58 protein-coding genes, 6 tRNA genes and 1 pseudogene (2 of these 65 cut by a window edge) are annotated in these 56,893 nt (G+C 58.1%); 54 read left to right on the top strand and 11 right to left on the bottom strand.

What is annotated here, in order from left to right:
* The 6 genes in view from C1713_RS10400 to C1713_RS10375 are tightly spaced (at most 14 nt apart) and all read left to right on the top strand, a layout consistent with a single transcriptional unit that may run on beyond the window.
* Positions 1-391 carry the 3' portion of a 4Fe-4S dicluster domain-containing protein gene (locus tag C1713_RS10400; RefSeq protein WP_102493859.1) on the top strand. The gene continues 239 nt to the left of window position 1, outside the view, so only the last 391 of its 630 coding nucleotides appear in the window; its start codon lies beyond the left edge, outside the window; its stop codon occupies positions 389-391.
* Positions 388-882: an NADH-quinone oxidoreductase subunit J family protein gene (locus C1713_RS10395; RefSeq protein ID WP_006689897.1), complete on the top strand. Its 495-nt coding sequence runs from the start codon at positions 388-390 to the stop codon at positions 880-882. The genes C1713_RS10400 and C1713_RS10395 overlap by 4 nt, the downstream gene beginning before the upstream one ends.
* The gene (gene nuoK, locus C1713_RS10390; protein ID WP_009442911.1) at positions 879-1,184 is read left to right on the top strand and encodes an NADH-quinone oxidoreductase subunit NuoK; all 306 of its coding nucleotides are present in this window, start codon (positions 879-881) and stop codon (positions 1,182-1,184) included. The genes C1713_RS10395 and nuoK overlap by 4 nt, the downstream gene beginning before the upstream one ends.
* Before the next feature lie 14 nt (positions 1,185-1,198).
* The gene (nuoL, locus tag C1713_RS10385; RefSeq protein ID WP_102493858.1) at positions 1,199-3,103 is read left to right on the top strand and encodes an NADH-quinone oxidoreductase subunit L; all 1,905 of its coding nucleotides are present in this window, start codon (positions 1,199-1,201) and stop codon (positions 3,101-3,103) included.
* Positions 3,100-4,629 carry a complex I subunit 4 family protein gene (locus tag C1713_RS10380; protein ID WP_102493857.1) on the top strand — a complete coding sequence of 510 codons (1,530 nt, stop codon included), beginning with the start codon at positions 3,100-3,102 and terminating at the stop codon, positions 4,627-4,629. Before nuoL ends, C1713_RS10380 begins: the two co-directional genes overlap by 4 nt.
* Positions 4,629-6,083: an NADH-quinone oxidoreductase subunit N gene (locus C1713_RS10375; RefSeq protein ID WP_102493856.1), complete on the top strand. Its 1,455-nt coding sequence runs from the start codon at positions 4,629-4,631 to the stop codon at positions 6,081-6,083. Before C1713_RS10380 ends, C1713_RS10375 begins: the two co-directional genes overlap by 1 nt.
* A gap of 94 nt (positions 6,084-6,177) precedes the next feature.
* Here C1713_RS10375 and C1713_RS10370 read toward each other — a convergent pair whose 3' ends face one another.
* Complete coding sequence (locus C1713_RS10370; protein ID WP_102493855.1) at positions 6,178-6,459, bottom strand: type II toxin-antitoxin system YafQ family toxin; 282 nt, start codon at positions 6,457-6,459, stop codon at positions 6,178-6,180.
* Positions 6,456-6,728, bottom strand: coding sequence for a type II toxin-antitoxin system RelB/DinJ family antitoxin (locus C1713_RS10365; RefSeq protein ID WP_009442906.1), 273 nt, complete (start codon positions 6,726-6,728; stop codon positions 6,456-6,458). Before C1713_RS10365 ends, C1713_RS10370 begins: the two co-directional genes overlap by 4 nt.
* A gap of 135 nt (positions 6,729-6,863) precedes the next feature.
* On the opposite strand from C1713_RS10365, the pseudogene C1713_RS12680 reads away from it, so the two are divergent.
* Positions 6,864-7,007: pseudogene (locus C1713_RS12680) on the top strand (recombinase family protein); the annotation flags it as partial.
* Between the two features lie 228 nt (positions 7,008-7,235).
* Here the strand turns inward: C1713_RS12680 and C1713_RS10355 are convergent.
* The 6 genes from C1713_RS10355 to C1713_RS10330 all read right to left on the bottom strand — a co-directional run bounded on the left by C1713_RS10355 (position 7,236) and on the right by C1713_RS10330 (position 15,123).
* Positions 7,236-7,952, bottom strand: a complete 717-nt coding sequence (locus C1713_RS10355; RefSeq protein ID WP_102493854.1) for a hypothetical protein — start codon at positions 7,950-7,952, stop codon at positions 7,236-7,238.
* Positions 7,949-9,562, bottom strand: a complete 1,614-nt coding sequence (locus tag C1713_RS10350) for an amino acid ABC transporter ATP-binding/permease protein (protein WP_420852653.1) — start codon at positions 9,560-9,562, stop codon at positions 7,949-7,951. Before C1713_RS10350 ends, C1713_RS10355 begins: the two co-directional genes overlap by 4 nt.
* Positions 9,562-11,205, bottom strand: a complete 1,644-nt coding sequence (cydD, locus tag C1713_RS10345) for a thiol reductant ABC exporter subunit CydD (RefSeq protein WP_102493853.1) — start codon at positions 11,203-11,205, stop codon at positions 9,562-9,564. Before cydD ends, C1713_RS10350 begins: the two co-directional genes overlap by 1 nt.
* Before the next feature lie 8 nt (positions 11,206-11,213).
* Positions 11,214-12,230 (bottom strand): cytochrome d ubiquinol oxidase subunit II, encoded by a 1,017-nt coding sequence (gene cydB / locus C1713_RS10340; RefSeq protein WP_102493852.1) that lies wholly within the window; start codon positions 12,228-12,230, stop codon positions 11,214-11,216.
* A 2-nt stretch (positions 12,231-12,232) separates the two neighbouring features.
* Positions 12,233-13,603, bottom strand: coding sequence for a cytochrome ubiquinol oxidase subunit I (locus C1713_RS10335; RefSeq protein WP_102493851.1), 1,371 nt, complete (start codon positions 13,601-13,603; stop codon positions 12,233-12,235).
* Between the two features lie 158 nt (positions 13,604-13,761).
* Positions 13,762-15,123 carry an HAD-IC family P-type ATPase gene (locus tag C1713_RS10330; RefSeq protein ID WP_009442899.1) on the bottom strand — a complete coding sequence of 454 codons (1,362 nt, stop codon included), beginning with the start codon at positions 15,121-15,123 and terminating at the stop codon, positions 13,762-13,764.
* A 271-nt stretch (positions 15,124-15,394) separates the two neighbouring features.
* Between C1713_RS10330 and C1713_RS10325 the strand changes: the two genes are divergently transcribed.
* Both C1713_RS10325 and C1713_RS10320 read left to right on the top strand, forming a co-directional pair.
* Positions 15,395-16,939, top strand: a complete 1,545-nt coding sequence (locus tag C1713_RS10325; protein WP_102493850.1) for an ABC transporter permease/substrate-binding protein — start codon at positions 15,395-15,397, stop codon at positions 16,937-16,939.
* 79 nt (positions 16,940-17,018) lie between these two features.
* Positions 17,019-18,917 (top strand): fructose-1,6-bisphosphatase, encoded by a 1,899-nt coding sequence (locus C1713_RS10320; protein WP_102493849.1) that lies wholly within the window; start codon positions 17,019-17,021, stop codon positions 18,915-18,917.
* A 285-nt stretch (positions 18,918-19,202) separates the two neighbouring features.
* Here the strand turns inward: C1713_RS10320 and C1713_RS10315 are convergent, their stop codons facing one another.
* Positions 19,203-20,189, bottom strand: a complete 987-nt coding sequence (locus C1713_RS10315; RefSeq protein ID WP_050343078.1) for a phosphatase domain-containing putative toxin — start codon at positions 20,187-20,189, stop codon at positions 19,203-19,205.
* Positions 20,190-20,345: 156 nt separating this feature from the next.
* On the opposite strand from C1713_RS10315, the gene ileS reads away from it, so the two are divergent.
* The 23 genes from ileS (at position 20,346) to pyrR (ending at position 41,004) form a co-directional block, all read left to right on the top strand.
* Positions 20,346-23,465 (top strand): isoleucine--tRNA ligase, encoded by a 3,120-nt coding sequence (gene ileS / locus C1713_RS10310; protein ID WP_102493848.1) that lies wholly within the window; start codon positions 20,346-20,348, stop codon positions 23,463-23,465.
* Between the two features lie 29 nt (positions 23,466-23,494).
* Positions 23,495-24,349: a MurR/RpiR family transcriptional regulator gene (locus tag C1713_RS10305; RefSeq protein WP_050343081.1), complete on the top strand. Its 855-nt coding sequence runs from the start codon at positions 23,495-23,497 to the stop codon at positions 24,347-24,349.
* Positions 24,350-24,556: 207 nt separating this feature from the next.
* On the top strand, positions 24,557-24,934 hold the full coding sequence (locus C1713_RS12590; protein ID WP_276329534.1) for an MFS transporter: 378 nt from the start codon (positions 24,557-24,559) through the stop codon (positions 24,932-24,934).
* Complete coding sequence (locus C1713_RS10300; RefSeq protein WP_276329533.1) at positions 24,916-25,890, top strand: MFS transporter; 975 nt, start codon at positions 24,916-24,918, stop codon at positions 25,888-25,890. The genes C1713_RS12590 and C1713_RS10300 overlap by 19 nt, the downstream gene beginning before the upstream one ends.
* Positions 25,891-25,919: 29 nt before the next feature.
* Positions 25,920-27,338 (top strand): decarboxylating NADP(+)-dependent phosphogluconate dehydrogenase, encoded by a 1,419-nt coding sequence (gnd, locus tag C1713_RS10295; protein ID WP_170950816.1) that lies wholly within the window; start codon positions 25,920-25,922, stop codon positions 27,336-27,338.
* A 127-nt stretch (positions 27,339-27,465) separates the two neighbouring features.
* Positions 27,466-28,143 carry a metal-dependent hydrolase gene (locus C1713_RS10290; protein ID WP_102493847.1) on the top strand — a complete coding sequence of 226 codons (678 nt, stop codon included), beginning with the start codon at positions 27,466-27,468 and terminating at the stop codon, positions 28,141-28,143.
* On the top strand, positions 28,143-29,108 hold the full coding sequence (miaA, locus tag C1713_RS10285) for a tRNA (adenosine(37)-N6)-dimethylallyltransferase MiaA (RefSeq protein WP_170950815.1): 966 nt from the start codon (positions 28,143-28,145) through the stop codon (positions 29,106-29,108). Before C1713_RS10290 ends, miaA begins: the two co-directional genes overlap by 1 nt.
* Positions 29,098-29,331 (top strand): RNA chaperone Hfq, encoded by a 234-nt coding sequence (hfq, locus tag C1713_RS10280; RefSeq protein WP_006690919.1) that lies wholly within the window; start codon positions 29,098-29,100, stop codon positions 29,329-29,331. The genes miaA and hfq overlap by 11 nt, the downstream gene beginning before the upstream one ends.
* A gap of 85 nt (positions 29,332-29,416) precedes the next feature.
* Positions 29,417-29,869 (top strand): dCTP deaminase/dUTPase family protein, encoded by a 453-nt coding sequence (locus tag C1713_RS10275; RefSeq protein WP_102493845.1) that lies wholly within the window; start codon positions 29,417-29,419, stop codon positions 29,867-29,869.
* A gap of 105 nt (positions 29,870-29,974) precedes the next feature.
* Positions 29,975-30,418, top strand: a complete 444-nt coding sequence (locus C1713_RS10270) for an RrF2 family transcriptional regulator (RefSeq protein ID WP_102493844.1) — start codon at positions 29,975-29,977, stop codon at positions 30,416-30,418.
* Complete coding sequence (locus tag C1713_RS10265) at positions 30,418-31,545, top strand: cysteine desulfurase family protein (protein WP_102493843.1); 1,128 nt, start codon at positions 30,418-30,420, stop codon at positions 31,543-31,545. Before C1713_RS10270 ends, C1713_RS10265 begins: the two co-directional genes overlap by 1 nt.
* Before the next feature lie 132 nt (positions 31,546-31,677).
* Positions 31,678-32,559 (top strand): helix-turn-helix domain-containing protein, encoded by an 882-nt coding sequence (locus C1713_RS10260; protein WP_102493842.1) that lies wholly within the window; start codon positions 31,678-31,680, stop codon positions 32,557-32,559.
* Positions 32,560-32,586: 27 nt separating this feature from the next.
* On the top strand, positions 32,587-33,051 hold the full coding sequence (nrdR, locus tag C1713_RS10255) for a transcriptional regulator NrdR (protein ID WP_009442884.1): 465 nt from the start codon (positions 32,587-32,589) through the stop codon (positions 33,049-33,051).
* A gap of 15 nt (positions 33,052-33,066) precedes the next feature.
* The gene (locus C1713_RS10250) at positions 33,067-34,815 is read left to right on the top strand and encodes a radical SAM protein (RefSeq protein ID WP_102493841.1); all 1,749 of its coding nucleotides are present in this window, start codon (positions 33,067-33,069) and stop codon (positions 34,813-34,815) included.
* Complete coding sequence (gene pgeF / locus C1713_RS10245) at positions 34,812-35,627, top strand: peptidoglycan editing factor PgeF (protein WP_102493840.1); 816 nt, start codon at positions 34,812-34,814, stop codon at positions 35,625-35,627. The genes C1713_RS10250 and pgeF overlap by 4 nt, the downstream gene beginning before the upstream one ends.
* The gene (locus tag C1713_RS10240) at positions 35,624-36,343 is read left to right on the top strand and encodes a YggS family pyridoxal phosphate-dependent enzyme (protein ID WP_009442881.1); all 720 of its coding nucleotides are present in this window, start codon (positions 35,624-35,626) and stop codon (positions 36,341-36,343) included. The genes pgeF and C1713_RS10240 overlap by 4 nt, the downstream gene beginning before the upstream one ends.
* A 6-nt stretch (positions 36,344-36,349) precedes the next feature.
* Positions 36,350-36,850 (top strand): cell division protein SepF, encoded by a 501-nt coding sequence (locus C1713_RS10235; RefSeq protein ID WP_009442880.1) that lies wholly within the window; start codon positions 36,350-36,352, stop codon positions 36,848-36,850.
* Positions 36,851-36,856: 6 nt separating this feature from the next.
* Positions 36,857-37,666, top strand: a complete 810-nt coding sequence (proC, locus tag C1713_RS10230; protein WP_102493839.1) for a pyrroline-5-carboxylate reductase — start codon at positions 36,857-36,859, stop codon at positions 37,664-37,666.
* 34 nt (positions 37,667-37,700) lie between these two features.
* A complete protein-coding gene (locus C1713_RS10225) occupies positions 37,701-38,495 on the top strand; it encodes a YlmH family RNA-binding protein (protein WP_009442878.1) in 795 nt (264 codons plus the stop codon).
* 17 nt (positions 38,496-38,512) lie between these two features.
* The gene (locus tag C1713_RS10220; RefSeq protein ID WP_245871106.1) at positions 38,513-39,088 is read left to right on the top strand and encodes a DivIVA domain-containing protein; all 576 of its coding nucleotides are present in this window, start codon (positions 38,513-38,515) and stop codon (positions 39,086-39,088) included.
* Positions 39,089-39,093: 5 nt separating this feature from the next.
* Positions 39,094-39,552 carry a signal peptidase II gene (gene lspA / locus C1713_RS10215; protein WP_102494074.1) on the top strand — a complete coding sequence of 153 codons (459 nt, stop codon included), beginning with the start codon at positions 39,094-39,096 and terminating at the stop codon, positions 39,550-39,552.
* Positions 39,549-40,451, top strand: coding sequence for an RluA family pseudouridine synthase (locus C1713_RS10210; RefSeq protein ID WP_061944213.1), 903 nt, complete (start codon positions 39,549-39,551; stop codon positions 40,449-40,451). The genes lspA and C1713_RS10210 overlap by 4 nt, the downstream gene beginning before the upstream one ends.
* Before the next feature lie 4 nt (positions 40,452-40,455).
* Positions 40,456-41,004, top strand: coding sequence for a bifunctional pyr operon transcriptional regulator/uracil phosphoribosyltransferase PyrR (pyrR, locus tag C1713_RS10205; RefSeq protein ID WP_050343109.1), 549 nt, complete (start codon positions 40,456-40,458; stop codon positions 41,002-41,004).
* 93 nt (positions 41,005-41,097) lie between these two features.
* Here the strand turns inward: pyrR and C1713_RS10200 are convergent.
* Positions 41,098-41,186 (bottom strand) — tRNA-Ser (locus C1713_RS10200).
* Positions 41,187-41,240: 54 nt separating this feature from the next.
* Positions 41,241-42,563 carry a branched-chain amino acid transport system II carrier protein gene (brnQ, locus tag C1713_RS10195; protein WP_102493837.1) on the bottom strand — a complete coding sequence of 441 codons (1,323 nt, stop codon included), beginning with the start codon at positions 42,561-42,563 and terminating at the stop codon, positions 41,241-41,243.
* Between the two features lie 179 nt (positions 42,564-42,742).
* Here brnQ and map point away from each other — a divergent pair, with 179 nt between their 5' ends.
* From map to C1713_RS10085, 22 genes are all read left to right on the top strand, one after another.
* The gene (gene map / locus C1713_RS10190) at positions 42,743-43,615 is read left to right on the top strand and encodes a type I methionyl aminopeptidase (protein WP_009442872.1); all 873 of its coding nucleotides are present in this window, start codon (positions 42,743-42,745) and stop codon (positions 43,613-43,615) included.
* Complete coding sequence (locus tag C1713_RS10185; RefSeq protein ID WP_102493836.1) at positions 43,612-44,892, top strand: DEAD/DEAH box helicase; 1,281 nt, start codon at positions 43,612-43,614, stop codon at positions 44,890-44,892. Before map ends, C1713_RS10185 begins: the two co-directional genes overlap by 4 nt.
* 37 nt (positions 44,893-44,929) lie before the next feature.
* Positions 44,930-45,637, top strand: a complete 708-nt coding sequence (locus C1713_RS10180; RefSeq protein WP_006690947.1) for a nuclease-related domain-containing protein — start codon at positions 44,930-44,932, stop codon at positions 45,635-45,637.
* Positions 45,638-45,747: 110 nt separating this feature from the next.
* The gene (pfp, locus tag C1713_RS10175; RefSeq protein WP_009442868.1) at positions 45,748-47,010 is read left to right on the top strand and encodes a diphosphate--fructose-6-phosphate 1-phosphotransferase; all 1,263 of its coding nucleotides are present in this window, start codon (positions 45,748-45,750) and stop codon (positions 47,008-47,010) included.
* Between the two features lie 142 nt (positions 47,011-47,152).
* Positions 47,153-47,228: transfer RNA gene (locus tag C1713_RS10170), tRNA-Met, on the top strand.
* 12 nt (positions 47,229-47,240) lie between these two features.
* Positions 47,241-47,326 (top strand) — tRNA-Tyr (locus tag C1713_RS10165).
* An 8-nt stretch (positions 47,327-47,334) separates the two neighbouring features.
* Positions 47,335-47,410 (top strand) — tRNA-Met (locus C1713_RS10160).
* 9 nt (positions 47,411-47,419) lie between these two features.
* Positions 47,420-47,495, top strand: a tRNA-Thr gene (locus tag C1713_RS10155).
* 6 nt (positions 47,496-47,501) lie between these two features.
* Positions 47,502-47,578: transfer RNA gene (locus C1713_RS10150), tRNA-Met, on the top strand.
* 164 nt (positions 47,579-47,742) lie between these two features.
* Entirely contained in the window at positions 47,743-47,892 is a 150-nt protein-coding gene (gene rpmG, locus C1713_RS10145) for a 50S ribosomal protein L33 (protein ID WP_006307107.1), read from the top strand.
* An 11-nt stretch (positions 47,893-47,903) separates the two neighbouring features.
* A complete protein-coding gene (secE, locus tag C1713_RS10140) occupies positions 47,904-48,089 on the top strand; it encodes a preprotein translocase subunit SecE (RefSeq protein WP_009442867.1) in 186 nt (61 codons plus the stop codon).
* 14 nt (positions 48,090-48,103) lie between these two features.
* Positions 48,104-48,655, top strand: coding sequence for a transcription termination/antitermination protein NusG (gene nusG, locus C1713_RS10135; RefSeq protein ID WP_102493835.1), 552 nt, complete (start codon positions 48,104-48,106; stop codon positions 48,653-48,655).
* A gap of 45 nt (positions 48,656-48,700) precedes the next feature.
* Entirely contained in the window at positions 48,701-49,126 is a 426-nt protein-coding gene (gene rplK, locus C1713_RS10130; RefSeq protein WP_006690943.1) for a 50S ribosomal protein L11, read from the top strand.
* 58 nt (positions 49,127-49,184) lie between these two features.
* Entirely contained in the window at positions 49,185-49,868 is a 684-nt protein-coding gene (gene rplA / locus C1713_RS10125; RefSeq protein ID WP_009442864.1) for a 50S ribosomal protein L1, read from the top strand.
* 295 nt (positions 49,869-50,163) lie between these two features.
* Complete coding sequence (gene rplJ, locus C1713_RS10120) at positions 50,164-50,700, top strand: 50S ribosomal protein L10 (RefSeq protein ID WP_009442863.1); 537 nt, start codon at positions 50,164-50,166, stop codon at positions 50,698-50,700.
* A 45-nt stretch (positions 50,701-50,745) separates the two neighbouring features.
* The gene (rplL, locus tag C1713_RS10115) at positions 50,746-51,117 is read left to right on the top strand and encodes a 50S ribosomal protein L7/L12 (RefSeq protein ID WP_050343123.1); all 372 of its coding nucleotides are present in this window, start codon (positions 50,746-50,748) and stop codon (positions 51,115-51,117) included.
* Between the two features lie 204 nt (positions 51,118-51,321).
* Entirely contained in the window at positions 51,322-52,128 is an 807-nt protein-coding gene (gene sigH, locus C1713_RS10110; protein WP_039981611.1) for an RNA polymerase sporulation sigma factor SigH, read from the top strand.
* Positions 52,129-52,513: 385 nt separating this feature from the next.
* Positions 52,514-53,254, top strand: coding sequence for a vWA domain-containing protein (locus C1713_RS10105; protein WP_102493834.1), 741 nt, complete (start codon positions 52,514-52,516; stop codon positions 53,252-53,254).
* Between the two features lie 141 nt (positions 53,255-53,395).
* Positions 53,396-54,430, top strand: coding sequence for a sirohydrochlorin cobaltochelatase (locus C1713_RS10100; protein WP_102493833.1), 1,035 nt, complete (start codon positions 53,396-53,398; stop codon positions 54,428-54,430).
* Between the two features lie 126 nt (positions 54,431-54,556).
* Entirely contained in the window at positions 54,557-55,543 is a 987-nt protein-coding gene (locus C1713_RS10095; RefSeq protein WP_102493832.1) for a Gfo/Idh/MocA family protein, read from the top strand.
* An 18-nt stretch (positions 55,544-55,561) separates the two neighbouring features.
* Entirely contained in the window at positions 55,562-56,437 is an 876-nt protein-coding gene (locus tag C1713_RS10090) for an ABC transporter ATP-binding protein (protein WP_039981610.1), read from the top strand.
* Positions 56,437-56,893: the 5' portion of an ABC transporter permease gene (locus C1713_RS10085; protein WP_102493831.1), read on the top strand. The gene runs 281 nt beyond the window's last position; only the first 457 of its 738 coding nucleotides appear in the window; the start codon lies at positions 56,437-56,439; its stop codon lies off the right edge, out of view. Before C1713_RS10090 ends, C1713_RS10085 begins: the two co-directional genes overlap by 1 nt.

Here is a 56,893-nt window from a genome sequence, read left to right as displayed (position 1 = left end):
CTACATTCATCACTCGGGGCGCTGTCTTTACTGCAATCTCTGTGTGGAGGCGTGTCCGGTCAATACGCTTGTCTGGGATAAGGACTACGCCATCGCCACGTGGAGCAAGGAGACGATGACGCACGATGCCATGACGGACGAGGACCGTGCTGATCTCGCGGAGTTCCTCGCACAGGTAGAGGTCGAGGCGGCAGAGGAAAAGGCGAAGAAAGAAGCCGCTGCCAAGGCAAAGGCGGAGGCAGAGGCAAAGGTGAAAGCCGAAGCGGAGGCTGCCGCAAAGGAAAAAGCCGCTGAGGAAAAACCCGACGGAGAAAAAGCTGCGGCGGACACGTCCGCCACGGAAAACGCTGCCGCAAAGGATGCGCAGACGACGGAAGGAGGGGCGACATGAGCTTTATCTTTTACTTTCTCGCTGCCGTGACGATCATCGGCGCGCTCGGCGTCGTTCTCTCGCCGAATGTCGTGCACAGTGCACTCTTTCTCGTGCTCTCATTCATCGGTGTGGCGGCGATCTATTTCTACATCGGTGCGGAGTTCCTCGGTGCGGTGCAGCTCATGGTCTACAGCGGCGCAGTCGCTGTCCTCATCGTCATGGCGATCATGCTGACGCGGCGGGACTCGATGGCGCAGTCCAATCCCTCGCAGAAGCTCTTTCGCCGCGTCGTAACGGGGCTGCTGGCAGGCAGTATCTTCTTCCTCATCGGATGCGGCATTGTCCTTGCTCCGCTTCCTGCGGGCGAATTTGCTGCATCGACGGGGGCAGACGAGATCGCCCAGCTGATGCTCGGCACGTATCTCGTGCCGTTTGAAGTGACGGCGGTACTGCTCCTCGCGGCGATGGTCGGCGCACTGCTCTTGGCGAGAGGAGGGGATGCGGCATGATCGGTATTCCTGATCTGCTCTTTTTGTCGGCACTGCTGTTCTGCATTGGGCTCTATGGGCTCCTCACGCGGCGCGGCATCATCCCGATTCTCATGTGCGTGGAGCTGATGCTCAATGCGGTCAACATCAATCTCGTTGCCTTTGACCGTTTTTACGCGCACAACGCGGAGGGACAGCTAATGGCACTCTTCTCGATTGCGGTCGCTGCATCCGAGATCGCCGTCGGGCTGGCTCTCGCATTCCGCCTGTATCAGATTCGGTTCACGACGAATGTCGATGAGCTGGATACGCTGAAAGACTAGGGGAGGGGAGTGCTATGTTTACCTTTGCTCTGACGCATGCGTATCTGATTCCCCTGTTCCCTGCGCTCGCGTTCCTCATCATCGCGCCCTTTACGCGGCGGGAGAAGAACCTCTCGGCGACGATTGCGATTGTGATGATGGCTCTGGCCCTTGCGTTCTCCGTCTTTGTCGCACTCGCCACGGTAAACTATCAGATCACGATGGGCGATCCCTACGTGATGAAGACGGTCTGGGCGCACATCGGTGCGGTGGAGCTGTCGATGGGTGTCCTGATCGACCCGCTGACGGCACTCATGCTCGTCATCGTGACGCTGGTCTCGCTGCTCGTCTACATCTACTCTGTCAGCTATATGGAGCACGATGAGGGGATGGGGCGCTTCTTTGCGTTCATCTCGCTGTTTTCGGCTGCGATGCTCGGGCTGGTCGTCTCGGTCAACTTTCTCCAGCTCTATGTGTTCTGGGAGGGCGTCGGGCTCTGCTCCTACCTCCTGATCGGATTCTACTACGATAAGGTCTCGGCGCGCGAGGCGGCGAAGAAGGCGTTCATCACGACGCGTATCGGCGACTTTGGAATGCTGGTCGGCATCCTGCTCGTGCAGGTGTCGTTCGGGACGATGGACTTCATCGAGCTGCGGCTGATGATGCCCGCGTATGTCCTCGTCGCGGGGACGGGATACTTGACGGTGATCGGTCTGCTGCTCTTCATGGGGCCGATTGGAAAGTCCGGCCAGTTTCCGCTCCACGTCTGGCTGCTCGATGCGATGGAAGGCCCGACGCCGACCTCGGCGCTCATCCATGCGGCGACGATGGTCGCGGCAGGTGTCTTTCTCGTTGCGCGTGCCTTTTTCATCTTCAGTGAGTGTCCGCTCGTGATGAATTTCATCGCGGGGCTCGGAGCGTTTACGGCGCTTTTTGCGGCGGTTATCGCCGTGACGCAGCGGCGGTTCAAGGCGGTGCTTGCCTACTCGACCATCAGTCAGCTCGGCTACATGATGCTCGCGGTAGGGATTGGCGCGTTCTCCGCCTCGATGTTCCATCTCATGACGCACGCCTTCTTCAAGGCGATGCTCTTCCTCTGCGCGGGCGCGGTGATGCATGCACTCCACGATGAGACGGACATCACCAAGATGGGCGGGCTCTGGAAAAAGATGCCGCTCACCTTCGTGACGATGCTGATCGGTGTCCTTGCGATCTCCGGTATACCGCCGTTTTCGGGATTCTTCTCAAAGGATGAGATCCTCGCCGCGGCGATGCACGCGAGTACGCCGCTCTATCTCATGGCGACGTTCACCTCCTTCCTCACAGCATTCTACATGGCGCGTCTCCTCATTGTCGCCTTCCTCGGTGAGAGCCGCAGTGAACACGAGGCGCATGAGGTCGATGCCTTCATGCGCTGGCCGATGATTATGCTCGCGCTGCTTACCATTGTGAGCGGCCTATGGGGCTACTTCGGCGGGTTTTCTATGTGGATCTACGCGGATGCACCGCATCATGAGGCGATCGACTGGACGGTGGCGGGGACGAGTACCGTGCTCGCCCTCCTCGCCTTTGCGGCGGCGTATCAGATCTATGGACGCCATCGTCTGCGCGCGGCGATGCAGCAGCGGAGCTTCGGTTTCCTCTATCGCGTCGTCTACAACAAGTTCTATGTGGATGAGCTGTATGGCTACTTCCGTGAGCGCTTCGTCTACGGCACGGCGGTGATCCTCAAGTGGGTCGATGAAAAGATTTTTGACGGCATCATGAATGGACTCGGCGCCTATGGTCTGGCGATGAGCGAGGTGCTGACGGAGAACGTCAACGGGCAGGCACAGCGGTATGTCGTCGTGTTCTACACGGGCGTTGTGATTCTCCTGTGCTATGCGCTGTACTGGGCGGTACAGGTTCTGATGTATCTGGGAGGAGGTCTTCTGCGATGACATTTCCGATTCTCTCGGTCATTCTCCTCACACCGCTCGTGGCCGCGCTCATCCTCGCCCTGCTGCCGGGACGTCTGCACGATACGATACGTCAGCTTTCGGCACTGGCGATGATCATTGTGACGCTGCTGACGCTCTTTGTTTACGCGGACTACGATATGGTGCTCGGCGGGATGCAGTACACGGAGTACATGCCGTGGATCACGGATCTCGGCGTTGCCTACTCGCTCGGCGTAGATGGGATCTCCCTGCCGATGCTCCTCCTGTCGAGCGTCGTGGGGCTCGCGGCTGTCTACAGCTCATGGCATGTGGAGAAGCGGGTCAAGGAGTACTTCGTTCTCCTGCTCATCGTGATCGCGGGTGTCTCGGGGGCATTCCTCGTGCGTGACCTTTTCTTCTTCCTCGTCCTCTGTGAGATGGTCGTCATCCCCGCGTACCTGATGGTGATGATCTGGGGCTCGTCCGAGCGCGTGACGAAGGAACACGCGGCGATGAAGATGACCATTTTCCTCCTCGTCGGCTCGGCGTTCATGCTCGTCGGTGTGCTCCTTCTCTACGTGAGTGCGTACGAGTCCGGGATGCGGACGTTCGACTTTGAGGCACTCACCGCCGCTGCTATCGCGGGACATATCTCGTGGGAGGTGCAGGTGACGGCATTCCTCCTCCTGCTCGTCGGTTTCGGCTCGCATCTCTCGATGTTCCCGATGCATATATGGTCGCCCGACGGCTATGCAGGCGCACCGACGGCGATCTCGATGATCAATGCGGGGGTGCTGAAAAAGATCGGCGGTTACGCGCTCATCCGCGTCGGCCTCTTTATCCTGCCGCTCGGGGCAAAGTTCTGGGCACCGCTGATCGCGATCCTCGCCACGATCAATGTGATCTATGCGTCCTATATCGCACTCGCCCAGCGCGACATCAAGTACATGATCGCCTATTCCTCCATTTCTCACATGGGCTACGTTCTCCTCGGCTTCGCGGCACTCAATGTCGTGAGCGTCGGCGGCGCCGTCGCCTATATGGTGGCGCACGGCATCATGCTCGCACTCTTCTTCTCGCAGGTCGGCTACGTCTACGAAAAGACGGAGCTGCGCCGTGTGGGCGATCTCTGGGGCTTGGCGCACTATATGCCGCATATCACGGTCGGATTTATGCTCGCAGGGCTGTGCTCGCTCGGCCTGCCTGGGCTGATCGGCTTCGTGCCGGAGTTTACCATCTTTGTGGGGACGGTGGAGGCATATCCTATCCTCACGGTGATTGCGGTCTCCGGCATCATCTTTACCGCGTTCTACGTCCTGCGCATGCTCGCGCGCGTGCTCTTCGGCCCAAAGGTGGAACGCTTCGCGAAGTACCCCGATGAGCGGAAGATCGACATCGTCCCACTTGTCGTTCTCGGCGTTTTCCTTGTCGGCTTCGGCGTATTCCCGGGACTCCTCATGGGCATGGTGGACGCGGGAACTGCGCCGCTGGCACCGCTTCTTGAGATGATTCAGGATGCTCCGACGATTCTGGGAGGTGGGCAGTGATGATGCAGGAAATGAATCTTGCCGCAATCTCCATCGAGCTGGGCATCGCCGTACTCATGGCGGCCGTGCTCCTGATCGACCTCTGTATGGCGCGTGGGACATCGCGCCGTGCCCTCGCCCGCGTGACTGCACTCGGACTGCTCGGTGTACTCGCTCTCGCCGTGCGGATGTATCCGCCGGATGGGGGAGCGACGGCGTTCTTTGCGGGGCTCTACATCGTTGACGGCTATTCCGTGTTCTTCAAGATTCTCTTTATCGTCGGCGTCCTCGCCACTGTGCTTTTTGCAGAGAGCTATGTGGAGAAGATGATCCGCCACAGGGGCGAGTTCTATCTGCTCCTCCTGTCCGCCCTGCTCGGTATGTGTGCTCTCGCTTCGGCGAACGACCTCATGACGGCGTTTGTCGGGCTGGAGCTCATGACGATCTCGTTCTATACACTCGTTGCGATCCGCACGGATGCGCCGCTCTCGGCAGAGGCGGGCATCAAGTATCTGGTGTTCGGGTCGGGCTCGACGGCAGTGCTCCTCTACGGCATGAGCCTCGTCTACGGGATGACGGGGACAATGATGTTTCAAGGGATCGCACAGGGACTTGGCCTCGTGCTTTCCCTCGGGCTCATCGGCGTGGTCTTTATCCTCGCGGGCTTCTTCTTCAAGCTCTCGATCATCCCGTTCCATCTCTGGGCACCCGATGTATATGAGGGCGCACCTGCGCCCGTGACGGCACTCCTCGCCATGTGCTCTAAGGCAGCGGGGGTGGCGATCCTCCTGCGCGTGCTCTTCGTCGCGTTCCCTGCACTCTCGGCGTACTGGACGCATCTGATGGCGGCGCTTGCGTGTGTCTCCATGGTCGGGGGCAACATCATGGCGTTCCGTCAGACGAACATCAAGCGGATGCTCGCCTACTCCTCGATTGCGCAGGCGGGATACATGATGACGGCGATGGTTGCGACGAACGCGGCGGGTATCAAGGCAGTACTCTTCTACGCGATGGTCTACGTCTTGGCGAACGTCGGGGCGTTCGTGACCGTCTCCTATCTGGAGACGGAGCGCGGCGGTGCGGACTTCCGCAGCGTGCGCGGACTGGCGCATGACTCTCTGCTTCCGGCGGGCATCCTGATGGTTGCGCTCCTGACGATGGCGGGCATTCCGCCGACGGCAGGCTTTGTCGGCAAGATCTATATCTTCTCTGCCGCGATTGATGCGGGCTATCTCTGGCTCGCGGGGCTGGGCTTTGTCGTGTCGATGATGTCCGTCTACTACTATCTGCTCGTCATCAAGGAGATGTTCCGCGATGTCGAGGCAGATGAGCCGATGATTGACACGCCGCTGCGCCTCCCGCTCTTGACAGGGGCCATGGGCGTCGTTGCCGTCGCCTTTACCCTCGTCATCGGCGTCTGGGCAGAGCCACTCTCGATTTTCAGCAATATCGCCGTCTATACCTTTATGCGTTAGAAATTTTGTGATAAGAAAGGGGCTGCTGCACGAAACAAACGTGCAGCAGCCCCTTTGATTTACTGTCTGTTCTCTAGGGAGCAGACCAAACAACTTATTCATCGAATATGTCTGAATGGGTTCCAGTTTCGACTAGGGTCAAGGTTAGGACGTCGTTTTCAACGAGGTATATCAACAACCAATCCGGTTGAATATGGCACTCGCGAAATCCCTCCCAATTGCCATGAAGTGCATGGTCACGGTATTTGGCATCTAGCTTGTGCCCCTGTCCCAATGCTTCAACAACATTATCCAGTAGCTTGAGATTCAAGCCGCGTTTCTTGGCACGCTTGTAACTTTTCTTATAAGCGTTGGTGAACTTGATGTGATAGGTCATTCTTCCAATGCCTTCTTCAAGTCGTCCATGTTGTCATAGCTAGGGACATCCGGGTTGCGGGAGATTTTTCTTGCTTCTTCCATAGCCGCCAAGGTGCTTTGTTTATAATGGGGCATTTCGATAGAAAATGGGATGCCTCCACGAAGGACACACTGATGGAGAAACATATTAACGGCGCCGGACATATCTAGGCCCAGCCCAGAGAACAATGCGCTAGCCTGTTCTTTTATGTTCCGGTCAATTCTTATTTGAGTAGGGACGGTTGACATGATGACCACACTCCTTTCTTTTGGAACCAGTATAGCTTGTTTGGTTTACGATGTAAAGCGAAACGTTTGAGTATAACTAAGGAGAGGAGGTCAAAGCTTTCTTTTTTACAAAAGCAGAGAGTCGCAATAATCTCCAAGCCATGCAGCACAAAGCATCTAACGGAAGAGGAGATCAAACAGATTTTCGTCAAGGCACTGAACTCCTTGCTGAAAGTCAAAGAGAACGTAATTGCGAGACGCCGCTCCCTGATTGACAGCATTTGCCAGACGGGAAAGCTCTGTAGGAAGAAAAAGTGATAAAACCTTTGAATTAGATGGGAGTTGTTGCACGAAGCAAATGTGCAGCAGCCTTAATTTTGTGAAAAAACACAGAAGGAGCTATTGTACGAAGGTAAATTTATCTTTGTGCAATAGCCCCTTGTGTTCTGCTTTAGAATAGTTCGGCATTTGATCCTGTGCGTGATGCAGTCAATCTAAGATAGCGGTGCTGAATTTATCAGTGCTTCCTTAAATATCCCAGTGAAGCTGTGCAGGATCGGGAGTGGCGCGGTCGATCTCGCGCAGAATCCATGAGGCGTTTTCGTGTGTCTGTGCAAACGCCTCAGCAAGTGGCTGCTCGTAGGCAGGCGGGATCTCCATCGCGTGAATCGCCATGTGCATGTAGTCCTTTGCGATGAGGACGACACCGCGCTCGGCGGCGAGATGTGCCTTGAATCGGTAGCCGTAGTACAGGTAGCTGTTGTGCGGGACGGCATCCTCCAGTCCCTCAAAGGCGGAAATGCGCTCATCGGCCTCCGCCTCGGCGTCCTCGGTCATGCCGAGTTTGTGCATGAGGTTCCACCGATCCGCCCACAGTTCACCGCGCAGGATGTACTTGTAGAGAAAATCCGTTCCCTCGGCACATTCAATCGCAAGATTGATGTGCTCGAGTGCCGCTTCCTGTGTTTCCTTTTCCTCCGCCTCAAGTGCCGAGAGCCCCTGCATGGCGTAGACTTTCTCCTCTACGTCCTGCGCGAGTTCCTCGTTCACCTCGGCATCCATAACACTTTGAAAGAATTCGATGGCCTCTGCGCGATGCTCCGGCATCTGTGCGAGAAAATGGGCGAGCCGCGCCCGTGCGTGCCAGTCCTCCACACCGCCGGCAAAGAGCTCGTAGGGCGGGGCGTTTTTTCCGAGACGGTCGATAACGAGATGGATGCGTTCATGAAATGTTTCCGGCGTCATAGTTTTATCACCTGTTTCATTTGATTCAAAAGGGGCAGATCGTGTGTGATGACGATGAGCGTTGCGCCGCGTGCATCGGCATCTGCCAAGACGGATGTGATGAGGCGTGTACCGCAGGCAGCATCGAGCCCTGCTGTCGGCTCATCGAGGAGCAGGATCGGCGCATCGCCCGCGAGTGCAAGTGCGGTGAGCAGGCGGCTGCGCTGTCCCCCCGAAAGACGGGAGGCGTTCATTCCGAGCGGCTCGTCGAGCCCTGCGGGCAGAGCCCGAACGACGTCCGCGAGCTGCGCCGTTTCGAGTGCGTGCCATATTGCTGCCTCAGAGATATCACCGCGCAGGCGCAGAAAGTTGTCCCGTATGGAGGCAGAGAAGAGCCAGCTGCCCTGTAGGGCAGCACCAAAATAGGTGCGCGACGCTTCGAGAGGGAGCTTCGTATGGGGAATACCATCGTAGGAGATCGTGCCCGCATCGGGCTCCCAGAGGCGGAGCAGAAGGCTCGCCAGCGTCGTCTTGCCTGCGCCGCTCTCACCGATGATGGCCGTGTGCTCGCCGCGGTGGATCGTAAGGCTGAGGTTCTGCACAATGGGGATGCCTGTATGATAGCCGAAGACGAGGTGTTTCGCCTCGATCAGAGGTGCGTTTGCTGATTTTTCGGAAGGGGGTGCGATGGAGGCGGGCTGTGTGTGCTCGCCGTCTGATGGGAGAATGTGTCGTGCGGCACGCGCCGATTCTTGTGCGCCGAGAACGGCGGGGGGGATCGGGCGGAGCTCGGCGAGTACCGCCTCGAGGGCGAGAACCCAGACCGCGTACTGGATGCCCGTGAGGATCCCTTCGATCACGCGGGGGATGAGGAGGATGATGGCTGCGATCCAGACGATGATCCGCAGGACGTCGAGCAGGGTGAAGAGCTGCTCGCGTTTCCGCCCTCGTGCCGTTCGCTCGCGCTGAAATGTCGCCGCCGCCTCATCCAGCACTGCCTGAGCATGCTGTGTACTGCCGGCGGCGCGCAGCTCGGTGCGCCCGTCGATCTGATCGAGGAGGCTGCTGCGATAGTCGGCACTTTGCGCGCGCAGTTCCGTTTCGCGGAGGAAGAGCGGGAGCGCAATGTGGAGTAGAAAGAGCAGGAATACGACTGTGGCCGCAGGGATGCTGAGCGGCAGGAGAGCCGCACAGGCGAGCAGCACCAAGGCAAGGGCGATCAGTGGCGGCGGGACGGCGCGCAGGTAGAAGTCGCGCAGGGTCTCACAGCCCGTCAGCAGATCGTGGAGGAACTCGCCCTCGCGTACGTTGCCCTCTCGCATGGGAATGACGGCGGCAGAGCGGCGGTAGGTCGCCTGCTGCAGCGTCTCGTAGCAGCCGAAGGCGAGACGGTGAGAGAGCAGGCGCTCCAGGTAGCGAAAGACGGCGCGCCCGATGCCGCACGCCCGCACGCAGGTAATGGCAAGGGCAAGTGCCGAGAGGGGCGGCGCGAGTGCCGCACTGGCGATGATCCACGCCGCAGAGGCAATGAGGGAAATGCCCGCCGCGGCCGCGAGGAATCCCGCGAGGAGGGCGGGGAGTGCCGCCGCAGGTGCGGCGATGGAGAGCAGCCGAAAGAGCATTGTGGTCATCATGCCTCACCTCCCAGTGTCACGACCTGGTCTGCCCATGCGATGAGCGCAGGACGGTGCGCCGTCAGAATCATCGTGCGGTGATGTGAAAACACTGTCAGGGCATCGATCACGCACCGCTCGGTCTCCTCATCCAGCCCCGCCGTCACCTCGTCCAGAAGGACGATGGGGCGATCCTGAAAGAGGGCGCGTGCCAGACCGAGGCGGTGACGTTCTCCTGCCGAAAGCGGATGGCCGCCCATGCCGAGGCGCGTATGCAGTCCATCGGGCAGCGCGCGCAAAAAGTCGCCGAGTGCCGCCGCCTCCAGTGCCGCCGTGATTTCGGCATCCGCCGTGTCCCGCGTCCACAGCGTCACGTTTTCCGCAAGGCTCGCACCGAAGATATGCGGCTCCTGCGGGACGTAGGTGATGAGCGCAGTGCGTGTCTCCTCCGTGAGACGCGCGAGATCATAGCTGTGTGCTGTTCCTGCACCGTCCGCGAGCATAATCATCCCATCCGAAGGAGGGCGCTGCCCCGCTAGGAGGAGGAGCAGCGTCGATTTTCCGCTGCCGCTGTCGCCTGCGATCACGGTGGACTTTCCTGCGGGAAAGGAGAGCGTGAGATCCGTCAGAACGGCCTCGTCGGTCAGCGGATAGCGGTAGGTGAGCGCCTCCGTGCGTACGGAGGGAGGGGCGAGAATCTGATCGTGCGTTCCCGTGATAGAGGGCGGTGCATCGAGGTAGGGGGCAAGTGCCTTCTCTGCCGTCGCGGCATCCATCGCTGCATGGAAGGCAATGCCGCCCTCACGCAGCGGCTGATAGAACTGCGGCGCAAGGATGAGCACGAAGAATGCCGCGTGAAAGGTCATGCCGCCGTCCATGAGACGCAGGCCGATGGAGACCGCGATGAGGGCAATCGACAGGGTGGTAATCAGTTCCAGTGCAAAGGAGGAGACAAAGGCGAGCCGCAGTACGGCAAGCGAGGCCTCGGAGAACGCATGGCTCATCTGCGCGAGATGATGTCCCTCCGCATCGACGCGGCGAAAGATTTTAAGCGTCGCCGCCGCGCGCACCAGATCACCGAATCCGTCCGTCAGCGTACGCATCTCATCCCATTGACGCTCACTGGCACGGCGCGTCGCCTTGCCGATGAGGTAGAGGAGAAATGGCGCGATCGGCAGGGTGACCAGAAAGAGCAGTGCCGACAGCGGATCGACGACAGCCGTCACGAGCAGGACGAGCGGGATGATGACGACACCTGCGATCATGGTGGGCAGGAGAGTGCGAAACCAAGGGTCGAGCGCATCGACGCGCTCAAGCGTAAGCGTCAGTACACCCGCACCGTTCTGTCCATGTGCAAGCAACTCTCTGTGGAGGGCACGCCGGCAGTAGAGCCGCAGATCATCGGAGAGTTGTGCCTCGATGCGGCTCTTTGGCAGGCGCAGGAGCGCCATGGCGAAAATGCACAAAAACAGCATCAGAAGCTCTGATGCTGTTTCGGCAAGTCCGCCGTGCCCAAGAAATACAGTGTTCACAATGGCGGCCGTATTCCATGCCGCGAGGATGGTCAGCCCTCCGTGCAGGAGTTCGACCGCAACGCGAATGGAGAGGCTGCGCCGCTGCGAATGCAGCATTTGAAACAGGATGGACTTTCTTTTTTTCATTGTTTCCTTTAATATGCCTGATGTCCCGAATCGTTCGGAGAAACGCGCTTGCGGAAGATGTAGTACGTCCAGATCTGATAGCAGAGGACAACGGGGACAAGAATGCCGGCAGCAATGGTCATGATGGAGAGTGTGTACTCCGTCGAGGACGCATTGTAGATCGTCAGACTGTAGCCGGAGTTCAGGCTCGAGACCATGAGACGCGGGAACAGTCCGGCGAAGAAGCCGACCGTCGTGCCGACGATGGCGAGGGCGCCGAGGATGAACGCACCCTTATGGGCGCGCTTGTAGAGAGCACCGATGCCGAGCACGAAAGAGAGCGCCGAGAGGAAGAGAGCCGCCGTGGCGACGGTGCTCTGGTAGAGGTCGGTCTCAACGTAGGTGAGGATCATGCAGATCACGTAAAGGACCGCCGCAGCGACGCCAAACTTCAGACCGAGCGTGCGAGCGCGGTCGAGCAGATAGGTGCTGGTCAGGCGCATCTGCAAGAATGCTGCGCCGTGGAACGCGAAGACGAGAACGAACGTGATGCCGCCGACGATCGTGTAGGGCGTCAGGAGATCAAAGAATCCGCCCTGATAGACCTTGTCCGCACCAATGGGAAGCCCTGCGATCAGATTCGTGACCGCAACGCCCCAGAGGAATGCGGGGACGATGCTGCCGAAGGCAAGTGCGTACGACCAGCGGCGCTGCCATACTTCATCCTCGCGATGATGGCGAAACTCAAAGGCGACGCCGCGCAGGATGAGGGCGGCGAGCATGAGGAAGAGCGCAATGTAGAAGGTGCTGAACATCGTCGCATAGACATGCGGGAAAGCCGCAAACGTGGCACCGCCCGCCGTAATCATCCAGACCTCGTTGCCGTCCCAAACAGGGCCTATGCTGCGGATGAGCTGAGAGCGGTCGCTCTCCTTGTCGGAGATGAGTGTGAGGAGCGTGCCGACGCCATAGTCAAAACCCTCGAGGAAGAAGAATCCCGTGAAGAGGACGACGATCAGCACGAACCAAAGAATATTGTAGTCCATTCTTACTTCCCTCCTTCGATGGCAGGAGTGATCTTCGTGCGGCGGATGAAGCGGAAGGCGAGATAGAGCGCAGTGATGAGCAGCAGCAGGTAGAGCACCGTGAAGCCGATCATCGTGAACCAGATCTCCCCAGCGGTCAGATTCGGTGAGACCGCATCAGCCGTCTTCTGCAGTCCAACCACGATCCACGGCTGACGCCCCATCTCTGCGACGATCCAGCCGCAGGAATTGGCGATAAACGGAATGACGACCAGCCACGGCAGGGCGTAGAGCAGTTTCTTTGCCGAAAGAATCTGTTCCTTCTTCGTTAGGTAGAGCACGACGAGCGAGACGAGCACCATGAAGAAGCCGGCGCCGACCATCGCGCGGAACGAGTAGAAGAGCATCGTGACGTGCGGACGGTAGTCGCCCTCACCATACTTCTGCACAGCCTCTTTCTGGAGATCGTTGATGCCGCGCACCTCACCCGAGGGGCCATCATGCACCATGATCGTGAACATATAGGGGATAGTGATCTCGAAGTCGTTCTGCCCCTTTTCCATATTGGGGTAGGCGAGAACGGCAAACGGTGCAGGATCCTCCGTCTCCCAGAGGGCCTCCATGGAGGCGAGTTTCATCGGGTTTGCCTGTGCGAGGTACTGCGTGTGGAAATGTCCGCTCGCAATGACGCCGACTACGCCGACGAGCGTGTAGATGGCACCCGCCTTGATCGCCTGCGTGAACGCGTAGCGCGACTCCGTGTCGTGCATCAGCTTCCATGCGGAGACCGCCATGACGACAAAGCCGGCGGTCGTGATGCCCGCAAAGAGCGTGTGGGACTGCTCGCCGAGGATGTAATGGTTCGTTACGAGCTCCGCGAAGCTCGCCATCTCGGCGCGCCCGTTGGCGAGCACGTAGCCGACGGGATGCTGCATGAAGGAGTTCGCGACGAGAATCCAGAAGGCAGACAGGTTACTGCCGAGTGCGACCAGCCAGATGCAGGCGCAGTGTGCCTTCTCCGAGAGCTTGTCCCAGCCGAACATCCAGATGCCGAGGAAGGTGGACTCGAGGAAGAACGCCGTGAGAGCCTCGAGTGCGAGCGGTGCGCCGAAGATGTCGCCCATGAAGCGCGAATACTCCGACCAGTTCATGCCGAACTGGAACTCCTGCACCAGACCTGTGACGACACCCATCGCGAAGTTGATGAGAAAGAGCGTACCGAAGAAGTTCAGCAGTTTTCGGCAGGTCTTCTTCCACTCTGGCCGTTTCGTCCTGACGTAGCACGTCTCAAGCAGGGCGACAAAGATCGCCATACCGAGTGTGACAGGGACGAAGAGAAAGTGATAGATGGTAGTGATTGCAAACTGCCATCGCGACAGCATCACTGCTTCCATGTCCAAATCCCTCCTAAAAATAATACCTATGATAATAACAGCAACGGCTTTTGTCCACGGCGTGTGACAAAAGCCCCTCGATTCCCTGCATTATATCATAGGCTTATATGAAATACAAGTTAGATTGATAAAATAAACTATCTAGGAATTAGTCGTAATTATTTTCGTAGGGCATTGACTGCCTGTACGCCGACCACCGCCGCGAGTGCACCGGCAACCCACGGATAGGGAAGCGGGCCATCGAACAGCGGCAGGACTCCTGCCGCCGTCGGTGTGCAGAGCGCGATGAAAAGTGCGGTGAGCCACGTATTCTGGCGAGCGCGTACGCGTGCCGCTTCGCCTGCGTCGAGCAGGGTGACGAGACGCGGCAGTCCGACGCTGTCCAGTGCGATGTCGGGGACATAGTTCTCGATCTTGCCCTGATTGCGCCGTGTCTGTGCCTCAAAGTAGGCAGCGTCCTCGGGGGGGATGAGCGGCTCGACCACCTCGGCGGCGGCCGCTGTGCCGTCCGGCCCCTTTAGCAGCTCGGCACGCAGAGGATCTGTCTCCGTTTCCTCCGCCGCTGCTTCGGCGGGCGGCTTTACGAGGGTGGACGGGCATCCGATGCCGATGTCCGCCGTGCGCAGAGCGGCCTGATCGGCGATCGGGTCGCCCACCATGGCGACGATGGCACCGCGCGACTGCAGCAGACGGATCTCGCGTGCCTTGTCCATCTCCGTGAGATCGGAGCGCACGTCGGCGATGTGCAGTTCCTTGCCCGTCGCGTTGGCAAGACGCTTCGTCTCGCCCGTGAGGAGGACGAGGGAGAGTCCGCGCTGACGCAGGGCGTTCAGTGCACGCTTTGCCTCCATGCGCAGATCGTCGCGGACGGCGATGATGCCGCGCGCGTACTTGCTTGAGCTGACGAAGAGCGGCGACTGCCCGCTCGTTGCGAGCTGATCGGCGCGCGTCAGGAGTGCCGCGCTGATCTCGATGTTTTCCTCCTGCAGCCACTCTTTCTTGCCGACGCGCACGGGTGTACGCACGATCAGTGCCTCTACGCCGAAGCTCTCCTCCTCACGTGCGGCGGAGTGTCGTGTGAGGTGCAGCCCGCGCTCGACGGCAGTGTGGTAGAGTGCCTGAGCATAGGGATGGAGAGCGTCGCGTTCGGCACTTGCGGCAAGTGCGAGCAGCGAGCTCTGCGTCATGCCCTCGGGCACGAGCGCCGAGATGAAGATATCCCCCTCCGTCAGCGTTCCGTTGCGGTTGAAGGCAATGGTATCCACGTGCATGAGCTCGGTAAGTGCACTCATGCGGCTGCATGCAATGCCATCCGCACGCAGATGTCGCTTGATCCGCAGGGCGATCAGCAAGCGTGACACGAGCCATGGGATCGGCGATGCAGCGAGGAAAACGCCGAGAAAGATCTCGGATGCCGCCTCGATACTCACGTTTTCCGTCGTGTACCAGAAGCCCGCAGCCGCCGCTGCGACAATAACGCTGAGGACAAAATGAACCGTGGAAGAAAGAAATTTTTTCAAGGATACTCAGCTCCTGCCATACGATTGTTACACGGGCATTATATCATAGGACGGGAGAAGAGACAAACACGATGCGTTCGTTTGGAGAAGATATACAGACATTCCATACCGTAACATTTATCATAGATAGGGGACATTGTCCTCTCTATAATGATATGGTATAAAGAAAACACATTATGCCGTCGCGGCGCATCTATTTTGTCCGCGTTTTGGCTGAGAAGATCAACATTTTTTGATTTGTGATTCCAATACGATACGGGAGGGGGATACCATGACGTTGCTACATGCAGTAGTTTCGATGATGACGGAGCGCAGTGCGTTCTTTTTGCAGCTGATGATCGAGCACCTTTGGATTTCGGGTGCGGCGATCGGCATTGCCATCATCGTCGGAGGCACGGCGGGTATTCTCATTTATCGCTATGAGCGTGCGGCGGCACCGACGCTTGGCGTGGTCAACTTCCTCTATACCATCCCGTCGATCTCGATGCTCGGCTTTCTCATCCCGTTTTTCGGCATCGGCAATACGGCGGCGATCATTGCGCTCACCGTCTATGCGCTCCTGCCGATGGTACGTGCGACGCATACGGGGCTGGCGCAGATCCCCGCGTCCCTCTCCGAGGCAGGAGCGAGTCTCGGCGGGTCGGATTTCTATGTGCTGACGCGCGTTCAGCTGCCGCTCGCCATGCCCATCATCATGGCGGGCATCCGCAATATGGCGACGATGACGATCGCCCTCGCGGGCATCGCCTCGTTCATCGGCGCGGGCGGACTCGGTGTTGCGATCTATCGCGGCATTACGACGAACAATCCCGCGCTCACCATCGCGGGCAGCCTGCTCATCGCCGTCCTCGCGCTCTCAGCAGATGCCGTCTTGGGACGTGCGGAGGCATGGCTGAAGCGTCCCGCACGGATGACGGGAAAGAGGCGCATTGCCTATGCGGGCACGGCGGCAGCTGTCCTCATCGCCGCGAGCGGTGTGACGTATGGATTTTTCGGCAGAGCGGATGTCATTCATATCGCGACGAAGCCCATGACGGAGCAGCTTATCATGGGTGAGATGCTGAAGATGGTCATTGAGCAGAATACGGGATTGGAGGCGCGCATTACGGCGGGCGTCGGCGGCGGAACATCAAACATCCAGCCGGGGATGGAGAGCGGAGCATTCGACATTTATCCAGAGTATACAGGGACGGGCTGGAATATGGTGCTGAAAGAGGACACGAAGTACAGCGAGGAGAAATTTTCACAGCTGACAGCGGACTATGAGAAAGCATTTCGTATGCGCTGGGTTGGCATGTACGGATTCAATGATACCTTTGGCCTCGTCGTGCGCCGTGCCGTCGCGGAGCAGTACGGTCTGCACACCTACTCCGATCTGCACCGTGCGGCACCGCGCCTGACCTTTGGTGCGGAGTACGATTTCTATGAGCGGGAGGACGGCTATCCTGCGCTCTGTGCGGCATACGGACTTTTCTTCGCACGGACAGTTGACCTCGACATCGGGCTGAAATATGCGGCACTCGCGGATGGGCAGGTAGATGTGATGACCGTGTTTACGACCGACGGACAGCTCTCGGCGGCAGATGCCGTCATTCTCACGGATGATCAGCACTTTTTCCCGTCCTATCGCTGCGGCAACGTCGTGCGCGAGGATGTGCTGACGCGCCATCCCGAGCTGAGTACCGTACTTCTCTCCCTTGAGGGCAGCATTTCGGATGCAGAGATGGCGGCGATGAACCATGCCGTTGAAAGCGAGGGCAGGGAGCCCCGTGCGGTTGCTGAGGAGTTCTTGCGCAAAAAAGGAATATTGAATTGAAGTAAACACAGTTTAATGGTAAAATACAGAAAAATATAGAAACAATAAATTTCCTAATGAGAGTACAGGAGGATATGGCATGACGACAGCGGCAGCAGCGGAGGATAAGGTTCTTCGCCTGATGGCGGAGAAGTATCCGACGAAGGAGATTGTCTACGAGAAAATCATCTACCTGAAGTCGCAGCTCATACTGCCGAAGGGCACGGAGCACTTTATGAGTGATCTGCACGGTGCGTACGACTCCTTTTTTCATATCCTCAACAACTGTTCGGGCGTCATCAAGGAGAAGGTGGACTATTGCTTTGAGACCCGCATGACGGTGGAGGAGCGCGCGGAGTTCTGTACGCTCATCTACTACCCGCGGGAGAAGATGGAGCAGCTGACGGCGGAGGGGAAGACTTCTCCGCTCTGGTATCAGCAGAATCTCGCGAATCTCCTTGAACTGACAAAGCTCATGAGCTGGAAATTCCCCGCGAGCAAGATGCGCAACTACATCCCGAAACGCTATGAGTCGGTCATTGTGGAGCTGCTGAGCACGCGTCCCGAGCACGATGAGGCACAGCTTTCGTACTACCGCCAGCTGATTGAGACCATCGTGGAGATCGGCGGCGGGCCAGACTATATTGAGGCGTTCAGTACGCTGGTCAAGCGGCTCTCTGTGGAGCGCATCCACATCATCGGCGATTTCTACGACCGCGGCGACCGCCCTGACGGCATCCTCGACCTTCTCATGGAGCATCCGTCCGTTGATATCCAGTGGGGCAACCACGATGTGCTCTGGATGGGCGCGGCACTCGGCAGCGAGGTCTGCATCGCGGCGGTTATCCGCAACAGCCTCCGCTACCGCAATACCGACGTATTGGAGCGCGGCTACGGCATCAGCCTGCGCCCGCTCACGACATTTGCCTCGCGCATCTACCCCGACGAGAACCCCATCAAGGCGGCGGAGCGTGCCGTTACGATGATGATGTTCAAGCTCGAGGGCGCACTGATCCGCCGTAATCCCGACTTTCAGATGGAGGATCGTCTGCTGCTGGACAAGATCGACTTCGATCTCTCCTGCGTGACGCTCGGCGGCGGGCGGCGCGTAGAGCTCGACAGCGCGTATTTCCCGACGATTGACGATCCTGCTGACTGTTGGGCGCTCACGGAGGATGAGGAGAATATCATCGCCGATCTGCGCTCGTATTTCCTCGAGAGCAAGGCTCTCCAGCGCCATGTGGACTATCTCTATGAGCGCGGCAGCATCTATACGTGCTACAATGGAAATCTGCTCTTTCACGCCTGTGTGCCGATGGAGGAGTCGGGGGAATTCCGCACGATCACGTACAAGGGACAGGCATATCGCGGGCGCGCGTGGATGGACTTCTGCGAGGAGAAGGCACGCGAGGGATGGAATGAGCACACGCAGGAGGGGCTGGACTTCATGTACTTCCTCTGGTGCGGCTACAATTCTCCCGTGTCGGGGCGCTCCTTCACGACGTTCGAGCGTTCCTTCATCTCTGATGAAAGTACGTGGAAGGAGCCGTCCGATCCGTATTTCCGCCTCGTGAACGATGAGGCGGTCTGCGAAAAGATTTTGGAGGAGTTCGGGCTCGACCCGAAGCGCGGGCATATCATCAACGGGCACGTCCCCGTCAAGGTGCAGAAGGGGGAGAGCCCTCTGCGCGGCAGCGGGCGCGCCCTCATCATCGACGGCGGCTTTGCCGCGCCGTTCCGTGCCAAGACGGGCATCTCGGGTTATACGCTCATCTACAACTCACGCGGGCTGCGCCTCCTGCAGCATCAGCGCGTGGCGAGTGTGCGCGACGCCCTGCGTGAGAACCGCGATATAGAGTCCGTCTCCCAGACGATTGAGCTGCAGGCACGCCACTCGCTCGTGCGCGACACGGATCGCGGTGCCGCCATCGAGAGCAAGATCGCCGATCTCCATGCGCTCCTGCGCGCCTATCAGACGGGGCATATCAAGCCCCAGTAAAAGAATTACTGTACTCCCCTCATCGGCTCGCTGCGCTCGCCACTATACCTTAAAGCCTTCCCCGTGATCACGGGGAGCGGTCAACGTCAGCCAATCACACATCGCTGTCGCTCGTGTTCTTGGGACGTTTTCCCATACGACCTGTTACCCAATCAGCTTCGTCCTGTGGACTTGCTTCTTGGACAGGTCAGCAAGGGGGACCGCGCAAGCGGTGGAAGGGGCACAAAGAGGGAGCTGCTGCTCGAAGGTTTTAACTTCGTGCAGCAGCTCCCTTTTCTTATGTCCTTATGGATTCTTCTTCAGCCAAGTACTCCACGGTACGGCATAGCCGTTCCCGTGGTTTTGCTGAACGTAGTCGTAGAACTTTGCGATCATCTCTGTCTTGTGGTGGTAGTCTGCATCCTCCCATCCCGTCGCCGCGTGCTGCGTGGCCGGGTCATAGGCGAGGTATGCCCCGCCGAGCAGGTACTGGCGATAGAGAATATCCTTCAGCGGGACGGAGGGATTTTTCATCATATCGTACATCGCCATAAAGCTGGTCGTGCGTCCCTTGCCTGCCTGACAGTGAAAGTGCATCCATGTGTCTGCAGGCATTTTCCTCACGAGATCGACAAAAGCGTCGATGGTCTGCGGCTCTGCCCATTTGTGATCGGTGACAGCGAGACGGACGTAGCGCGCGCCCGCACCCTCGACCAGCTCGCGCTCCGTCATCGCCTCAGTGACGCGAACGGTCTGCGGATTCTTGGGCTGCTTTTTCTTATCGAGATGAGCGAGCACGACATCTTTGCCCTGTGCACTGTGGATGCGCGTGTTCTCGTCGCGCAGTGCCTCGTGCTGCGTCCTGCCGATGTTGCCCCAGTCGTGCTTACCGTACCAACTGACGGCATTTCCGTTCATGAAGCCGTGCGACTCCTGCCGCAGATCGACGATGCAGACCGCGCCCTCTGTGCGCGCGTGCAGATTGTTCAGCAGCGCGTGAAAGGCAGGGGCGGAGAACTCCGCACTCCCCGAGAGCGGCAGGGCGTCCAGTCCTTCCCGCGAGGGCGTGTAGTTCGGGTCAACGCCGAACTTTGCTGCGTCTTTCCGCGTTTGGAACGGTGATGCCGCCGTGCGGAAATTGTGCGGCAGCTCCGCCGCATCCCCCGCCGCCGCATCGATGCGCCAGACATAGCCGCGGTAGTCTGCATTCGCATCGGCAGCAGAGACCGTGTACGGGATAATGCAGAGCGTGCATAACAGCAGAGCAGTGAGTAAATGTTTGAATGTGTGCATAAGATCCCCTTCGCTTCCTATATGATTCACCGTAGGTTATAGCACTCTTTACATAAAGGTGCAAGGGAAATCTTGCACAGGTGCCGCCTGTTCCTTGAAAAATCGCCGTTCCCGTGCTAGAATAGCATGACTATGTATGCTGCGGGAGGGATTCCTTTGTACGAAAAAGTAGATACAAATCTGGATTTTGCCGCGCGCGAGAAAGCCGTTGCGGATTTTTGGCGCGATAATCATATTGCACAGCGTGCCGTTGACCAGCGTGAGGGCTGCGATACGTTCACGTTCTACGACGGCCCGCCGACGGCGAACGGCCGCCCACATATCGGGCACGTTTTGACGCGTGTCATCAAGGATATGCTGCCGCGCTATCAGTCGATGAAGGGGCGCAAGGTGCTCCGCAAGGCGGGCTGGGACACGCATGGGCTGCCCGTTGAGCTGGAGGTCGAGAAGGCGATCGGCATCAACGGAAAGGAGCAGATCGAGGAGTACGGCATCGAGCCGTTTATCAAGAAATGCCGTGAGTCCGTCTGGAAGTACAAGAGCATGTGGGAGCAGTTCTCCGATGTCGTCGGCTTCTGGGCGGATATGGAGCATCCCTACATTACGTACGAGAACGACTTTATCGAGTCCGAGTGGTGGGCGCTGAAGGAGATCTGGAAGAAGGGACTGCTCTATCAGGGACATAAGATTGTCCCGTACTGCCCGCGCTGCGGCACGCCGCTCTCCTCGCACGAGGTGGCGCAGGGCTATAAGGATGTCACCGAGCGCTCTGCCATCGTGAAGTTCAAGGCGGCGGACGAGGATGCCTATTTCCTCGCATGGACGACGACCCCGTGGACGCTCCCGTCGAACCTCGCCCTCTGCGTGAACCCGAACGTGACCTACGTCAAGCTGCGCGTCTACGACAAGGTCTACTACCTCGCCGAGGCTCTCGTGGACAGCGTGTTCGACGGCTCGTGGGGCGAGCGTGAGGAGCTTGCCAAGATGAAGGGCAGCGAGCTCGAGTACCGCAAGTACGAACCGCTCTATCCCTTTGTGACACAGGATGTACGTGACAAGGCATTCTTCGTGACCTGTGACGATTACGTCACCACGGAGGACGGCACGGGCATCGTCCACATGGCACCGGCATTCGGCGAGGACGATAACCGCGTCTGCCGCAAGTACAATATGCCGTTCGTTCAGTTCGTCAACGAAAAGGGCGAGATGACCGAGGAGACGGATTGGCCGGGCGTCTTCGTGAAGGATGCGGATCCGCTGATTCTCGACGATCTCGAAACGAGCGGCAAGCTCTTCAAGGCGCCGGAGTTCACGCACAGCTATCCACACTGCTGGCGCTGCGACACGCCGCTCATCTACTACGCGCGCGCCTCGTGGTTCATCCGCATGACGGCTGTGCGCGACGAGCTCGTTGCGAACAACAAGACGGTCAACTGGATCCCGCCGTCCATCGGCGAGGGGCGTTTCGGCAACTGGATCGAGCACGTGCAGGACTGGGGCATCAGCCGCAACCGCTACTGGGGAACGCCGCTCAATATATGGAAATGCTCCTGCGGACATGAGCACGCGGTCGGCTCGATTGCGGAGCTGCGCGAGCTGCAGCCAAACTGCCCGGCGGACATCGAGCTGCATCGCCCGTACATCGATGCGATCACGTTCCCGTGCCCGGAGTGCGGAGAGATGATGCACCGTGTGCCCGAGGTCATTGACTGCTGGTTTGACTCGGGTTCCATGCCGTTTGCTCAGTGGCACTATCCGTTTGAAAACAAGGAAATCTTTGAAAAATACTTCCCGGCGGACTTCATCTCCGAGGCCGTCGATCAAACGCGTGGCTGGTTCTACTCACTGATCGCCATCAGCACGCTGCTCTTTAATAAGAGCCCCTATCGCAACGTCATTGTGCTCGGTCATGTGCAGGATAAAGACGGGCAGAAGATGAGCAAGTCTAAGGGCAACGCTGTTGACCCGATGGATGCCCTCGGACGGCACGGCGCGGACGCGATCCGCTGGTACTTCTACGAGAACAGCGCACCGTGGCTGCCGAACCGCTTCCATGACGATGCCGTGCAGGAGGGCGCACGCAAATTCATGGGGACGCTGTGGAACACCTATGCGTTCTACGTGCTCTATGCGAATATCGACGAATTCGATCCGACCAAGTACACGCTGGACTATGACCAGCTTTCGGTGATGGATCGCTGGGTGCTCTCGCGCCTGAACACGATGGTGCGCACGGTGGATGACTGCCTTGCTCATTACCGTGTCACAGAGGCGGCCAAGGCACTGCAGTCCTTCGTCGAAGAGCTGTCGAACTGGTATGTCCGCCGCTGCCGCAGCCGATTCTGGGCGAAGGGGATGGAGCAGGATAAGGTAAACGCCTATCTGACGCTCTATACGGCACTCGTGACGACGGCGAAGGCGGCGGCACCGATGGTGCCGTTCATCACGGAGAGCATCTACCGCAATCTGGTCTGCTCCGTGGATAAGAATGCGCCGATCTCGGTGCACCTCGCGGACTTCCCGACGGCAAACGAGGCGTGGATTGATCCCGCGCTTGAGGACAATATGGAGGTCGTGCTTGAGGTCGTAACGCTCGGCCGTGCGGCACGCAACGCGGCGAACATCAAGAACCGCCAGCCGGTGGGGCAGATGTATGTCAAGGCGGCACATGAACTGCCGGACTTCTTCGTGAAGATCATCGAAGATGAGCTGAACATCAAGGAGGTCATCTTCCGCGACGATATGTCGGACTTCCTCGCCTATCATGTCAAGCCGAATTTCCACGTCCTCGGGCCGAAGGTCGGCAAGCAGATGGGCGCGGTCAAAAAGGCACTCGAGGTGAGCGACGGCGCAGCCGTCAAGGATGCTCTCGCCGGGGACGGAAGCTATACGCTTCATCTGCCCGACGGCGATGTCACGGTGACGGCCGAGGATGTTGAGGTGACGGTCTCCCAGCGCGATGGGTACAACTGCCAGAGTTATGGCGGCGTGACGGTCGCCCTGTCGACCACGCTCACCGAGGCGCTGATCGAGGAGGGGTTTGTCCGCGAGATCATCAGCAAGGTGCAGACGATGCGCAAGGAATGCGGCCTTGAGGTGACGGATCACATTGCGCTCGACCTCTCGGGCAACCCGCGCCTCGTTGAGATTGCGCGCAGGAACGAGGCGTTCATCCGCGAGATCACGCTTGCCGACAGCCTCTCCTGTGATGCGCCGATGGGCACGAGCAAGGAGTGGAACATCAACGGCGAGAAGCTGACCATTTCTATACAGTAAATATGGACAGCAGAATGGAGAATCCTACGATGGAGCAAAATCGTGCGTTGACTCTCCCCTTATTGCGTAATTCCTATCGTTCACTGACAAAGTCGGAGCAGCGCATTGCTGACTATATTGATGCACATGCACGGGAAGTCCTTGAACAGACGATTTCAGATTTAGCTGCGCATACAAAAAGCGCAGAAATTACGGTTTCCAGATTCTGTAAAAAACTTGGGTTCAGCGGGCTGCAGGGATTGAAAATTGCACTGGCATCTGCCGTATACTCTTCGGATGAAGTTGTCTATCAAGATGTTCGATCTGGTGATTCCTATGCGACGATTGCACAGAAGATGTTTCGCAGCATTTCAGAAGGACTGCAGGATACGTTAAAACTGCTGGATTATGAGGATGTGAATCGTGCTGTTCAGTTGATATGTCAGGCACAGCGTGTTGCGGTGTATGGCTTTGGGAACTCAGCAACAGTCTGCCATGACATTGAAACACGTTTTTTGCGATTTGGTATTCCTGTTCAGGCGTATTCCGATTCACACCAGCAGATAACGTCTGCGGCTCTTCTTACAGAACATGATGTTGTCATCGCTGTTTCACATACCGGGACTACGGCAGAGCTGCTGCAGAGTGTTGATGTTGCTAAGGCAAGCGGAGCAAGGATTATCGGCATTACCAGCTATGTCCATTCAGCACTTGCAAAACGCACCGATATTACACTGCATGGAATGGGGCGCGAGATACGATACCAGTCAGAGTCTGTAGCGTCACGGTTGATTCACATGGCGATCGTTGATCTCCTTTACATGGGAGTGGCTATGGCGAATCCAACAGTCTATCGGGAGAATATCCGCAAGATGCGCAAGGTGATCGCAGAGAAAAGAACTTGATATAGGAAAAACTACCTTTGAGATGATTCTCAAAGGTAGTTTTTTTGATATAATAATATCATTAATTATGGAATAAATGACAACATACTTGCAATAAAAAGCAGATATTGATATAATAATATCATCTTTATAGACGTTCATAAAGAATACAAAATAATGGAAGGGGGATATATGTCGTAATTTGCTGTAGTTTTTAGGAGGAGCACTATGCAGACAAAAATGTATGACCAAGAAACGGTCAAGAAGTTTAATCGCTTCAAAATGCAGTCTCTGTTAGGCGTGTTTATCGGCTATATGGCGTACTATATCGTACGAAACAATTTTATTTTCTCGACGCCGTATTTGAAGGAGGAAATGAATCTTAGTGCTACGGAGATCGGTCTGCTGAGCAGCTGTATGTTGATCACGTATGGACTGAGCAAAGGATTTATGAGCGTACTTGCAGATAAATCCAACCCGCGTTATTTTATGGCAACGGGGCTGATTCTTTGTATCCTGATCAATGTAGCCATGGGGTTCAGCACGAGCTTCTATCTCTTTGTGGGCTTGGTTGTTTTGCTTGGTCTGTGTCAGGGGATGGGGTAGGCCCTTCAATTATCACAGTAGGGCACTGGTTTTCTCGCTCAGAGAGAGGGCGTGCGAGCACTTCGTGGAACGTGTCTCACAACATTGGCGGCGGTCTTGTTGCGCCGATTGTCGGAGCTGCAATGGCGTACCTTGGAACAGAACATTGGCGTATTGCTGCTTACATTGTTCCCTGTATTGTCGCCTTGATCTGTGTTGTTCTCGTATTACTCCTGGTGAAGCGCCGTCCTGTAGAGGAAGGTCTTCCGACGGTCGATGAGATCTCTCATGAAGAGTCCGTTACGGAGAAGGTACTAAAAAAATCCGATGACCGTCCGAAAGATATGTCTGCGTGGAAGATTTTCTATCAATACGTATTCAAAAATGAGAATTCATGGTATTTGGTCGGCATTGACATCTTCACCTACATGGTTCGGTTTGGCATGATTACGTGGATTCCCCTCTATTTGCTCACCGTCAAGGGACTTACGCGGCAGGAGATGGGTGTGTCGTTTATGCTGTTTGAATGGGCTGCGATACCATCGACGCTTGTTGCAGGCTATTTGGTGGACAAATTCTTCAAGGGACGCGTCATGATGCTCCCCTTCGTCTGCCTGATTGTCGTATTTCTCTGCGTGTTTGGTTATATGCAGTCTGACTCTGTGTTCGCAATTACGATTTTTGCTACGATCACAGGATGCTTGATTTATATTCCCCAGTCCATGGTTGCCGTTCAGGCAATGGAAGTTATTCCGAGCTTTGCACTGGGGTCGGCAGTGGGCCTCAGAGGTTTGATGAGCTATTTGGTCGGAAGTTCTATGGGAACAACGTTATTTGGCTATGTGGTTGACCATTTTGGATGGGACAGCGGGTTCTACCTCATCATGGTTGGTGCGTTGCTCTGCATGACATTTTGCTTCCTCTCGCATCGCGGCGTTCAAAAAATCTATGGAAAAACCAGTGTGCCTGAAGTGTAAGAAATTCATGTTGGCTGGGGGAGGTGTTTATGTTGGCGTTCAATGATATAGGTATGGTCGGGATGGCCGTTATGGGAAGCAATATGGCGCTCAATATGGCAGACCATGGATTTCGGGTTGCATGCTATAATTATACTCCCGATCTTACGGAGCAAGTACTGAGAGAACATCCGCATGAAAATATGACTGGTTATTATGATTTGAGCGAGTTTGTTCAGTCCCTCAAACGTCCGCGTCGTATCATGCTGCTCATTATGGCGGGGGCACCGGTCGATGCTGTGGTTGACCAGCTTATTCCCATGTTGGAGCATGGGGATATCATCATTGATGGTGGAAATTCCTTCTTTAAAGATACCATTCGCCGGTGTGATTATGCGAAACAGCATAAAATCCACTATTTTGGGACGGGTATCTCAGGCGGAGCTGATGGTGCTCGCAATGGCCCATGTATTATGCCGGGCGGTGAAAAAGATGCCTACGAGAACCTGAGACCCATCTTTGAGTCTGTGGCAGCACGAGCTGAAGACGGTTCACCTTGCTGTACCTACATTGGTGAGGATGGCGCGGGGCACTATGTCAAGATGGTGCATAACGGCATCGAGTATGCGGATATGCAGCTCATCGCCGAAAGCTATCTGATTTTAAAATACGTCGGGGGTCTCAGTAATGATGCCATGGCTGAGGTTTATCATGTATGGAATCAGGGCGAATTAAAAAGTTTTCTCATCGGCATTACGGCAGATATTTTTAAGGAAAGCGATGAGGGAAGCGGGCAGATTATCGATAAGATATTGGACAGCGCAGGGCAGAAGGGGACTGGGCGTTGGACGAGTATCGCAGCACTTGAGCAGGGTGTTAATGTGTCGATGATCACAGCAGCATGTAATGCACGCGTTATGTCAAATCTTCAGGTATCCCGTGCTGAGGCATCAAAGAAATTTTCTGCTCCAAATGGCACGTCTAAAGTGCCGGCAGATTTGGTTGAAATGGTACGACAAAGTCTTTATACAGCTAAGATCATTGCGTATGCTCAGGGGTTTGCCCTATACCGGTCGGCGAGAGAGATCTACCACTGGACACTGGATTATGGACGTATTGCTTCCATTTTCCGCGCAGGCTGCATTATTCAGGCTGCGTTCTTGACTAAAATTGCGGAGGCGTATCGTAGAAATCCGCAATTGGAGAATCTTATTTTTGATGAGTTCTTTATGGATAAAATCAATGCGAATCAAAGCAGCTTGCGTCGTGTTGTCGCACTGGCGGCAGAGCGTGGTATTCCCATTCCAGCTATGGCAAACGCTCTGCAATATCTGGATGCCTATCGCAGTCCCTGCGGTGGTGCGAACCTCATTCAGGCGCAGCGTGACTACTTTGGTGCACACACCTATCGCCGCATTGATAGGAGCGGTGATTTCCATCATGAGTGGCAAAAGCATTATAAGGAATAGTGCTTCTGTTTCCTTTCTTAAAAGCCGTCCAATGCAGTATCTGCGTTGGACGGCTTTTCTATTGACAATATGAGGGCGGGACGTATAATAAAGATGAATTACTGTGTTATTGAGGGGAGTGATTGCATTGGTGAAATTCAGTTACTACGGGCATGCAGCATTTTTGTTGGATGATGGGACGCATAAGGTGCTCGTCGATCCATTTTTGACAGGAAATCCCGTCGCCAGCGTTAAGGCAGACGATGTGGCGTGTGACTATATTCTCGTTTCTCATGCGCACGGGGATCATCTGGGTGATGCGCCGTCGATTGCAGCGCGTACCGGGGCGAAGATCGTCTCGACGCCGGAGGTCATCAGTGTCTGTGAGAGTCAGTCACTGGCGGAGATTGCATCCTGCCCGATGAATATCGGCGGCTCGCTCAATCTGCCGTTCGGCAAGGTGCGTATGACGTTCGCCCAGCACAGCGCGGGCGTGGCGGGCGGGATCGCCTGCGGGTTTGTCGTGTATATCGGCGGCCGGACGCTCTACTATGCGGGCGATACGGCGCTGTTCAGCGATATGCAGCTCATTGGACGCAAGGACAGCATCGACTATGCCGTTCTTCCCATCGGCGATAACTATACGATGGGACTTGAGGATGCAGCGATGGCGGCGCAGTGGGTCAACGCGGGGCATGTGATCCCCATTCACTACAATACGTGGCCGGTCATCAAACAGGAGGCACGGCACTACAAGGATGTGACGGAAGCCATGACGCGAGCCAGGGTGCATATCATGGCACCCGGAGATACGATGGAGCTTTGATGCGGGCGCGGAAGACGCCTCTGCTCGTTCTCCTTGGCCCCACAGCAGTGGGCAAGACGGCGCTCTCACTGCACCTTGCGGAGGAGCTTGGAACGGAGATCATCTCCGGGGATTCAATGCTTGTCTATCGCGGCTTTGACATCGGCAGTGCGAAGCCGACGTCGGAGGAACGTGCCCGTGTGCCGCATCATCTCGTCGACGTGCTCGATGCGGATGAGACGTTCTCCGTGACGGAGTTTGTTGCGCGCGTGTCGGAACTTGTACGTGACTTTGATGCAGCAGGGCGGCTGCCATTCGTCGTCGGAGGGACGGGACTCTACGTCAAGGCGCTCGTCGAGGGATATGACTTCAACGTGACGCAGGAGCATACGTGTTTCCGCCACGCTATGGCGGGCATCGCCGCACGCCGCGGCAGCGGCCGCATACATCGCTTTCTCGCGTATTGTGACCCCGCTGCGGCAGAGCGAATTCACGCGAACAATCTGCGCCGCGTGATCCGCGCGCTCGAGGTCGCGCGCTACGGCGATGAGAGCATCTCGTGTGCGCATGCGATGAAGCGCGGTGCACCGCCCTATGATGCTCTCGTCATTGGGCTCACACGGGAGAGGGCACATCTCTATGCACGCATCAATGAGCGCGTTGAGGCGATGTTTGCCGCAGGGCTGTGCGCAGAAGTGCAGCGCCTTTTGGACAGCGGTGTGCGCCGCGATGCTCCTGCAATGAAGGGCATCGGCTATAAGGAGACAGCTGCGCATCTTGCAGGAGAGATTACGCGCGCGGAGGCCATCACGGCCGTGCAGACGGCAACGCGGCATTTTGCGAAGCGTCAGCTGACGTGGTATCGGAGGATGCCCTACATCCGCTGGTACGATGCGGACGCGTGGACGGAACCGGAACTGCTGGAGCGTATTTTGACGGATGTACAGGCATGGCAGGCGAAAGGAGCACCGAAGAATGACGGCTAAGGTCATCAATTTACAGGATAATTTTCTCAATCAGGTACGGAAAGACGGAATTCCTGTGACGATCCATCTCCTGAACGGTTTCCAGATCAAGGGCACCGTGAGAGGCTTTGATAATTTTGTCCTCATGATGGATGTCATGGGAAAACAGCAGATGATCTATAAACATGCTGTCTCGACTATTACGCCGGCACAGCCGGTGCGGACGGGGGATGATGTGTCGTAATCCGTACCGAATCTATCACGCTGCTGTGCCGCCTGCGGTGCAGCGGCTTTTTCCTTTTTATCTGTTCCCTGATGGAGGAGAAGCGATGAAGCAGCGAGGATTCGAGATCGTCTCGGCGTACGTAGGGGCGGGCGTGCTGCTCCCCGAGCGCAAGACGGGGGCGAGTGCGGGGTATGATCTTGCAGCGGCGGCTGCCGTGGAGATCGTCCCGCAGGGCTTTGCCATGGTGCCGACGGGTCTCAAGACATATATGCAGGCGGATGAGGTTCTGCTGCTCTACATTCGCTCAAGCATGGCGGTGAAACGTCAGCTCATGCTGATGAACGGTGTCGCCGTGATCGATGCAGACTACTATGGAAATGCGGACAACGAGGGGCATATTATCATCCCCCTATACAATTACGGACGAGAGCCCGTGTCGATTGCGGCGGGAGAGCGGATCGCGCAGGGCATCTTTACGTGTTATCTGACGGCGGACGGCGATATGGCGGGATTCGGTCGGGCGCGCAGCGGCGGCTTCGGCTCGACGGGCGCATAGCAGCATCCGTACGTCTGCATTTTGACAGGAAAAAGAAACTCATTTATAATGATATCAGTATGATTTTAGGGTAAACGGTAGGATTTGCCCACACAGGAGATCTTTATGAAACTTTCAACGAAGGGGCGTTACAGTGTCACGGCGCTCTATGAGCTCGCCCTGCGCTACGGCAAGGGCGTCGTTCCGCTGCATGCGATTGCAGCGACACAGGGGATCTCCGAGCACTATTTGGAGCAGCTGATGGTGCCGCTGCGTCGCGCAGGACTGGTTGAGAGTGTGCGCGGGGCGCAGGGGGGCTATACGCTCGCGCTCCCACCTGAGAAGATTACGATCGGGCGGATCATCACGGCCGTGGAGGGCCCGATCGCTCTCGTGGACTGCCTGCTGACGGATGCGGAGGCGCGCGATCAGAGCTGTGAGCGCGCCGGGAACTGCGTGACGCGGCAGATCTGGGAGGAGGTCTGTGACAGCATCAACAGTGTGCTGAACAACATTGCCCTCTCCGATCTCGTACAGCGCGGACATCGCCGTGCGGGGGGCAATCAGTGATGCCGGTCTACCTCGACTATGCCGCCACGACGCCGCTCGATGCGCGTGTCCTCATGGCGATGCAGCCGTATCTGACGGAGGTGTGCGGGAATCCTTCGAGCCTGCACTGTTTTGGACAGGCGGCGCGGCGCGGTGTCATGCGCGCGCGGGAGGAGGTGGCGGCGCTCATTGGCGCGTCTCCATCAGAGGTGTTCTTTACCAGCGGCGGGACGGAGAGCGATAACTGGGCACTGCGCGGCATTGCGGAGGAGCGGCGAAAGGCAGGCTGTCGGCATATCGTGACCTCCGCCGTTGAGCATCCCGCCGTGCGCGAGACCTGCCGCGATCTGGCGGCACACGGGTATGCACTGACGGAGGTGCCCGTCGATGCCACGGGGCGCGTTGCTCCGTCCGATGTGGCGGCGGCCCTGCGTGAGGATACGGCGTTGGTCACGATCATGACGGCGAACAACGAGGTCGGTACGATTCAGCCGATTGCGGAAATCGGCGCGCTCCTTCGGGCGCGCGGGATTCCGTTTCATACGGATGCCGTGCAGGCGGCGGGACATATTCCACTCGATGTGGAGGAACTGTACGTCGATGCGCTCTCGCTTTCGGCGCATAAATTCTGCGGTCCGAAGGGTGTCGGCGTGCTCTACGTGCGCCGCACATTGCGGATGGCTCCGCTTCTATATGGCGGCGCACAGGAACGCGATATGCGCGCGGGCACGGAGAATGTCGCGGGGATCGTCGGCTGCGGCTGTGCGGCGGCGATTGCTTGTGCGGAGATGGGCGCAGAGGATGTGCGCCTGCGCGCTGCGGCTGAGTCGCTGCGCACCGCACTTTCGGACATCGACGGCATTCGATTTTACGGGCACAGAGAGGAGCGGCTGGCGGGCATCCTGAGCTTTGGCATACGGGACATCCCACAGGATACGCTGCTCATCCGTCTGGATCTCGCGGGCTTTGCCGTATCGGGCGGCAGTGCGTGCAGTGCGGGGGCAGCGCACCCATCCCACGTCCTGTGTGCGATGGGCTGCCCACCGGAGGAGGCGCGCACGGCGATCCGTGTGAGCCTCGGACGCTTTACGCGTGAGGACGATGTGACAGCGTTCGCCGATACGGTTCGTGCTATCGCAAAAGAGTAGAAAAGCCTGAAAAAATTTGTCTTTGCCGTGCACTTTGTGTATAATCAAAAGAAATGTTTTGAAAATCACGGGTTCATTGCGTGATATTGCAGACGTGATATTCTAGATTGGTATAGATCAGGAGGGAACTTCATGGTCGGAGACATCCTGCGCAGCGCTCGTGTCAAGCAGGGACTGACAATTGCAGATATAGAAAAAGGGACAAGCATCCGTGCTCTCTACATCGAAAGCATCGAGCAGAGCAATATCGACAATCTGCCCGGCATGGTCTATGCCAAGGGATTCGTCCGTAATTATGCGGGCTTCCTGCATCTGGATGCAGAGGAACTGGTGCAGCAGTTCGCAGCGGAGAACGGCACGGCAGCCGCTCCGGCGGCACCGACCACAGAGGAGAAGCCGCGGCGCATCTCACTCAACAACATCGGTGATGCGTCGCTCTCTGAGATCTCCATCGGCGGCAGGAAATCTTCCTCTGCGGGAATGCTCGGCAAGCTGGTTGCTGGTATCGTGGTGCTCACTGCACTGGTCGGCGGCGGTGCGGCACTCGTCTCGTTCATCAATTCTCCTGCGCGCGAGACGACCGCACCTGCGGCACCTGCGCGTGCGGAGAGCCAGCCGACGCAGACGCCGGCAGCAGAGGCGAACTCCGTGGATGAGGCGCGTGCGGCCTCGCCGGCGAAGGATGTGCGCGTGAGCGTGCACCTCACCGAACGCTGCTGGACGGAGGTGACGGTTGACGGAAAGACCGTCTTTGAGGGGCTGCTCGAAGAGGGCAAGACCGAGAACTGGCAGGGCAAGGAGTCCATCGTTCTGCGTGCGGGCAACGCCGGAGCACTTGAGGTGACAGTGAACGGGAAGAAGCTCGGCACGTTCGGCGATGAGGGCGCTGTCGTTGAGCGCACCTTTACGCGGACGACGAAGTCACTGGAGGATGCCGTCGCCCCCAGCGGTGATGCGGACGGCGAGCAGCCGAAAAAGAGCACGGCGAAGCGTACACAGAGCCGCAGTCAGTAACGTGATGCGTGAGAGAGGGTGAGGGCAATGCGATGCCCTTTTTGCAAAGAACCGGACAGCCGTGTCATTGATTCCCGTGCGGCAGAGGAGGGGATGACCATCCGCCGCCGCCGCGAGTGCGGAAAGTGCGGGCGACGGTTTACGACGTACGAGGTGGTGGAGCGCCTGCCGCTCATGGTCGTCAAGCGTGATGGCCGCCGTGAGCCGTTCAGCCGCGACAAGCTGCTGACGGGGATCATACGCTCCTGTGATAAGCGCGACATCTCGATGGAGCAGATCACAAATTTCGTTGCGGAGATCGAGCATGAGATCCGCAACCGCACGGAGCCCGAGGTGCCCTCCGAGAAGGTCGGTGAGATCGTCATGGAGCATTTGAAGGACTTTGACGAGGTCGCTTACATCCGCTTCGCCTCGGTCTATCGGAAGTTCGATGATATTACGAATTTTATCGAGGAGCTGGAGACGCTGCGTGCACATCGTGAGAAAGAATGAAAGGTAGAGTGGGGATTGGATCATCGGCTGCGGGAACGCCTGCGGGCACGTCTGGCGCAGGAGCGCGGATATTATCGCTATCCTGCGGGCGCGCGCACGCGATTTGCTCTCGTCTATCCCAATACTTACTTTGTCGGCATGTCGAACCTCGGGCTGCACATTGTCTATGCGTTGCTGAATGAGCGCAGTGACACGGCGTGTGAGCGCGTCTTTCTGCCCGATCGCGATGAGATGCCGCGCTATGTGCGCACGAATACGCCGATGATGAGCGTGGAGACGCAGACCCCGCTCGCGGACTTCGCCATCGTCGGCTTTGCCATTTCGTTTGAGATGGATTATTTTCATGTTGCGGAGATGCTCGCACGCAGTCACATCACGGCGCTTGCCGCGGACCGCACGGCACATGACCCCCTCGTGATCGCGGGGGGGCCGTGTGCCACGTTCAACCCTGAGCCACTCGCTGCGCTGATCGATGCCTTTGTCATCGGTGAGGGAGAGGCGATCCTTCCGGCGATGATGGACGCCTATCATGCAGGGCTGCGTGCGGGCGACGACCGCACGGCACTTCTGCAGCGGCTTTCCCATGTCCCCGGGGTCTATGTCCCGGCACTCTATACGCCCACATACGATGCGGAGGGGCATCTGACGGCACTCCTGCCACGCGCGGGGGCGCCATCCCATGTGGCGCGGCAGTGGGTGGAGGATCTCGACGCGCATCCCGCCCATACGGTTGTCATTACGGACGATACGGAGTTCAGCTTTTACCTCATCGAGACGGCGCGCGGGTGTGGGCGTCACTGTCGCTTCTGCATGGCGGGGTACTGCTTCCGCCGGCCACGCAACCGCTCTCTCTCCGTCATCGAGGGTGAGGTGCGCGACGCACTCGCCTACGGCAAAAAGATTGGACTCATGGGCGCGGCGATCTCGGACTACCCCGAGATCGATGCCCTCTGCCGCTCCATCCTCGGGGAGGGGCTCTCGATGTCGGTCGCGTCCTTCCGCGCGGACTCCGTGACGAAGGAACTCGTGGAGTCGCTCGCGGCGAGCGGCCTGAAGACACTAACCATCGCCCCCGAGGCGGGCAGTGCGCGGATGCGCGCGGTCATCAACAAGGGCATCGAGGAACATCATCTCTTCACATCAGTTGATCTCGGCGCGGCAGCGCATATCCTGAATTTTAAGCTATATATTATGGTTGGCCTGCCCTTCGAGATGGATGAGGACATCGACGCGATCATCGACCTCACGCAGCGCCTGCGTTCCTACATGGACGAGAAGGGCTGCCGCGGCACACTGACACTCAGCGTGAATCCCTTCGTTCCCAAGCCGTTTACGCCGTTTCAGTGGATGGCGGCAGCGGAGAAAAAGCGCATGGATGCGGTGATGAAGCGGCTGACGCAGGCCCTCAGCCGACACAAAAAGATCGTCGTGCACTTTGAGTCGCCGAAGGAGGCGCGTGTCCAGTCCATTCTCGCGCGCGGTGACCGCCGCCTTGGCGCACCTCTCATGCGTGCGGCGATGGGGCGTGGAGCAAAGGATCTAGCGACAGAGATGAGTGCGGAGGGCCTCTCCGCGGAGGACTATCTGGCTCCTGCGTGGACGGAAAAGACATATCTGCCTTGGGATCATCTCGACATGGGCTTTTCCAAACACTATCTGTGGCAGGAATATGAGCGGGCAAAGGCGCTCCTGCCGACACCGATCTGTTTCGACGGCTGTCTGCGGTGCGGCGTCTGTAAGCCTGCGGAAAGGATGACGGTATGAGCTTTGTACTGCGGCATCTCGGCAACAATCTGTGGAGCGGGCGGCTCGATCTCTTTCCGGGCGACGCACTCGTGCATGGGTTCTCGGCACGGCAGGGCGGCGTCAGTGCTCCCCCGTATGATACGCTGAACATGGCACTGCACGTGGAGGATGATCCCGCGGCTGTGTGGGAGAACCGCAGGCGGTACTGCGCGGCGCTGGGGCTCTCGGCAGAGCGGATCTGCACGCCGCGACAGGTGCATGGGACGGAGATCGTACGCGTTTTTCGCCGCGATGCGGGCCGCGGTGCGCGGGACTATGCGGACTGTATCGCCGATGCGGATGCACTGATCACGAATGACAACGATGTCACGCTCCTCCTCTGCTATGCGGACTGCGTGCCCGTCCTCCTCTACGATCCTGTACATCATGCCATCGCGCTCGTTCACGCCGGTTGGCGTGGGACGGTGGAGCGGATCGGGGCAAAGACGCTCGCTCGTATGGCGGAGGAGTTCGGGACAAGACCCACGGATGCCATTGCGGGGATCGGGCCCTCCATCTGCGCCGACTGTTATGCGGTCGGTGAGGAGGTCGCCGCGCAGTTCCGTCGCGCATTTTCGCATGATGCGGAGCGGATCGTCGCGGAGCGGGATGGGAAATACCATCTGGACCTATGGGCGGCGAACCGCCTTGCACTGGAGGAGATGGGCGTCCCACCGCGGCAGATCGACAGCGCACAGACATGCACGTCGTGCGATCATACATGGTTTTACTCCTATCGTGCCGCAGGCGGCAGGACGGGACGTCTGGCGGCAGTAATGGAGTTGAAATGAGTGAAGGAACGATGATCGGGGAGCAGATTCAAAAGGTACGTGCCGAGATCATGGCCGCGCGGGCGCGGCGGACGCACGTCTCGAAGGACGCGCCTGTGGAGCTGATTGCCGTGACGAAAAACCATCCCGTCGCGGCGATGCAGGAGGCCATTGATGCGGGCATCATGAACATCGGAGAGAACCGCATCCAAGAGGCGCTGGACAAAGCGGAGACGCTTGAGCGCGAGGTAAAATGGCATCTGATTGGGCACCTGCAGACCAATAAGGCGAAATACGCCGTGCGCCAGTTCGACCTCATTCATTCGGTTGATTCTGTGCATCTTGCACAGGCGGTGAACCGCGCGGCGGAGAAGTTCGGCAAGGTGCAGAATATCCTTGTGCAGGTTAATCTGGCGCGTGAGGAGAGCAAGTCCGGCGTCTACCGTGAGGATCTCGACGAGCTCCTCGCGGCAATTGATGGAATGGATTCGGTTCGCTTGCAGGGTTTTATGTGTATTGCGCCGAATTATGAGGATGTAGAGCAGTGCCGTCCGCTCTTTCGTGCGATGTACGAGCTGTACGGCACGATCAAGGCGGCAGAGCCGCACAAGGCAGACATCCGCTACCTTTCGATGGGCATGACACACGACTATCGCATTGCCGTCGAGGAGGGCGCGAATCTCGTGCGTGTCGGCACGGCGATTTTTGGTGCACGCAATTATACCCTAGGAGTGTGAGGGATTGTGAAGATTTTCAAGAATTTGTTCGGCATCTCGTCCGAGGAGGATGAGGAGCTCGAAGAGCGGGAAGAAAAAAAGCCTGCGCCCGTGACCGAGATCGGCTCGCGCACGGGACGGCAGCGCGTTGAGACAGGGGCAAATCTCTCGGGCTTTCCCGATTTTACCCCGCCGGCAGGCGCAGCGGCAGGGGCTACGCCGATCGACAATGTCGTCGCGACCTACCGCATGAACGTCGTGGTGATCGAGCCGCAGTCGTTCGACGATGCGCAGCAGGTGGCGGTCAATCTCCAGAAGAAAAAACCCGTCGTACTGAATTTTGAGAAGACGGAAAAGAGCGTCGCGAACCGCATCATCGACTTCATCAGCGGAACGACATACGCACTCAACGGCGACATCAAGAAGATCAGCAACAATGTCATCCTCTGTGCGCCGAGCAACGTCAACGTCAGCTACTCCGAGGATGAACACCGACTGGGGGACAATATGCCCTTCATGGATCGGTAGGCGCACATGAAAGGCGCATGGAAGATCGGCATCATCGGTGGCGGCGCAATGGCAGAGGCGATGATCGCGGGCATGACGGCGGAGAGGGACGTGCCATCGCCGCAGATCTATGTATCAGATCACAAGGCAGCACGGTGCTGTACACTGCATGAGCAGTATCACGTAAATGCACAGGTCGGGGCAGATGATTTTCTGCCCCGTATTGACGTTCTTGTTCTGGCGGTAAAGCCCTCTGCTGCGCGCGCGGCAATGCGGGAGACGGCGCCGCTGCTGCGCAGCGATGCGCTCGTGATCTCCATTGTGGCCGGGCTGACGATGGCGCAGATTGCGGCAGAATATCCGGGGCATCCGATTGTCCGCGCGATGCCGAACACTTCGCTGGCCGTCGGCGCGGGGATGTCCGCTTATGCGTGCAGCGACGATGCAGATGCGTCCGCACGCGAGGCTGTGAATGTCGTGCTCGGCACGGCGGGACGCGTCGTCGAGGTAAAGGAGCATGACCTTGATGCGGTGACGGGACTCTCGGGCAGTGGTCCCGCCTATGCGTTCCTCATGATCGAGGCGTTGACCGACGGCGGCGTTGCGGCGGGGCTGCGCCACGAGACGGCGTCTTTGCTTGCTGCACAGACGCTGCTTGGCGCGGCACAGATGGTGCTCGATGGGACTGCGCCCGCCGCACTGCGCGCTGCCGTGACCAGCCCTGCAGGGACGACAGCGGCGGGGCTGCGCGTAATGGAGCGCGCCGGCGTACGCTCCGCGCTCATCGAGACGGTTCTTGCCGCGGCGGAGCGGTCGAAAGAACTCGGCAAAGAGTAACAGTTCGCAGGACGATTTCCCAAAGGAGGGGACTATGGCATCAGAACAGAAGGAGCGGATTCTCCGCTTTTATCGCGGCAGCGAAGGGGAGGAGACGGCAGTGCGCCTGCTCGACCTCGCAGAGACCGTCGTCAAGACGCGTAAATTTCGCATCAGTCCCTTTCTCGACCCTTACGGGCAGGAGATCGCCGAGACGATCCGCGCGAGCTATGATGATCTGCAGCTGGACTTTGACGGCGGCTATCAGGGGGCGGAGCGTGCGCGTGCGATGCTGCGCCATCGGGACTTTGCGGGGCGGACGGAGGATTTCGGTATCGTCTGCGTAGAGGCCACGTGGAACGGGCAGTTTGCCCGGCTCACGCATCGTGATGTCCTCGGCGCAGTGATGGGACTGGGGATTGAGCGCGAGATGATCGGCGACATCCTGCCTGCCTCCGATGCGGCGAAAATCCTCTGTGATGCCAAGATCGCCCCGTTCCTGATTGAGAACCTGACGATGATCGGCGCGGTCGGCGTGAAGACCGTGCCTGCGGAGCTGACGGAGATCGCACCGCGCGAGGAGCGGACGAAGGAGATCCGCGCGACGGTGGCGTCGCTGCGGCTCGATTCCATCGTCGCGGCAGGGTTTGGCATCTCGCGCAGCCGTGCGGCGGACGATATCACCGCCGATAAGGTGAAGCATAACTGGCAGAGTGCGGCGAGTGCCTCCAAGACGGTCAAGGAGGGAGATGTCCTCTCCATGCGTGGGCGCGGCCGCGTCGAGGTGACTGAGGTGCGCGGTCAGACGAAGAAGGGCCGCACGGTTGTTGTACTGCATCGATTCTTTTGAAGAAAGGCGGGAGCGCGATGCTGACACCGATGGATATTCATGCCAAGGAGTTTGGTCGGAGTTTTCGCGGATTTAACGAGAACGAGGTCAACGATTTTCTCAATGAGATCATGAAGGCGTACACGGCGGTACTGGATGAAAATGAGCGCCTGCGGGGCGAGCTGGAGCGCGAACGCTCGGCGAACGGAGAGTTCCGCCGCATCGAGCAGAGCATGCGCGAGACGCTCGTCGTCGCGCAGAAAACGGCGGAGGAGATGAGCACGAGCGCCAAGCAGGGCGCCGACCGCCTGCTTGAGACGACGGCGAAAGAGGCGCAGAACATGCGCCGCGAGGCGACACTGCAGGCAAAGGCACAGCTGGACGAGGCTGCGGACAAGGTACGCGCCATCGTGGCGGAGTACGAGCGGCTCGTCCGCGAAAAGCATCAGTTCCTGCGCCGCATGAAATCCAATGTGCAGGCAGAGCTGGCCCTCATCGAGGATGCCATTGCAGAGATGCCGGATATGGTACATGAGAAGAAGGTACCGTCCGCACCTCCTGCACCGCCGATAAAACCGAAGGACGATGCCGTGAAGAAACAGGAGGACGATTGAAGACGATGATCAGGTGCGGAAAGGCCGCACTGCTCTTTGGCGGGACAGTAATTTTGGATCAAGCGGTGAAAGCGTACGTCGCCTCGACCATGCTGCCGGGGGAGAGCATCCCCGTCATTCCGTCATACCTCCATCTGACCTACGTGCTGAACGCGGGGGCTGCGTTCGGGATCTTTGAGCGTCAGCAGTGGCTCTTTTTGCTCACCGCCGCGCTGTTCTTCTTCGTATTCCTCTTTCTCTATCCGCGTCTCGCGCGCGGCAGCGCACTCATTCACTACGGTAGCGTCGCCTTTGCGGCAGGAGCGCTCAGCAACATGGCGGATCGGATTCGCTTCGCACACGTCATCGACTTCATCGATTTCCGCGTATGGCCGGTATTTAATATCGCGGACATCGCCATCGTGGTGGGAACGATCTGCGTTCTCTGGACGCTCTTCGTGCAGAAGAAGGAGTTTCTTCCATGAGCACATTTATTTCCGATCAGGCAGGGGAACGGCTGGATGTATTCCTCGTGCGGCAGCTGCCGACCCTCTCGCGCAGCTACGCACAGCGCCTCGTCGCAGAGGGACACGTAACGGTGGACGGAGAGCGGCGCAAGGCGAATTTTAAGCTGAGTGGCGGCGAGAGCGTAGCGTGTACCATCCCGCCTGCAGAGGCGGTTGAGATCCGTGCAGAGAACATCCCGCTGGATGTCCTCTATGAGGATGCGGACATTATCGTCATCAACAAGCCGCGCGGCATGGTCGTGCACCCTGCCGCGGGCGTATATACGGGGACGCTCGTCAACGCACTGCTCCATCACTGCAGCGATCTCTCGGGGATCAACGGAGACCTGCGCCCCGGCATCGTTCATCGCCTCGATAAGGATACCTCGGGCGTGATGGTTGCCGCGAAAAACGACATGGCACATCATTTCCTCGCCCGCCAGATTCGGGACAAGGAGGCACGGCGTGAGTACCGCGCCATCGTATACGGGAACATCGTCGAGCGCGCGGGCGTCATTACGGGGGACATCGGACGGCATCCGACGGATCGCAAGAAAATGGCGATTGTCCGTGAGAACGGCAAGCCCGCGACGACCCATTTTGAGGTGCTTGAGCGGTTCGGTGACTACACCTTTGTCGCCTGTCGTCTGGAGACGGGGCGGACACATCAGATTCGCGTTCACATGACGAGCATCGGACATCCGCTGGTCGGCGATACGAAGTATACGGCGAAGAAGAACCCCTTTGCCATTGCGGGGCAGGCACTACACTCGCTGACACTCACGCTGACACATCCGCGTACGCAGGCAGAAATGACGTTCACCGCGCCCCTGCCGGCGGACATGGATGAGATACTGCACACACTCCGAAGGAGCTGATCGCATGACTGAGTTTAGAGAAAAGGCCGTGCTGATGGATGAGGACGGCATCCGCCGCGCCCTCATGCGCATCGCGCACGAGATTGTAGAGAAAAATCATGGGACAGAGCATCTGGTGCTCGTCGGCATCCGCAAGCGCGGCGTACCGATTGCGGCGCGGCTCGGCGCAGAGATCGCGCAAATCGAGGGCCGGGAACTGCCGCGCGGCGTGCTCGACATCACGCTCTATCGCGACGACCTCAACGAGCTCGCCTATCAGCCCATCGTGCACACGACGGAGATTCCCCTTGACATCACGGACAAGACCGTCATCCTCGTCGATGATGTGCTCTACACAGGGCGCACGATACGGGCGGCGATGAACGCCCTGCTCGACCTTGGGCGGCCGCGCATGATCCAGCTCGCCGTCCTCATCGACCGCGGACATCGCGAGCTCCCGATCCGCGCCGACTATGTTGGCAAGAACGTACCGACGGCATCTGCCGAGGACGTATCGGTGCAGCTTCACGACACCGATACGGAGGAAAAGGTCGTCATACGCGAGCGCGTCTGAACGCGGCGGATAGACCGCCTTCCCATTTGACAAAAAAGGGTTGTTATTACGAAGACAGAGACCTCGTAATAACAACCCTTTACCATTTCATTATGGCGGAGAGGGTGGGATTCGAACCCACGGTGCGTTGCCGCATCACCGGTTTTCAAGACCGGCTCCTTAAACCACTCGGACACCTCTCCATACACTGTATGGAATACAATACTTTTGCATTCTATCAAAAAGGCGTCGCCGCGTCAATAGCTGCGCGTTTTTTGCCATGCACAGATGAGCGCACCGACACAAAAACCAATCAGCGCGGGCACAACCCACCCCATCCCGAGGGACGCGAGGGGAAGCGCCTCTCCTGCCGTACACAGAGCGGGCGGCAGTGCACGGAGAAAGTCGAAGAAGGCGGCCGCACTCGTGCCGACAATGCTCCACACATAGAGTGGGCGGCGATAGCCGATCAGCCCCTCGATAAGACAGAGAGCGATGAGGACGATAGCGACGGGATAAAGAAAGTAGAGCACGGGGAGGGAATACGCGATGATGCGGCTAAGGCCGACATTCGATATGGCGAATGAGAACGCGGCGAAGATCACCGTGTATTTTGCATAGGAAAAGCTGCGCGGAAAGAGCGCGGCAAACGTGGACGCACACGCTGTGACGAGTCCGATGGCGGTCTTGAGACACGCACAGGTTATCGTGATGCCAAGCAGAATGCCGCCGTACGCGCCAAAGTAATGCGCTGCAATATGGGCGAGCACATCGCCGCCGTTGGCATCGATGCCGTAGACGGCGCGGCTCTGTGCACCGACGTAGGTGAGCGCGAGATAGATGAGCGCCATGAGCAGCGTGCTGAGACTGCCCGAGATGATCGTGCTGTAGGAGAGATCAGCAGGCGAGGAGAGGCCAAGGCGACGGATGGAGTCGACGAGGATGCTGCCATAGGCGAGAGCAGCGAGCACATCCATCGTATTATAGCCCTCGAGCAGCCCTGTGAAAAAAGCATTCTCCGCGTATGCTCCTGTGGCCGGCATCGTCCACACGCTGGCCATTGGCTCTCTTAGTGCAGCGACGATCATGACAGCGAGGAAAAAGAGAAAGAGCGGATTCAGCACCTTGCCGATCCAGATCAGAATCCCCGACGGGCGCAGGGAGAAAAAGAGCACCACGGCGAAGAAGAGCGCGGTAAAGACGAGGAGCAGAACATCGTGCAGGGGAGGGGCGACAAATGGCAGAACGCCAACCTGAAAGGAGACGGTCGCCGTGCGCGGGATGGCGAAGAGCGGCCCGATGCAGAGATAGAGCGCGCAGGTAAAGAGCAGGGAAAAACGCCGCCCCACCCTGTTCCCGATCGCGGAGAGACTGTCGCTCGCCGTGATGCTGATCGCCGCAATGCCGAGCAGGGGCAGCCCCACGCCTGTGATACAGAACCCGACAAGGGCGGGCAGCATCTCCATCCCCGCCCGCTGTCCCATCGACGCGGGAAAGATCAGATTGCCCGCACCGAAGACCAGACCGAAAAGGAGAGATGCGACAAAGAGATATTCCTTTTTCGACAGCCGCTGTTTCATACTGGATGCTTTCCTATCCACAAAAGAATCATAAAATTTTAATAAATTGATTATACAGGGGCAACAGAGATTTGTCAAAAAATCTATTGGCGATCGTCCCTTTACATCCACCAATGGGGCGGGCTATAATGCAGGGAGAGAAATAGCTGGGATTCCCCAAGATGATAAGGAGTACAGGAATGAATCGAAACGATCTATGCTGGTGCGGCAGCGGCAAGAAATATAAAAAATGTCATGAGGACTTTGACGAGCGCATCGCCTCCATCCGCTACGATGTGATCAAGGGGCAGGTGCGCCCGCCGCGCAAGATCATCAATAACGAGGCGGATATCACGGGCATCCGCCGTGCCGCCGTCATCAACGATGCGGTGCTCGACCTCATGGGGACGCTCGTCGCACCGGGCGTTGACACGGAGACGCTGGATCGTGCGGCGCATGAGTACATTGTCTCACACGGCGGCATTCCCGCCTGCCTCGGTTTTGAGGGCTTCCCCAAGAGCATCTGCACGTCGATTAACAACGTGGTCTGCCACGGAATTCCGTCGACCAAGGATGTGCTCAAAGAGGGCGACATCATCAACGTTGACTCGACCGTCATCGTTGACGGCTACTATGCGGATGCCTCGCGGATGTATCTCATCGGCAAGGTACCGGCGGCAGCGGAGCGGCTCGTCAAGGTGACGAAGGAGTGCATGGAGCGCGGCATTGCGGCGGCGCGCCCGTGGCATTTTCTCGGCGACGTGAGTGCGGCGTGCGGCGACTGGGCGCATGCCAACGGGTACTCGGTCGTCACGGCACTCGGCGGTCATGGCGTCGGCAAGGACTTTCACATGGAGCCGTACGTCCCACATGAGGGCGAGCCGGGCACGGGGATGCTCATGGTGCCGGGCATGGTGTTCACGGTCGAGCCGATGATCAATGCGGGCGACTACGATGTCACCGTTGACCGCACGGACGGATGGACGGTGCGGACGAAGGACGGGACGCTCTCTGCGCAGTGGGAAAAGACCATTCTCATCACAGAGACAGGCGCAGAGGTACTTTCATCATGACGCATTTCGATCAGCTCGGCATCTCGGAGACGCTGACCGCACTCCTCCAAAAACAGGGCATCACGCAGCCGACCCCCGTGCAGGAGCAGGCGATCCCGCCCATGCGCGCGGGGCGTGATGTGATCGCACAGGCGCAGACGGGGACGGGCAAGACACTCGCCTATCTCCTGCCGCTCCTTGCGCGCATCAAGCCGCAGGGCGCGGCGGCACAGGCACTCGTCATCGCACCGACGCGTGAGCTCGCCATCCAGATCGAGCGCGTCGCCGAACCGCTCGCCCAGCCCCTTGGTATTGGCACCGTCGTGATCTATGGCGGGGCGGATATCGAGCGGCAGAAGGAAAAGCTGCGCCGCAGTCCGCAGCTCGTCATCGGTACGCCGGGACGTCTGCTCGATCACGTACGGCGCGGAACGCTTGCGCTCGGCAGTGTGAACAAGGTCGTCCTCGATGAGGCGGACGAGATGCTGAAGATGGGCTTCATCGAGGATGTGGAGACCCTGCTCGGTGCTGCGGCACAGGACTATCAGCTCGCACTCTTCTCGGCAACGATGCCCGAGCGCATTGTGCGCCTGACCAAGCGGTTCATGACTAACCCCGCGCACATTCGTCTCGCGGGCGAGACCGTGACACTCGCCGCCATCGAACAGGTCGTCATACCCGTCAGTGCAGGGGACAAGCTCGACCGCCTCTGTGCCTCCATCAACGAGGAGGCACCGTATCTTGCCATGGTGTTCTGCGCCACGAAGGAGCGCACCCGTGCGCTCATGATGGAGCTCGCACAGCGTGGCTATCTCGTCGATGCGCTCAGCGGCGACCTCACGCAGACGCAGCGCAGTTTCGTCCTGCGCCAGTTCCGCAGTGCAAAACTGCAGATCCTCTGCGCGACGGACATTGCGGCGCGCGGACTCGACATCGAGGGCGTGACCCACGTCTATAACTACGACCTGCCGCCGACGGTGACCGACTACATCCACCGCATCGGCCGCACGGGGCGCGCAGGGACACAGGGCAAGGCGATCACACTCGTTGCGCCGCATCAGCACGAAAAACTCCGCAAGATGGAGGCGGCGCTGAAGGCATGCCTGCGCCGTGACGTAGTCAAGAAAAAAAAGCGTCCCGCACCGCCCGCAGGGGAGGGGGACGCACAGAAAAAAGCACATCCGCCGCGCGATGCAAAACGCCGAGCGCTGCCCAAGCGCACGAAGTCGAAGCCGCGCAGCAAAAAGGCGGGCAAGACCGTCACGAACATCGGGCGGCGCAGCCGCAGGAAGCGGTGACGCACGCAGATATCATCGTTGAGAAAGGTTGTTTTATATGGCGGTACTGCATGCACGGGAATCCTCCTTTGCCCATGAGAAACAGCGGAATCTTCTTCTCGCGGGTGTTTTTGGCGCTTCCTGCTTACTGATTTGGCTGTGGTGGATGCGCAACATCCTATCCGGACACCTGCTTCACATGGGCGTTGCCATTCCCGTGCTGCTCACCTTTGCGGCTACGGGGGCTGTCGGCAAGCACTTCTGGCACGCCTATCGAAAGTCTGCCTCGGGCGACAAGGGGGTGGAGCGGGCGTTGGATGTCCTGCGGCAGCTGCCGGACAGCTATCACGTCCTGAGCAATGTGCAGGTGCCCGGCGCCTACTGCAGCATCGTCGTCATTGGATGCAACGGCGCCTTTATCGTGAATACGAAGCACCACAGCGGGACGATCACTCCGCACGCAGGCGATTGGGAACAGGAGAAGACGGGACGGCGGGGCACGGATTACACCGTTGCCATGCGGAACCCCGTCAAGCAGCTCAAGCATCAGATTCATGCCTTGGCGGAGTATCTGAAGCCTGTAGGCACACGCGTCTGGGTGGATGGCATAGTCTTCTTTACACATCCAAATGTGATTCTGGAGGATTGTTCGGATCGTTTTACGGATCGCGGCGATGTCGTACGGTCATATATTCTGAACCACAGGGCGCGTTTTCAGCTGAGCGATGCCGATGTGTACCGTCTTGTGCAGCGGCTTATGTCATAACTCGTATGAAAATACGAGCTGTGACGAATCGTTGACAAAGAGAGCAGGAAAACAATTCATTTTGTCGAATCTATACGGAGTACAGACAATTCTAAAGAGGAGGCATATTCATGATTGGCATCAAGAATGTGATTGCGATTATCTGCGGTGGCGGCCCCGCCCCCGGCATCAACAGCGTCATCTCTGCCGTGGTCAGTGAGGCAACGCGGCACGGGTGGGATGTGCTCGGCATCTACGACGGGTTCTCGCGGATTGCACGCGGCGAGAAGAACTACGTGCGCCTTGAGCCCGCAAACATCAGCCGCATTCATCTGACGGGCGGCTGCATTCTGAAGATGTCGCGCTTCAACCCGACGAAGAAGGAATCCGACCTCCGCACCGTGGTCGAGACGCTGACCGAGCTCGGCGTGACGCATCTCGTCACCATCGGCGGCGACGACACGGCATTCAGCTCCATGGCGGTCTCCGAGTACGCACGCAAGATGGGGCGCACGATCAACGTCGTCCACGTCCCGAAGACCATCGACAATGACCTGCCGCTCCCCGAGGGCGTGCCGACATTCGGCTTTGAGACGGCGCGTGCCTTCGGCACGATGGAGATCGAGAACCTCATGGAGGATGCGAGCACGACGAACAACCGCTGGTACTTCACCATCGCCATGGGACGTACAGCGGGGCACCTCGCCCTAGGGATGGGGCGCAGCGCAGGCGCGGCGATCACCATCATCCCCGAGGAGTTCTCCCAGAAAAAGATTCCGCTGCAGCAGGTCGTCGACGTGATTGTCGGCTCGATCGTGAAGCGCTACCTCACGGGGCGCAACTACGGCGTTGCCGTCATCGCTGAGGGCGTGATCGAGAAGATCGCCGAGGAGGACTTCGCCAAACTCGGCAACGTCGTCACGGACGAGCACGGACACATCCGCTACAGCGAGCTCGACTTCGGCGAGATCATCAAACAGGCGGTGCTCGCCGAGACGAAGAAGCTCGGCATCACCATCAGCGTCATCGACAAGGAGATCGGCTACGAGCTGCGCTGCACGGCACCGATCGCCTATGACATCGACTACTGCCGCTCGCTCGGCTACTCCGCCGTCAAGTTCCTCATGCAGGGCGACACGGGCGCGATCATCACGATCCAGGACAATCAGGCGGTGCCGATGCGCTTCGACGAGATTCGCGACCCCGAGACGGGCAAGACGAAGGTGCGCAAGGTCAACATCGGCTCCGTCCACTACCGTATCGCGCGCGGTTTCATGATGCGCCTCGAAAAGGGCGACCTCGACGATCCGGGACTTGCGAATGCCTACCGCATGACGCAGGAGGAGTTCAAGGAACGCTATTCCTATCTCTTTGACGGCGACGCCGCAGAGTAATTTCGCCACAGAAATGTTCAAGGACGATGGTGTGAAACGAAAAAGTTTCGCATTATCGTCCTTTTTTTCTATTTTAGGTATTGACGCGCCCGCTCCTTTGCCGTATAATACCGTATTGTCAGTGCAACACACGACAGAACATCGCGGGGTGGAGCAGTCGGTAGCTCGTCGGGCTCATAACCCGAAGGTCACAGGTTCAAGTCCTGTCCCCGCAACCAATAGCATATCATGGGTAGGTGGCCGAGTGGTTAAAGGCAACAGACTGTAAATCTGTCATCTTCGGATTACGATGGTTCGAATCCATCCCTGCCCACCACTTTTTATCGCGGGGTGGAGCAGTCGGTAGCTCGTCGGGCTCATAACCCGAAGGTCGCAGGTTCAAGTCCTGTCCCCGCAACCAAGTCTGTGCGCTGGTGTAGCTCAGTCGGCAGAGCGTATCCTTGGTAAGGATAAGGTCACCAGTTCAATCCTGGTCATCAGCTCCATATAACGGCGGCATAGCTCAGTTGGCTAGAGCATGCGGTTCATACCCGCAGTGTCCGGAGTTCAAATCTCTGTGCCGCCACCATTTTGCTTGATCCCCCCGCAACGGGGGTTCTTTTATGCTTTCAGGGAGCACTCCGGTGTCTCCTTAGGGAAAATGTACTTCATGCGTTGACAGCATTTTCCAAGTATGATAAATTGATACGAGTGATTTCGTGTCATGAAAACTAACAAGGAGAGTCGATATTCATGCGCAACAACATTACGCTTGAGTGCACGGAGTGCCATAGCCGCAACTATCGCACGAACAAGAACAAGAAGAACAATCCGGATCGTCTGGAGTTCAGCAAGTACTGCAAGTTCTGCCGCAAGCACACGCCGCACAAAGAGACGAAGTAAGCGCCCGCATCATGGGAAAGATTGTGAAATTCCTGCGGGAAGTCGTCGCCGAGATGAAGAAGGTCTCGTGGTCGACGCGGCGCGAGCTGGTCACCTACACCGGTGTTGTCGGCATTGCGATCGTCGTCGTCTGCGCGCTCATCTGGATCTGCGACACTATTTTTGCGCGCATCTTTCAGGTTATCCTGCATTACTAGACGGGGTGAGGGACATGGCAGACAAGGAAGAACTCAATCTCCGGCAGGCAAATCCGCATCGCGCATGGTATGTCATCCACACCTACTCGGGGTATGAGAACAAGGTCAAGGCAAACCTTGAACGCCTCATGCACTCGGCGAGCATGAGCGAGATGATCTTTAACGTCGTCGTGCCCGTGGAGAACGAGATCGAGGTCAAGGACGGCAAGGAAAAGGTCGTCCCGCGCAAGGTATTCCCGGGCTACGTCCTCGTTGACATGATTGTCGATGAGCACTCGTGGTACGTCGTGCGCAACACGACGGGCGTCACGGGCTTTGTCGGCTCGGAGAAGCACCCCATTCCGCTGACGGCGGAGGAGGCGGAACGCATCCTCTCCGGCTCGGTGGGCGGGGCACCGAAACGCCGCGCCAAGGTGGATATCGGTGACACGGTGCGCATCATCTCGGGCGCATTCGAGGACTACGCGGGCAAGATCACGTCGATCGACACGTCGAGTATGCGCGTGCAGGTCGATGTGGACGGAACCCCACTGGATGTCGAGATCGATCAGGTCGAACGGATCTGAGATCAGATATACCGCTGATTTTTCACCGAAAGGAGGTGAATGTGGATGGCAAAGAAGGTTGCGCGTGTCGTAAAGCTGCAGGTTCCTGCGGGGAAGGCGACACCGGCTCCTCCGGTCGGACCTGCGCTTGGTCAGGCGGGCGTCAATATCATGGCATTCGTCAAGGACTTCAACGAACGCACGGCGAAGCAGGCGGGGCTCATCATTCCGGTTGAGATCACAGTCTTTGAGGATCGTTCCTTTACCTTTATCACGAAGACCCCTCCGGCAGCAGTTCTGCTGAAGAAGGCGGCGGGCATTGAAAAGGCGTCGGGCGAGCCGAACAAGACGAAGGTCGCAAAGCTCCCGCGCGCGAAGGCACGCGAGATCGCAGAGTCCAAGATGCCGGATCTGAACGCCGCATCGATCGAGGCGGCAACGTCCATGATCGAGGGCACGGCCCGCAGCATGGGCATTGAGATCACGGACTAATTGTCCGTTGATCAAGTGGAAGGGCGTACGCCCGTTATGACCACGAAGGGAGTTATTCATGGCAAAGGTTGGTAAGAAATACCAAGACGCTGCGAAGCTGATCGAGAGCGGCAAACTCTACACTTCGCAGGAAGCGATGGAACTCGTCAAGAAGACGGCAACGGCCAAATTCGACGAGACCATCGAGCTGCACGTGCGCCTCGGCGTCGATCCGAAGTATGCGGATCAGCAGGTGCGCGGCGCCCTTGTCCTGCCGCATGGCACGGGCAAGACCCAGCGCGTGCTCGTCTTTGCAAAGGGCGAGAAGGTCGCTGAGGCTGAGGCAGCAGGAGCTGACTTCGTCGGCTCGGATGAGATCGTGCAGAAGATCCAGGGCGGATGGCTCGACTTCGATGTTGCTGTCGCTACACCCGACATGATGGGCACGGTCGGCCGCCTCGGTAAGGTTCTCGGTCCGCGCGGACTCATGCCGAACCCGAAGCTCGGCACGGTCACGATGGATCTGAAGAAAGCCATCGGCGAAATCAAGGCAGGTCAGGTGGAGTACCGCACAGACAAGGCGGGCAACGTCCACGTTCCCATCGGGAAGGCCTCCTTTGATGCGGAGAAACTCCGCGAAAACTATCAGGCGATCATCGACACGCTGATTCGCGTGAAGCCGGCAGCGGCAAAGGGGCAGTACATCCGCTCCATCACCGTTGTGGCGACGATGGGACCCGCCGTTCCCGTTGCGCTCAGCTAATTTTAGCAGCGCACGGAATTTCCCCGGGCTGTAGACAGCAGGTTTGCGCAAGCATCTAACGACATAGTCGCCTGCCGAGGCCGGACGTGAATTTGAACATTCATCTCCGGCAGGATAGCAGCCGGAGATTTTTCATTGGAAAGAATAAGAGCCGTCCAGATTGGTGCGGATTTTTGTTTGAGCAAGGAGGAACACCGGACGCGCAGTTAAGTCCTGCGTGGAGGATGTTCCGACGCGGCGAGAACGGAAGGACGTGCCAAGATGAACGGCGACAAGAAAGGAGGGAAATGATTACATGGCAGATCACAAGAAAGAAGTCATCGTCGAGAAGCTGAAAGAGCAGCTCTCCTCGGCGAAAGGAGCTGTCTTTACGACGTACAGCGGTCTCACCGTTGCACAGGATACGGAGCTGCGCCGCGAGCTGCGCGCTGCGGGCGTCTCCTATCACGTCGTAAAGAACACGATGCTGCGCCGTGCGGCAGATGCGCTTGGTCTTGAGGGGCTCGATCCGCACCTTGAGGGCACGACCGCATTTGCGTTCTCGGCAGACGATGCCGTCGCTCCGGCGAAGGTCATCTGCGGCTACATCAAGAAAAACAAGCTCGACGAGAAGGGGATCCTGTCCGTCAAGGTCGGTACCGTTGAGGGCAAGGTCATCGAGACGGCTGAGGTTCAGGCGCTCGCATCGCTCCCGTCGCGCGAAGAGCTTATCGCAAAGCTCATGGGCAGCATGAATGCGCCGATCTCGAACACGGTCAACGTACTGCAGGGCGTTATCCGCAATGCCGTCTATGTGCTTGAGGCTGTGCGTGCGCAGAAGGCATCCGCATAAACATACGATTGAGAGAGAATTTACATACTATTGGAGGTATACAGCATGAACAAGGATCAGATTCTGGAAGCCATTGAGAACATGACCGTTCTCGAACTCTCCGAGCTCGTGAAGGCAATGGAGGAGAAATTCGGTGTCAGCGCAGCTGCACCGGTCGCAGTTGCTGCTGTCGGCGGCGCTGCTCCGGCTGCGGGCGGCGAGGAGAAGACGGAGTTCACCGTCGTTCTCGCAGCAGCAGGCGACAAGAAGATCAACGTCATCAAGGCCGTTCGTGAGGCAACGGGTCTCGGCCTGAAGGAAGCGAAGGAGCTCGTTGACGGCGCACCGAAGCCGGTCAAGGAGAATATCGCCAAGGCTGAGGCCGAAGAGCTCAAGAAGAAGCTCGAAGAGGCTGGCGCAACGGTCGAGCTGAAGTAATCTAAGTTTTTTCTCTTCCCCATAACTTTCTCCGTTTGGCGGGGAAGGGGGACAAATAGGGACTGTGCATGAGGTGAGAACCATCATGCACAGTCCTTTTTGTCTCTTGACGGGACTTTTGCAATAGAGTTATAATAATCATGGGACGATTGTGCGTGGCAGGTGACTGCCATGCACCGGAAGCATGGGAAGACGGTGCATCGTATGATTTTTTACGGCGAAAAGCAAAAGCCCCTATTGGATGAAGAACGTTCCGTGTCGGAGGAGATGGATACGGGCGAGCTCGCTGCCGATGGGGACACCTACGCAGACGAGACGGCGGAAAACAGCATCTATGACGGCTGCTCGGATGAGGATCTCCTCGCCCACATTCGCGGCGAGCGCGGTGATGAGGCACTCGACTATCTCATCAACAAATACCGTAACTTCGTGCGCTCCAAGGCACGCTCCTACTTCCTCATCGGTGCAGACCGCGAGGACATCGTGCAGGAGGGCATGATCGGCTTCTTCAAGGCGATTCGTGACTACCGCCCGGACAAGCTCTCATCGTTTCGTGCGTTTGCGGAGCTATGCGTGACGCGCCAGATCATCACGGCGATCAAGACGGCGACGCGGCAGAAACACATCCCGCTCAACTCCTACGTCTCACTGAACAAGCCCATCTACGACGAGGACTCTGACCGCACCCTGCTCGACGTGCTCTCCGGTGCGCGCATCAGCGACCCCGAGGAACTCGTCATCAGTCACGAGGAATTCATCGACATCGAGCAGAAAATGGAGGAAATCCTCAGCGACCTTGAGTGGCGCGTCCTCATGAGCTACCTCGACGGCAAATCCTATCAGGAGATCGCCGTCGACCTGCATCGTCAGGTCAAATCCATCGACAATGCGCTGCAGCGCGTTAAGCGCAAGCTGGAGAAATACATGGAGTCGCGCGGGGACGAGCTCGACATCGGGACAGTCTATCGCGGACTGACGACCATCAACCGCGTGGGACGCGCACAGGAATAAAGAAACATCAAGGGACCATTGCATACCCCCCATCGGCTCGCTGCGCTCGCCACTTCCCCCGCGCGGCGGGGAAAGCTAATATACCGTTATCCTAAAAGCCTTCCCCGTGGTCACGGGGAGCGGTCAACGTCAGCCAATCACACATCGCTGTCGCTCGTGTTCTTGGGACGTTTTCCCATACGTCCTGTTACCCAATCAGCTTCGTCCTGTGGACTTGCTTCTTGGACAGGTCAGCAAGGGGGACCGCGCAAGCGGTGGAAGGGGCACAAAGAAGGGGCTGTTACACGAAGTTTGCGACCCCATGCAACAGCCTTTTTTGTTTTATGTGAATATCATATTCTATTGCTATCATTCAAAAAGCAGTTGAGAAATAGGAGGCATGACCATGTGGAAAAAATTTTCATCCATCCTGCTGACGGTACTGCTCTGTCTCGCCTGTGCCGTGGCGTCCGCACAGGCGGCAGAGGACAGCACACCGAGAGCGGCTGCGCCGCAGGAAAAGCCGAGCCGCATTGAACTCGTGATGATCCTCGACAGGAGTGGATCCATGCACGGGCTGGAGGCGGACACCATCGGCGGCTTTAATGCGATGATCGAGAAGGAGAAGAAGCTTGGCATCGACGTGCGCGTGACGACGGTGCTCTTTAACGACAAGATTGACCGCCTCTACGAGCACAGGGCGATCCAGAGCGTGCGCCCGCTGACCGAGCGGACGTATGAGACGGGCGGCACGACGGCACTCCTCGATGCCGTCGGCGAAACGATCCTGCACATGGAGCAGTCGGGCGCGGCAGACAGGCAGGGGACGAAGGTGATCGTCGTCATCATCACGGACGGCATGGAGAACGCGAGCACTGAGTTCACAAAGGCAAAGGTCAAGGAACTCATCTCGGACAAGCAGGAAAAGGCGGGCTGGGACTTCATCTACCTCGGCGCGAACATCGATGCGGCTGAGGAAGCAGACGCCATTGGGGTACGCAAGGCGAACGCCGTGACGTACAAGAACACATCGAGCGGTGTTCGTGCGAACTACGATGCTGTCGGTGTCTACGTCGCAGAGCGTGCGAGCGGCAACGAGAAATCGGATGCATGGAAGGATCATGTCGAGCGGGATACGGGAAAATAAGTCGTCGATGTACGTTGACAATTTCCTGCTGATGATGTATCCTATGAAATGTAATCTATATATAATAGAACTGAATCGATGGGGAGAGGCGGCAGGCTGTGTGCTTCGCCGGGGGAGTATCTATTTTTAGGAGGAATTGGAATGAGAAACTGGAAGAAGATGCTGGTCGCTTCGCTTGCATGCTCAGCGGTCTTGGGACTGTCCTCGTACAGCCCGGCAGAGGCTGCGTACGAGCTCAATCCTGAGGTCAAGACGGTGACGCCGGCACTCATGGAGGCGTCGGAAATCGGCGTTCTGAAGTACAACAACCCGCAGATGGCAAACTACACGAACAAGGATGCCATTGTTGTTGCGAGCTTCGGCACGACGTTCAAGGATACGCGTGAGAAGACGATCGAGGCGACGGTGCGCGACATTCAGGCAGCGAACCCCCTCGCAAAGGTCGTCACGGCATTTACCTCCCATATCATCATCGACCGCATCGCGGCAAAGGAAGGCAAGCACTATCCGACGCCCGAGGAGGCACTGACGCAGCTCAAGGCAGAGGGCTACTCCCGCGTCGCGTTGGTCTCGCTCGACGTCATTCCGGGCATGGAGTACTCCTACGTCAAGGCGGTTTACAACGAGTACAAGGATCAGTTTAAGACGATGACCTGCGGCACCTCCCTCATGTACTGGCAGGGACAGGAAAATCAGGCGGACGACGTGACGGAGTTCATCAAGGCGGTCTCGACGCAGTTCCCGAAGCTGGGCAAGGATGAGGCACTCCTCCTCATGGCACACGGCACGCCGCACGTTTCCAACGCCTACTATTCCGTGATCCAGGCAAAGCTCAACGAGCTCGGCTATAAGAACGTCTACGTCTACACGGTGGAGGGCTGGCCGAGCCTGGAGACGATCCTGCCGAAGCTCAAGCAGAACCACATCAAGATGGTCACGCTCATGCCGATCATGATGGTGGCGGGCGATCATGCACACAACGACATGGCGGGCAAGGATTCGGACTCGCACAAGAGCATCCTTGAGAGCCAGGGCTTCAAGGTCAACACCTATCTGCACGGCCTCGGTGAGAACCAGGCGATCCGTGCTGCCTTCGTGGAGCGTGCCAACGACGCATGGGACGCGCTGCAGGGACGCAAGGGTGCGGATGCAGACCACATCAAAATGATGAAGTAATACAGCATATCCGCTCGGAGCCTGTCACAGGAGCATCTGCTTCTGCGGCAGGCTCTTTTCTTTATGGAGATACCCTGCTATAATAAATGGCACGAAAAGCAAGGCAACAGATAGAGGAGTACGCGAATGAAGATTGCAGTCGTCGGAACGGGAATGATCGCACGCGAGGCGCTTAATGCGCTGCGCATGGTGAGAGGTGTGGAGATCCCCGTGCTCTGTGCACGAGCGCACAGCAGGAAAAAAGCGGAACGCATGGCGCAGGAGTTTAACATCCCGCACGTCGTGACCGACTACGCAGAGCTGCTCGCATCCCATGCGGCCGACGTCGTCTACCTCGGCATCGTAAACAGCGCGCATTTCGACTATGCGCGTCAGGCGATCTCGGCGGGCTGGAATGTCATCGTGGAGAAGCCCTTTGCCTCGACCCTCGCGGAGACAGAGGAGCTGATCGCGCGCGCCCGTGCCGCGCAGAGCTATGTCTTTGAGGCAATGACGCCGCTCTATATGCCGAACTTTCGCGGCATCGTGGAACGGCTGCCCCGGCTTGGCCTCGTCCGCCTCGTACAGGCGAACTTCTCCCAGTATTCGAGCCGCTACGACCGCTACCTCGCGCGCGACGTTGCTCCCGCGTTTGACCCCGCCTGCTCGGGCGGCGCACTCTATGACCTGAACGTCTACAACCTAGCGCTCATCATCGCGCTCTTCGGACGCCCGCTTTCCGCGTCCTATCTGGCAAATATCGGATTCAACGGCATCGACACATCAGGGGTGATGACCCTGCGCTACGACGGCTTTTGCGCCTCATCGGCAGCGGCGAAGGACAGCAGCAGCCCCTCCTTCCTCATGATCCAGGGCGAGAACGGCTGGATTCGCACCGACGGCACGCCGAACGAACTGCGCTCCTTCACCATCGGCCTGCGCGGTGCGGCGCCTGAGACCTTCGCCCTGAACCGCCACGAGCACCGCATGGTGCATGAGTTTGAGGAGATGCAGCGCATATACCAGCAGCGGGACTACACTGCCGTGGAGGACGGATTTGCCGTGACGCGCGCAGTGATGGCCGTCATGGAAAAGGCGCGCCTGATGGCGGGCATCCAGTTTCGGGCGGACTGATACATGGACAATGACATGATGATTGAGATGGAACATCTCGTCAAAAAATTTCCGCATACCAATGAGAAAAAAGAGAGCGCATGGAAGACCGCCGTCAATGATGTATCGCTCTCCGTACGGCGCGGCGAGGTGTTCGGTCTCCTTGGCCCGAACGGCGCAGGCAAGACGACAATCATCCGGATGCTCACCATGCAGACCCGTCCGACGAGCGGACGCATCCGCATCGGCGGAGAGGACATCCATGCGGCAGAGCGCAGCGTCAAGGCACAGATCGGTGTCGTCCCGCAGCACGTGAACTTTGATCAGGAACTCACCGTCTGGGACAATATGGAGCTGCACGCGCGCCTGCACCACATGGAGCGTGCGGAGCGCACGGCACGCATCGAGGAGCTCCTGACGGAGATGTCGCTCATGGAGGTGCGCAACGACGGTGTGCGGCAGCTCTCGGGCGGGATGAAGCGGCGGCTGCTCATTGCGCGTGCGCTCATCCACCGTCCGCGCGTCCTCTTTCTCGACGAGCCGACCGTTGCCCTCGATCCGCAGATTCGCCGCCATATCTGGGATGTGGTGCACGGCATCGCAGCGCGCGGCGTGACCGTCCTCCTCACCACACACTACATCGAGGAGGCAGAGGCGCTCTGCGCACGCGTCGCCATCATCAATAAGGGGCGGCTCATTGACTTGCAGACGCCGCAGGACTTCTGTGAGGCACTGGGCAGACACGCCGTGGAGTGGGATGGGGCGGACGGACGCGCCTACCGCTTTTTCCATACACAGGAGGAGGCGCGCAGCTATGCGCGCGGCATCGAGGAGACGATGGCGCGTGTGCTCCTGCGCCCGACGAATCTAGAGGACGTCTTTATCGAGCTGACGGGACGGAAGGAGGGGCTCTGATGCTTGGCGATATATGGACGGTGTTTTGGCGCGACTGGATCGTGCTGCGCCGCCGCCTGAAAAAATATATCCTGAGCCGCATGGTCTCGCCGCTCATGTTCCTCATCGCCTTTGGCTGGGGACTCGGGCGGAGCATCGACGTCGGCGGCGGCTCGTACATCGACTTCCTCGTGCCGGGGCTGCTCGCGATGAACTCCATGAACATCAGCTTTAACAGCATCATCCCCGTGCACGCGGAGCGCATCTACCATAAAAGCCTTGAGGAGTACCTTATCGCCCCCATCCGCCCCGATGCCTACGTCGTCGGCAAGGTCGCGGGTGCCGTGTTGCGCGGACTGATCTCCTCGGCGATCATCATCGGACTGAGTTATCTCTTCGGTGCACATTTTTCCGTCACGCCGCTCTTTCTTCTTGTGCTGACGCTGAACTGTGCGATTTTCGCGGAGATTGGCTTTC

It is taken from the genome of Centipeda felix, assembly GCF_900186465.1.
GTDB lineage: Bacteria > Bacillota > Negativicutes > Selenomonadales > Selenomonadaceae > Centipeda > Centipeda felix.
The sequence above is the reverse complement of the archived record's forward strand: the minus strand, read 5'-3'. Positions and strand labels throughout refer to the sequence as shown.

Coding starts and splice junctions, on each gene's coding strand:
- C1713_RS10395 (WP_006689897.1), top strand. CDS start 388: ATGAGCTTTATCTTTTACTTTCTCGCTGCCGTGACGATCATCGGCGCG.
- nuoK (WP_009442911.1), top strand. CDS start 879: ATGATCGGTATTCCTGATCTGCTCTTTTTGTCGGCACTGCTGTTCTGC.
- nuoL (WP_102493858.1), top strand. CDS start 1,199: ATGTTTACCTTTGCTCTGACGCATGCGTATCTGATTCCCCTGTTCCCT.
- C1713_RS10380 (WP_102493857.1), top strand. CDS start 3,100: ATGACATTTCCGATTCTCTCGGTCATTCTCCTCACACCGCTCGTGGCC.
- C1713_RS10375 (WP_102493856.1), top strand. CDS start 4,629: ATGATGCAGGAAATGAATCTTGCCGCAATCTCCATCGAGCTGGGCATC.
- C1713_RS10370 (WP_102493855.1), bottom strand. CDS start 6,459: ATGACCTATCACATCAAGTTCACCAACGCTTATAAGAAAAGTTACAAG.
- C1713_RS10365 (WP_009442906.1), bottom strand. CDS start 6,728: ATGTCAACCGTCCCTACTCAAATAAGAATTGACCGGAACATAAAAGAA.
- C1713_RS10355 (WP_102493854.1), bottom strand. CDS start 7,952: ATGACGCCGGAAACATTTCATGAACGCATCCATCTCGTTATCGACCGT.
- C1713_RS10350 (WP_420852653.1), bottom strand. CDS start 9,562: ATGACCACAATGCTCTTTCGGCTGCTCTCCATCGCCGCACCTGCGGCG.
- cydD (WP_102493853.1), bottom strand. CDS start 11,205: ATGAAAAAAAGAAAGTCCATCCTGTTTCAAATGCTGCATTCGCAGCGG.
- cydB (WP_102493852.1), bottom strand. CDS start 12,230: ATGGACTACAATATTCTTTGGTTCGTGCTGATCGTCGTCCTCTTCACG.
- C1713_RS10335 (WP_102493851.1), bottom strand. CDS start 13,603: ATGGAAGCAGTGATGCTGTCGCGATGGCAGTTTGCAATCACTACCATC.
- C1713_RS10325 (WP_102493850.1), top strand. CDS start 15,395: ATGACGTTGCTACATGCAGTAGTTTCGATGATGACGGAGCGCAGTGCG.
- C1713_RS10320 (WP_102493849.1), top strand. CDS start 17,019: ATGACGACAGCGGCAGCAGCGGAGGATAAGGTTCTTCGCCTGATGGCG.
- C1713_RS10315 (WP_050343078.1), bottom strand. CDS start 20,189: ATGCACACATTCAAACATTTACTCACTGCTCTGCTGTTATGCACGCTC.
- C1713_RS10305 (WP_050343081.1), top strand. CDS start 23,495: ATGGAGCAAAATCGTGCGTTGACTCTCCCCTTATTGCGTAATTCCTAT.
- C1713_RS12590 (WP_276329534.1), top strand. CDS start 24,557: ATGCAGACAAAAATGTATGACCAAGAAACGGTCAAGAAGTTTAATCGC.
- gnd (WP_170950816.1), top strand. CDS start 25,920: ATGTTGGCGTTCAATGATATAGGTATGGTCGGGATGGCCGTTATGGGA.
- miaA (WP_170950815.1), top strand. CDS start 28,143: ATGCGGGCGCGGAAGACGCCTCTGCTCGTTCTCCTTGGCCCCACAGCA.
- hfq (WP_006690919.1), top strand. CDS start 29,098: ATGACGGCTAAGGTCATCAATTTACAGGATAATTTTCTCAATCAGGTA.
- C1713_RS10275 (WP_102493845.1), top strand. CDS start 29,417: ATGAAGCAGCGAGGATTCGAGATCGTCTCGGCGTACGTAGGGGCGGGC.
- C1713_RS10270 (WP_102493844.1), top strand. CDS start 29,975: ATGAAACTTTCAACGAAGGGGCGTTACAGTGTCACGGCGCTCTATGAG.
- C1713_RS10265 (WP_102493843.1), top strand. CDS start 30,418: ATGCCGGTCTACCTCGACTATGCCGCCACGACGCCGCTCGATGCGCGT.
- C1713_RS10260 (WP_102493842.1), top strand. CDS start 31,678: ATGGTCGGAGACATCCTGCGCAGCGCTCGTGTCAAGCAGGGACTGACA.
- nrdR (WP_009442884.1), top strand. CDS start 32,587: ATGCGATGCCCTTTTTGCAAAGAACCGGACAGCCGTGTCATTGATTCC.
- pgeF (WP_102493840.1), top strand. CDS start 34,812: ATGAGCTTTGTACTGCGGCATCTCGGCAACAATCTGTGGAGCGGGCGG.
- C1713_RS10240 (WP_009442881.1), top strand. CDS start 35,624: ATGAGTGAAGGAACGATGATCGGGGAGCAGATTCAAAAGGTACGTGCC.
- proC (WP_102493839.1), top strand. CDS start 36,857: ATGAAAGGCGCATGGAAGATCGGCATCATCGGTGGCGGCGCAATGGCA.
- C1713_RS10225 (WP_009442878.1), top strand. CDS start 37,701: ATGGCATCAGAACAGAAGGAGCGGATTCTCCGCTTTTATCGCGGCAGC.
- C1713_RS10220 (WP_245871106.1), top strand. CDS start 38,513: ATGCTGACACCGATGGATATTCATGCCAAGGAGTTTGGTCGGAGTTTT.
- lspA (WP_102494074.1), top strand. CDS start 39,094: ATGATCAGGTGCGGAAAGGCCGCACTGCTCTTTGGCGGGACAGTAATT.
- C1713_RS10210 (WP_061944213.1), top strand. CDS start 39,549: ATGAGCACATTTATTTCCGATCAGGCAGGGGAACGGCTGGATGTATTC.
- pyrR (WP_050343109.1), top strand. CDS start 40,456: ATGACTGAGTTTAGAGAAAAGGCCGTGCTGATGGATGAGGACGGCATC.
- brnQ (WP_102493837.1), bottom strand. CDS start 42,563: ATGAAACAGCGGCTGTCGAAAAAGGAATATCTCTTTGTCGCATCTCTC.
- map (WP_009442872.1), top strand. CDS start 42,743: ATGAATCGAAACGATCTATGCTGGTGCGGCAGCGGCAAGAAATATAAA.
- C1713_RS10185 (WP_102493836.1), top strand. CDS start 43,612: ATGACGCATTTCGATCAGCTCGGCATCTCGGAGACGCTGACCGCACTC.
- C1713_RS10180 (WP_006690947.1), top strand. CDS start 44,930: ATGGCGGTACTGCATGCACGGGAATCCTCCTTTGCCCATGAGAAACAG.
- pfp (WP_009442868.1), top strand. CDS start 45,748: ATGATTGGCATCAAGAATGTGATTGCGATTATCTGCGGTGGCGGCCCC.
- rpmG (WP_006307107.1), top strand. CDS start 47,743: ATGCGCAACAACATTACGCTTGAGTGCACGGAGTGCCATAGCCGCAAC.
- secE (WP_009442867.1), top strand. CDS start 47,904: ATGGGAAAGATTGTGAAATTCCTGCGGGAAGTCGTCGCCGAGATGAAG.
- nusG (WP_102493835.1), top strand. CDS start 48,104: ATGGCAGACAAGGAAGAACTCAATCTCCGGCAGGCAAATCCGCATCGC.
- rplK (WP_006690943.1), top strand. CDS start 48,701: ATGGCAAAGAAGGTTGCGCGTGTCGTAAAGCTGCAGGTTCCTGCGGGG.
- rplA (WP_009442864.1), top strand. CDS start 49,185: ATGGCAAAGGTTGGTAAGAAATACCAAGACGCTGCGAAGCTGATCGAG.
- rplJ (WP_009442863.1), top strand. CDS start 50,164: ATGGCAGATCACAAGAAAGAAGTCATCGTCGAGAAGCTGAAAGAGCAG.
- rplL (WP_050343123.1), top strand. CDS start 50,746: ATGAACAAGGATCAGATTCTGGAAGCCATTGAGAACATGACCGTTCTC.
- sigH (WP_039981611.1), top strand. CDS start 51,322: ATGATTTTTTACGGCGAAAAGCAAAAGCCCCTATTGGATGAAGAACGT.
- C1713_RS10105 (WP_102493834.1), top strand. CDS start 52,514: ATGTGGAAAAAATTTTCATCCATCCTGCTGACGGTACTGCTCTGTCTC.
- C1713_RS10100 (WP_102493833.1), top strand. CDS start 53,396: ATGAGAAACTGGAAGAAGATGCTGGTCGCTTCGCTTGCATGCTCAGCG.
- C1713_RS10095 (WP_102493832.1), top strand. CDS start 54,557: ATGAAGATTGCAGTCGTCGGAACGGGAATGATCGCACGCGAGGCGCTT.
- C1713_RS10090 (WP_039981610.1), top strand. CDS start 55,562: ATGATTGAGATGGAACATCTCGTCAAAAAATTTCCGCATACCAATGAG.